At 70.6% G+C, this 57,671-nt stretch carries 38 protein-coding genes (2 of these 38 only partly in view); 23 read left to right on the plus strand and 15 right to left on the minus strand.

All coding sequences use genetic code 11. The features are described 5' to 3' along the window. On the plus strand, positions 1-102 hold the 3' end of the coding sequence (locus tag ACYVF6_RS08445) for an acetamidase/formamidase family protein (protein ID WP_460518140.1). It extends 1,011 nt beyond the left edge of the window; the window shows 102 of its 1,113 coding nt (coding positions 1,012-1,113); its start codon lies off the left edge, out of view; the stop codon is at positions 100-102. A 43-nt stretch (positions 103-145) separates the two neighbouring features. On the opposite strand, the gene ACYVF6_RS08450 is transcribed toward ACYVF6_RS08445, so the two are convergent. From ACYVF6_RS08450 to ACYVF6_RS08470, 5 genes are all read right to left on the minus strand, one after another. After that, positions 146-808: a transcriptional regulator gene (locus tag ACYVF6_RS08450; RefSeq protein WP_460518143.1), complete on the minus strand. Its 663-nt coding sequence runs from the start codon at positions 806-808 to the stop codon at positions 146-148. Beyond that, complete coding sequence (locus ACYVF6_RS08455) at positions 805-1,959, minus strand: sensor histidine kinase (protein ID WP_460518146.1); 1,155 nt, start codon at positions 1,957-1,959, stop codon at positions 805-807. Before ACYVF6_RS08455 ends, ACYVF6_RS08450 begins: the two co-directional genes overlap by 4 nt. Continuing rightward, positions 1,956-2,822: a CPBP family intramembrane glutamic endopeptidase gene (locus tag ACYVF6_RS08460; RefSeq protein ID WP_460518148.1), complete on the minus strand. Its 867-nt coding sequence runs from the start codon at positions 2,820-2,822 to the stop codon at positions 1,956-1,958. Before ACYVF6_RS08460 ends, ACYVF6_RS08455 begins: the two co-directional genes overlap by 4 nt. Before the next feature lie 303 nt (positions 2,823-3,125). Beyond that, the gene (locus ACYVF6_RS08465) at positions 3,126-4,790 is read right to left on the minus strand and encodes a discoidin domain-containing protein (RefSeq protein ID WP_460518150.1); all 1,665 of its coding nucleotides are present in this window, start codon (positions 4,788-4,790) and stop codon (positions 3,126-3,128) included. Between the two features lie 23 nt (positions 4,791-4,813). Beyond that, entirely contained in the window at positions 4,814-6,649 is a 1,836-nt protein-coding gene (locus ACYVF6_RS08470) for a hypothetical protein (protein ID WP_460518153.1), read from the minus strand. A 160-nt stretch (positions 6,650-6,809) separates the two neighbouring features. Here ACYVF6_RS08470 and ACYVF6_RS08475 point away from each other — a divergent pair, with 160 nt between their 5' ends. Further along, positions 6,810-9,863 carry a discoidin domain-containing protein gene (locus ACYVF6_RS08475; protein ID WP_460518156.1) on the plus strand — a complete coding sequence of 1,018 codons (3,054 nt, stop codon included), beginning with the start codon at positions 6,810-6,812 and terminating at the stop codon, positions 9,861-9,863. A 44-nt stretch (positions 9,864-9,907) separates the two neighbouring features. Then, the gene (locus tag ACYVF6_RS08480; RefSeq protein WP_460518159.1) at positions 9,908-10,978 is read left to right on the plus strand and encodes a LacI family DNA-binding transcriptional regulator; all 1,071 of its coding nucleotides are present in this window, start codon (positions 9,908-9,910) and stop codon (positions 10,976-10,978) included. 52 nt (positions 10,979-11,030) lie between these two features. Here ACYVF6_RS08480 and ACYVF6_RS08485 read toward each other — a convergent pair whose 3' ends face one another. Continuing rightward, positions 11,031-11,774 (minus strand): Pr6Pr family membrane protein, encoded by a 744-nt coding sequence (locus ACYVF6_RS08485; protein ID WP_460518162.1) that lies wholly within the window; start codon positions 11,772-11,774, stop codon positions 11,031-11,033. 145 nt (positions 11,775-11,919) lie between these two features. On the opposite strand from ACYVF6_RS08485, the gene ACYVF6_RS08490 reads away from it, so the two are divergent. From ACYVF6_RS08490 to ACYVF6_RS08505, 4 genes are read left to right on the plus strand one after another with little or no spacing between them, the layout of a single operon-like run. After that, positions 11,920-14,193, plus strand: a complete 2,274-nt coding sequence (locus ACYVF6_RS08490) for a fibronectin type III domain-containing protein (RefSeq protein ID WP_460518164.1) — start codon at positions 11,920-11,922, stop codon at positions 14,191-14,193. Beyond that, complete coding sequence (locus ACYVF6_RS08495) at positions 14,187-15,200, plus strand: AAA family ATPase (protein WP_460518166.1); 1,014 nt, start codon at positions 14,187-14,189, stop codon at positions 15,198-15,200. The genes ACYVF6_RS08490 and ACYVF6_RS08495 overlap by 7 nt, the downstream gene beginning before the upstream one ends. Then, positions 15,197-16,372, plus strand: coding sequence for a DUF58 domain-containing protein (locus ACYVF6_RS08500; protein WP_460518168.1), 1,176 nt, complete (start codon positions 15,197-15,199; stop codon positions 16,370-16,372). The genes ACYVF6_RS08495 and ACYVF6_RS08500 overlap by 4 nt, the downstream gene beginning before the upstream one ends. Beyond that, positions 16,369-18,423, plus strand: coding sequence for a transglutaminase TgpA family protein (locus tag ACYVF6_RS08505; protein WP_460518171.1), 2,055 nt, complete (start codon positions 16,369-16,371; stop codon positions 18,421-18,423). The genes ACYVF6_RS08500 and ACYVF6_RS08505 overlap by 4 nt, the downstream gene beginning before the upstream one ends. 15 nt (positions 18,424-18,438) lie before the next feature. Here the strand turns inward: ACYVF6_RS08505 and ACYVF6_RS08510 are convergent, their stop codons facing one another. After that, positions 18,439-20,184, minus strand: coding sequence for a serine/threonine protein kinase (locus ACYVF6_RS08510; RefSeq protein ID WP_460518173.1), 1,746 nt, complete (start codon positions 20,182-20,184; stop codon positions 18,439-18,441). A gap of 117 nt (positions 20,185-20,301) precedes the next feature. On the opposite strand from ACYVF6_RS08510, the gene ACYVF6_RS08515 reads away from it, so the two are divergent. From ACYVF6_RS08515 to ACYVF6_RS08525, 3 genes are read left to right on the plus strand one after another with little or no spacing between them, the layout of a single operon-like run. Then, complete coding sequence (locus ACYVF6_RS08515; RefSeq protein ID WP_460518175.1) at positions 20,302-20,913, plus strand: hypothetical protein; 612 nt, start codon at positions 20,302-20,304, stop codon at positions 20,911-20,913. Next, complete coding sequence (locus ACYVF6_RS08520; RefSeq protein WP_460518178.1) at positions 20,910-21,467, plus strand: hypothetical protein; 558 nt, start codon at positions 20,910-20,912, stop codon at positions 21,465-21,467. Before ACYVF6_RS08515 ends, ACYVF6_RS08520 begins: the two co-directional genes overlap by 4 nt. Positions 21,468-21,476: 9 nt before the next feature. Then, complete coding sequence (locus ACYVF6_RS08525) at positions 21,477-22,808, plus strand: serine/threonine-protein kinase (protein ID WP_460518181.1); 1,332 nt, start codon at positions 21,477-21,479, stop codon at positions 22,806-22,808. Here ACYVF6_RS08525 and ACYVF6_RS08530 read toward each other — a convergent pair. The 7 genes from ACYVF6_RS08530 to eccD form a co-directional block, all read right to left on the minus strand. Further along, positions 22,805-24,472, minus strand: a complete 1,668-nt coding sequence (locus ACYVF6_RS08530; RefSeq protein WP_460518184.1) for a right-handed parallel beta-helix repeat-containing protein — start codon at positions 24,470-24,472, stop codon at positions 22,805-22,807. The genes ACYVF6_RS08525 and ACYVF6_RS08530 overlap by 4 nt on opposite strands. Further along, on the minus strand, positions 24,469-25,572 hold the full coding sequence (locus tag ACYVF6_RS08535) for a helix-turn-helix transcriptional regulator (protein ID WP_460518187.1): 1,104 nt from the start codon (positions 25,570-25,572) through the stop codon (positions 24,469-24,471). The genes ACYVF6_RS08530 and ACYVF6_RS08535 overlap by 4 nt, the downstream gene beginning before the upstream one ends. 89 nt (positions 25,573-25,661) lie before the next feature. Beyond that, a complete protein-coding gene (locus ACYVF6_RS08540) occupies positions 25,662-26,627 on the minus strand; it encodes a hypothetical protein (RefSeq protein WP_460518190.1) in 966 nt (321 codons plus the stop codon). 158 nt (positions 26,628-26,785) lie between these two features. After that, on the minus strand, positions 26,786-28,000 hold the full coding sequence (locus ACYVF6_RS08545) for a hypothetical protein (protein ID WP_460518193.1): 1,215 nt from the start codon (positions 27,998-28,000) through the stop codon (positions 26,786-26,788). Positions 28,001-28,012: 12 nt separating this feature from the next. Further along, positions 28,013-28,402, minus strand: a complete 390-nt coding sequence (locus ACYVF6_RS08550; protein WP_460518196.1) for a hypothetical protein — start codon at positions 28,400-28,402, stop codon at positions 28,013-28,015. 111 nt (positions 28,403-28,513) lie between these two features. Next, a complete protein-coding gene (gene eccB, locus ACYVF6_RS08555) occupies positions 28,514-29,953 on the minus strand; it encodes a type VII secretion protein EccB (RefSeq protein WP_460518200.1) in 1,440 nt (479 codons plus the stop codon). A gap of 3 nt (positions 29,954-29,956) precedes the next feature. Continuing rightward, complete coding sequence (gene eccD / locus ACYVF6_RS08560) at positions 29,957-31,327, minus strand: type VII secretion integral membrane protein EccD (protein ID WP_460518203.1); 1,371 nt, start codon at positions 31,325-31,327, stop codon at positions 29,957-29,959. A 121-nt stretch (positions 31,328-31,448) separates the two neighbouring features. Between eccD and eccCa the strand changes: the two genes are divergently transcribed. The 5 genes from eccCa (at position 31,449) to ACYVF6_RS08585 (ending at position 38,016) form a co-directional block, all read left to right on the plus strand. After that, positions 31,449-35,387 carry a type VII secretion protein EccCa gene (gene eccCa, locus ACYVF6_RS08565; RefSeq protein ID WP_460518206.1) on the plus strand — a complete coding sequence of 1,313 codons (3,939 nt, stop codon included), beginning with the start codon at positions 31,449-31,451 and terminating at the stop codon, positions 35,385-35,387. A 115-nt stretch (positions 35,388-35,502) separates the two neighbouring features. Further along, positions 35,503-35,982, plus strand: coding sequence for a hypothetical protein (locus ACYVF6_RS08570; RefSeq protein WP_460518208.1), 480 nt, complete (start codon positions 35,503-35,505; stop codon positions 35,980-35,982). A gap of 33 nt (positions 35,983-36,015) precedes the next feature. Next, complete coding sequence (locus tag ACYVF6_RS08575; protein ID WP_460518211.1) at positions 36,016-37,344, plus strand: hypothetical protein; 1,329 nt, start codon at positions 36,016-36,018, stop codon at positions 37,342-37,344. Between the two features lie 26 nt (positions 37,345-37,370). Beyond that, positions 37,371-37,703, plus strand: coding sequence for a hypothetical protein (locus ACYVF6_RS08580; RefSeq protein WP_460518214.1), 333 nt, complete (start codon positions 37,371-37,373; stop codon positions 37,701-37,703). 10 nt (positions 37,704-37,713) lie between these two features. Beyond that, complete coding sequence (locus ACYVF6_RS08585) at positions 37,714-38,016, plus strand: hypothetical protein (RefSeq protein WP_460518217.1); 303 nt, start codon at positions 37,714-37,716, stop codon at positions 38,014-38,016. A 79-nt stretch (positions 38,017-38,095) separates the two neighbouring features. On the opposite strand, the gene mycP is transcribed toward ACYVF6_RS08585, so the two are convergent. Continuing rightward, entirely contained in the window at positions 38,096-39,292 is a 1,197-nt protein-coding gene (mycP, locus tag ACYVF6_RS08590) for a type VII secretion-associated serine protease mycosin (protein ID WP_460518220.1), read from the minus strand. Between the two features lie 115 nt (positions 39,293-39,407). Between mycP and ACYVF6_RS08595 the strand changes: the two genes are divergently transcribed. The 8 genes from ACYVF6_RS08595 to fdhA form a co-directional block, all read left to right on the plus strand. After that, a complete protein-coding gene (locus tag ACYVF6_RS08595) occupies positions 39,408-39,734 on the plus strand; it encodes a YbaB/EbfC family nucleoid-associated protein (protein ID WP_460518223.1) in 327 nt (108 codons plus the stop codon). Then, on the plus strand, positions 39,734-40,087 hold the full coding sequence (locus ACYVF6_RS08600) for a hypothetical protein (protein WP_460518226.1): 354 nt from the start codon (positions 39,734-39,736) through the stop codon (positions 40,085-40,087). Before ACYVF6_RS08595 ends, ACYVF6_RS08600 begins: the two co-directional genes overlap by 1 nt. A 15-nt stretch (positions 40,088-40,102) precedes the next feature. Further along, entirely contained in the window at positions 40,103-46,945 is a 6,843-nt protein-coding gene (locus tag ACYVF6_RS08605; protein ID WP_460518229.1) for a WXG100-like domain-containing protein, read from the plus strand. 27 nt (positions 46,946-46,972) lie between these two features. Further along, on the plus strand, positions 46,973-54,352 hold the full coding sequence (locus ACYVF6_RS08610) for a coiled-coil domain-containing protein (RefSeq protein ID WP_460518232.1): 7,380 nt from the start codon (positions 46,973-46,975) through the stop codon (positions 54,350-54,352). Between the two features lie 8 nt (positions 54,353-54,360). Then, the gene (locus ACYVF6_RS08615; RefSeq protein ID WP_460518235.1) at positions 54,361-54,486 is read left to right on the plus strand and encodes a hypothetical protein; all 126 of its coding nucleotides are present in this window, start codon (positions 54,361-54,363) and stop codon (positions 54,484-54,486) included. 181 nt (positions 54,487-54,667) lie between these two features. Then, positions 54,668-55,231 carry a hypothetical protein gene (locus tag ACYVF6_RS08620; protein ID WP_460518238.1) on the plus strand — a complete coding sequence of 188 codons (564 nt, stop codon included), beginning with the start codon at positions 54,668-54,670 and terminating at the stop codon, positions 55,229-55,231. A 573-nt stretch (positions 55,232-55,804) separates the two neighbouring features. Next, positions 55,805-57,154, plus strand: a complete 1,350-nt coding sequence (locus ACYVF6_RS08625) for an AfsR/SARP family transcriptional regulator (protein WP_460518241.1) — start codon at positions 55,805-55,807, stop codon at positions 57,152-57,154. A 327-nt stretch (positions 57,155-57,481) separates the two neighbouring features. Then, on the plus strand, positions 57,482-57,671 hold the start of the coding sequence (gene fdhA / locus ACYVF6_RS08630; protein WP_460518244.1) for a formaldehyde dehydrogenase, glutathione-independent. 1,025 nt of this gene lie beyond the right edge of the window; the window shows 190 of its 1,215 coding nt (coding positions 1-190); it begins with the start codon at positions 57,482-57,484; the stop codon falls past the right edge of the window.

The following is a 57,671-nucleotide window of genomic DNA, read 5'->3' on the forward strand; positions in this document are numbered from 1 at the left end:
CTGGCCTCGATCGCGGTCAACTACCACGCCGCCGAGGTCGTCGACCGTACCCAGGTCGTCACCGGCCACATCCCGAAGCGTGTCTTCAGGCGCCGCACCTGACGAACGGACGTGCGCGCCGGCCAGAACGCGCCGCCGGTGAGCGTCAGGCGACCAGGCCCCGGCGATAGGCGTAGACCACTGCCTGCACGCGGTCCCTGAGCTGGAGCTTGGTGAGGATCCGCGACACGAACGTCTTCACGGTCTCCTGGCTGATCACCAGTCGCTCGGCGATTTCACTGTTGGACAGGCCGTCCGCGATCAGCAGGAGCACTTCCAGCTCGCGAGGCGTCAACGGGGTGTCGCCAGGCGAGGTGCCTTCGGCCGGCCGGATCCGGGCGGCATACCTGCCCACCAGCTTGCGTGTCACCTCCGGATCCAGCAGCGCCGCACCGCCGGCCACGGTGCGGATTCCGTGGAGCAGCTGGGCCGGCGGCGCGTCCTTCAGCAGGAAGCCGCTCGCGCCCGCCCGCAGCGCCTCGTAGACGTACTCGTCCAGGTTGAACGTCGTCAGCACGAGCACCTTCACCGGATGAGGTACGCCGGAGCCGGCCAGCCGCCGGGTCGCCTCGATGCCGTCGAGTACGGGCATGCGTACGTCCATCACCACGACGTCGGGGGACACGCGGCCGGCCAGCTCGATCGCCGCCTGGCCGTCGCCGCACTCACCAACCACGTCGAGGTCGGGCTGGGCGTCGATGATCGTCGACAGGCCGGTGCGGATCAGCAGCTGATCGTCGCAGATGAGGACGCGGATCGGCGCGGTCACGACTGGCTCTCCGCCGGGATCCGGGCCCGTACGACGAAGCCGCCATCGGTCTGCCGGCCCGCACTGAAGTCGCCGCCGAGGACGCCGACACGTTCGCGGAGGCCGGCGAGCCCACGGCCGCTTCCGCCGGGGACTCCGGCCGGCGAACCGGAGCCGTCCGTGCTGACTTCCACGGTGATTTCCCTTTCGCCGTGGCGCACCCGCACCGAGGTACGGCTGCCGTGTGCGTACTTGAGCGCGTTCGTCAGCCCTTCCTGCACGACCCGGTACGCCACGAGGTCGCCGCTGCCGGTTGACTCCGCCGGCGCGCCCTCTTCGAGAAACTCCACCGGCTGGCCGGCCCGGCGGGTCTGCTCCACGAGCGTGTGCAGCCGGCCGACCGGCGGCGTCCTGCCGCCGGAGCCGTGGTCCGGATTCAGCAAGTCCAGCAGGTGCCGCAGGTCCGTGATGGCGCGCCGCCCGGTGTCGGTGACGGCCGTCAGCGTCTGGTCCAGGCGTTCGGGCGCGGCCGTGAGATACCGCGCCGCCTCCGCCTGTACGACCATCGCCGTCACGTGATGCGTCACGACGTCGTGCAGCTCGCGTGCGATCCGGGCGCGTTCGGCCGTCCGGGTGGCCTCGGCGACCAGCCGGCGGCGCTCCGCCTCGGCCGCCCGGGTCGAGCGCAACCAGGCCCCGATGCACCAGGCGACCGCCAGGATCAGGTAGACCGCCACGAACCCGTCGAGGCCCTCGGTCGAGCCGCGCCGGTCGAGTACGACCGCCAGTGCCACGTACGCGGCGGTCAGGATCGCCACGGCCGAGCGTCGATACCGTTCCACGTGCGCGCCGGCACTCAGCACCGCGATCGGCAACGCCGTGCCCGCGACCATGTGATAGCTGAAGAGCTCGGCGACCAGGAAGCCCGTCGACACCAGGGCGAGGCTGACAGCCGGCCACCGCCGCCGGATGGCCAGCGGCAGGCACTCGACCGCGAGCACCACCATCGCCAGCGCGTCGAGCGGCCGGGCCGGCAGGTCGCCGACCTGCGTCTCGTGACCGCGGAGCACCGGCAGGAACGACATTACGACGAGCAGCAGTGCGAGCGGGAGATCCCGGACCGTGACGTCCAGCCGGCGCCACAGCTCCGGGATCCGCCGAAGTCTGGTCACCGGGGAAGCGTAGTGGCGACGTCGGCCTGTGCGACCTCGGCCGCTTGGCGCCTCCGGCCTCCGCGGGGCACCAGCCGGCCGCGCTTGCGGGCCACCAACAGGAACACGACCGCGGCCAGCACGCAGAACACCACGGAGTACAGGCTTCCCTCCGGTCCGAACTCGCCGCCGGTCACCAGCATCGGCCCGGACGTCGCGGCGTCCAGTAGTCCCTGCGGCGTTCCGTTGCCGGAGACCTCGGTGCTGAAGATGCCCGCCGCGGCGAAGTTCCAGCCGAGGTGCAGGCCGATCGGCACCCACAGCCTGCGCGTCGCGACGTACGCGGCGGTGAGCATGCCGCCGGCCTCGAGCGCGATCGCGAGGGCGCCCCACAGGCTGGCGTTGGGGTTCAGCAGGTGCGACAGCCCGAACAGCAGCCCGGTCACCACCAGCGCGATCCACGTACCGGCGCGTTCCTCGACGATCCGGAACAGCACGCCGCGGAACATCAGCTCCTCCGTCACGGCCGCGGCCGCCATGAAGCCGACCAGCCCGACGGCACCCATCGGCGAGCCCAGCCCGTCGACCGTGTAGTTGCCGAGGAACGCGATGTTCGCGATGACACAGCCGAAGATCCCCACGCCGAGCAACGTTCCGAGGCCGACCGCCGGCACGGCGCCCTTCCGGCCCACCTCCGTGACGGGCCGGCGCTCGGTCAGCCGGACGGCCAGCCCGTAAACGAGCACCGCGACCACCGCTGTGCCCACGCCGACGGCGAGCGTGAGCCACGGATTCCCTTCCGCTGCTGCGAGTCCCTGCCCACCGAGGAAGGCGACCGCCATCACAGCGACCAGTTGCAGGACCAGCCTGAGTACGAGTTTCACGAGGGCTCCTTCGCCAACTCCGGGGCCGAGCGCCACGGCTGCGTAGGACGCTACGGATCAAGCGGACGGGAGTCGTCACCTCGCGGTGGACACCTGCGCGTAGCTCGCACGGGGGACAAGGGATCCGGCGGACAGGACGATGCGGGGACTGCTCTGGGTACCGTCCAAGGCGAGCAGTCCCCGCATCCACCCAATCGGCCCTCCGCTTGGGGAGGCGGAGAGGACCTCGGGTCAAAGCCTGGCGTGGCCGGACCACGCTGTCCACACCTCCCCACGACCCGGGACCGATTTCGGCCAAAGCGCCTACTGGTAGACGCGAACGTAGTCCACGTACATCCGGGACGGGAACGGTGTGGTGCCGTCCACCGGCCCGGGGAAGTCACCGCCGACCGCGAGGTTGAGGATGATGTAGAAGGGATGGTCGAAGATCCACGGTCCGCGGGTCGTCTCCGCCGTCGACTTGCTGGCGACGAACACCACCTGATCGTCCAGGCGGAACGTCATGTGCTGGCTGTCCCATTCGACCGACCAGACGTGGAAGCCGGCCGACAGGTCCGCGCCCGTCAGCACCTGGCCGTAACCCCCGCCGCCGTTGTACGCGGGTGCGTGCAGCGTCGCGTAGGTCTGCGTCGTGTTGCGCCCGAGCACCTCCATGATGTCGACCTCGCCGCAGTACGGCCACGGCCGCCCGTTCAGGAAGTCGGCGCCGAGCATCCAGAACGCAGGCCACAGCCCGTTGCCCTTCGGCACTCTGATTCGCGCCTCGATCCGGCCGTACTGCACGTGGAGCTTGTTGCTGGTGTTCATCCGGTGCGAGGTGTACTCCCGGCCGCCCGCGCTCTCCCGCCGCGCCTCGATCACCAGCGAGCCGGTGCCGTCCAGCTGCGCGTTGGCGTTGTCGGTGTAGTACTGCTGCTCGTTGTTCTGCCCTGTCCCCGGATCGATCGTCCACTTCGCCGCGTCCGGCCGGGTGCCGGCCGCGCCGTTGAACTCGTCGCTCCAGACCAGGCGCGTCGCCGGGAACGCCGGGTCCGGCGGCTGCGACGGTGGCGAGGTCGGGTTGCCGCCGGTGCCGTACACCTGGAACTCCCACAGGGAATAGCCGTACGGTCCGGAGCGCGCGGTGCCGTACATCCGCACGTAGCGCCCGGTGCCCGAGACGTTGAGCGTCTCCTTGAAGCCACGCCCGCTGGTCGTGGAGTAGATCGTTGTCCACGTCCCGGCGTTCGGCGAGACCTGGATCTGGTAGGCGGTCGCGTACGCCGGATCCCATTGCAGGACGACCTGCTGGATCGTGGCCGTGGCGCCGAGGTCGACGTAGATCCAGCCCGGATCCACCCAGCCGGTGGTCGCGCTGGTGGCCCAGCGGCTCGCCGGGTCGTGGTCGAACGCCCTCGCCGGCGTGCACTCGAAGCAGGAGCCGTCGTTCTGGGACGAGGAAGCGACCGCGGGCTTGCCGTACGACAGCAGCCCGCTGCCACCCGTCCCGCCGGTGTCGCCGTAGACCTGGAACTCCCACAGCGAAACGCCCCATTGCGTCGCGCGCTGCGTCGCGTTCAACCGGACGTACCGCCCGGTGCCTGAGACGGTGAGGGTCTGCACGCCACCCGTTCCGGCCGTCGTGGTGTGCACGGTGGTCCAGTTCGTGCCGTCGGCCGAGACCTGGATCGTGAACGCCCGCGCGTACGCCGTCTCCCAGGTGAGCACGACCCGGGTGAGTGGCACGGACGAGCCGAGGTCGACCTGCAGCGTCTGTGGATCGCTGAACGCACTGGACCAGCGCGTGCCGAGGTTGCCGTCCACGGCCGCCGACGCCGGGAAGGCGCTCGACTCGGTCGAGGACGCGGTCACCGGACGGCCCTGTGAGAGCAGGGCTTCGGCAGCATCAGCGGTGTCCGCCGGCCCGGTGTTGACGAGGAAGTACGTGCCGAGCAAGGCGGCCAGCGCGATGACGAGGGCCCGTTTCATCGAGTACTCCTTCCTGACGAGGGTCAAGGAGCTGGATAGTCGTTGACGTACACAGGCACACCGATCCGGCTGGTGTCGGCCGCTTCGCCCACGCCGTTGACAACATGGTCGATCGTGCCCGCGCTGAGGTTGACCGTCATGACGTGATGCAGCCGGACGTCCGGCCGCCGCGGCACCTCGAAGCCGTTCTCGGTGTGGATCGAGGGGTTGTTGCGGTTGAAGACGTAGACGCCGGCGCCGTACACCGCGTGGGTGCGCACTCGGTCGCCGACCTTGTAGCCGGCATAGCCTTCGACGTCGCCGTTCATCCAGTCCGCCTGTGTGGGCGGGTCGTACGGCAGCTCGTTCTGGTACAGGATCGTGGTGCCACGCTCGCCGTTCCAGAGCGTGTTGTAGCGCTGGAAGTGCTCGACGAACAGCCCGGTCGCCGTTACGTCGTCGCCGTTGACGACGACGCCGTAGCGACCGGTGTTGGTGGTCCAGCGTTCGGTGTCGGAGAAACCTTCGACGCCGTGGTCGCCGCGCCACACCCAGGCGTGGTCGATCAGAACGTTGTCGCTGTTGACCTCGAGCGCGATGGTCGCCTTGCCGATGTGCGGGCCACCGACGCGGAAGTACACGTCGGACAACGTTGTGGGATCGTCCGGTCGGCTCCAGCCGCGGCCGTGCCTGCTGCCTACGCGCAACAGAACCGGCGACTCGGCAAGGCCGGCGTCGATCGTGACACCGGCGACGACCACGCCCGGCACGCCGGCCACGTCCAGCGGGACGGACCCGTCGACCGCGGTGAGCGTGGCGTGCCCGAGGCCGAGCACCACAGTGCCGGGCCGGCGGACCTCGATGCTCCGCGCGATGTCGTACCCGCCGGGCAGCAGCAGGAGGTGCTTGCCCGCGGCCAGCCGCGCGTTGATCGTACGAACGGAGTCCGACGGCCTGGCGACGAAGAAGTCCGAGAGCGGGATCGAGCGGCCCGGCGTCGTGCCGTTCGCCCAGGTGGTGCCGCTGGTGCTCCGGCGAGCGGCCGGCACCCGCACCTGGTAGCCACCCCTCGCATCGACGTGGAGATAGGGCTTCTCGCGGCTCAGCGGAGTGGTCGGCAGCGTCGTGTACGGAGGGTTGGGGAACGCGGAGTCGTCCGGCGCACCCGTGACGCCCGCGAAGACCTGGTTCCACACGCCGTTGGACCAGCCCGCCACCTCGCTGTTGCGGGTCAGCCACTGCTGCTGCGACCCGCTCACGACGAACGGCATTCGGGAGTCGGCGATGAAGCCGCCGCTGGCGTACTGCGGGCCGGCCGTGCAGTAGTCCATCAGCGACAGGTTGGCGCCGCTGATCGACAGCCGCCGCATCGAGGCCGCCTGGGAGACCGCCCAGAAGTTGGCCGACGCGCGGCAGCCGTCGTCGCCGGTGGTGTCGACCGCGATCGAGAGGTTGGACAGCGTGCGCCAGAAGTTCACCAGCGCCAGGCAGTTGCTGGTGCCGTCGTTCTCCAGGCACCGGTTGAAGACTTCGACCTTGCCGTTGATGACCACATCCGTTGGCGAAGCGCCCAGACCGGCGATCTCGGTGTAGTACCCGACCCTGATCCGCAGCGGCTGCTCAGCCGTGCCGTACGTGCCGGGCAGGAACAGGTAGGCGTGCCTGATGGTGCCCATCTCGTTGTTCACCTGCGCGGCGTTCGCCGCGTCGAGCGTCGCCTGGATCCGGCCGATCGGCATGCCGGGGTCGAACACCGTGACATTCGGATCCAGCTCTGGTCGATCGGCGTGGTGGGCCGCGGACGCCGCGGGCGCGGTGTGCGTCGCGAGGGCGGTCGCCAGTGCCAGCCCGAATGCGATGGAGTGTCCCATGAGTCTCATACGTGCCGTCCTTCAGGAAGCGCAAGAGAGCGCTCTCTCCCATGGGATACGCCTGGGCCAAGCCGCCGTCAAGACCATCGTTGACATTCGTTCGGCATCGGACTAGAGCATCGGAGAGAGCGCTCTCTCACAAGCGCAGGCCCATCCACAGGAGCTCGCCATGACCCGACGCTTCCTGGCCGCCGCCGTCGCGGCCGCGCTGGCCGTCAGTACCGGCGTCAACGCCATCGTCCCGATCCGCGAGGCAGCGGCGGCACCCACGCTGCAGTCGCAGGGCAAGCTGGCGACCGCTTCGTCGGCGGAGAACGCCGGCACGCCTGCCTCGGCGGCCTTCGACGGCAGCACGAGTACGCGCTGGTCCAGCCAGTTCAGCGACCCACAGTGGCTGCAGGTGGATCTCGGCGGGACGGCCACCATCGAGCAGGTCGTGCTGAGCTGGGAGGCCGCGTACGCCACCGGCTTCCGGATCGAGGTCTCGGCGAACGGCTCGGCGTGGACACCGGTCCACTCCACGACGTCCGGCACCGGGGGCACGCAGACGCTCGCTGTGTCCGGCAGCGGCCGCTACGTTCGGATGTACGGCACCGCCCGGGCCACCGGCTGGGGCTATTCGCTGTGGGAGTTGCAGGTCTACGGCACGCTCGGCACCACGCCCGGCGGCACGCCGATCTCGGAGTTCAGACCGGTCGCCGCTTCTTCCTGGGAAGGCGGCAACGCCCCCGCGGCTGCGCTGGACGGTCGTACGACCACGCGCTGGTCCAGCCAGTTCAGCGACCCGCAGTGGATCCGCGTCGACCTGGGCGGCACCGCGGCGATCACCGGCGTGACGCTCTCCTGGGAGGCCGCGTACGCCACCGGCTACCGCATCGAGGTCTCCGCGGACGGCTCCACCTGGACCTCGATCTACTCGACCACCACCGGTCGCGGCGGAGTCGAGACCCTCGCGGTCGCCGGGGCCGGCCGGTACGTGCGGATGTACGGCACCGCCCGCGCGACCGGGTACGGCTACTCGCTGTGGGAGCTCCAGGTCTTCGGCACCGTGGACACCTCGTCGACCACGCCGCCGATGCTGTCCGGACCGACCCGTCCGCCGGCGACCACCGGCCGGTTCCAGCTCTCCGCACCCGCCGACAACGCGTTGGTCACCACGACACGTAGGCCGGCGCTGTCGTGGGCGAGCGTCGCCGGCACGGTCCGCTACCAGGTCTGGATCAACCTCAGCCGGACCGACTACGACTTCACGGCCGCAGGCAACCTGCTCGACCTGTACACCAAGGTCGCCGAGCCGACGGCAACCAGCTACACGCCGACCTGGGACCTGCCCGACCGCTGGACGTACAAGTGGTTCGTGGTCGCGGTCGGCGGCTCGGGCGCGACGACCACCTCGAACGTCCGGCAGTTCGGCATCTATCTGCCGGCGATCAGCTCGGTCGCGGACGGCGTCCCGATCGTCAACGGCAGCAGGGATCTGAACAAGACCGGGACGATCGAGCCGTACGAGGACTGGCGCCGGCCGGTCGAAGCGCGGGTCGACGACCTGCTCGGCCGGATGACGGCGGAGGAGAAGGCGTACCAGATGTTCTACAACGCGCAGGCCTTCCCGCGTTCGGGCTGGCACTTCGGTCCGGCGCAGGCACAGGACCTCCACAACGCGTTGCTCGCCGCGTCCGGCACTCGGCTCGGCATCCCGTTCATCTCGGCCGGCGACACCATCCACGGCTACCAGACGACGTACCCGACGCAGAGCGCGCTGGCCGCGGGGCGCGACTACGCACTGGACTACCGGCTGGGTGACATGCAGCGGCGCGAGCAGCTGGAGGTCGGCACCCGCGGCGTGCTCGGGCCGCTGGCCGAGGTGGGCACCAAGGTGCTCTACCCACGCATCCAGGAAGGCAACGGGGAGAACGCCGACGTCGCCGCCGCGCAGGTGCGAGCGCTCGTCGCCGGACTGCAGGGCGGCCCGGAGCTGAACCCGGCGTCGGTGCTCGCGACCGTCAAGCACTGGCCGGGCGAGGGCGCCGGCGGCGAGGCGCTGATCACCTACGACGCGGTCACGATCAAGTACCACCTGATCCCGTTCCGGGCCGCGATGGAGGCCGGTGCGGTCAACATCATGCCCGGGTACGCCGGCAGCTCCTACCTCGATCCCGGGGGGCCCGGCGCGGGCGACAGCGCGAAGATCCTGGCGTACCTGCGGCAGAACCTCGGCTACACCGGCCTGATCACGACCGACTGGCTGCCCTCCGGCTCCTGGATCGGTGCCGCCAACGCGGGCTCCGACGTGATGGGCGGCGCCGACCCGGGTGCGGCCGGCTTTTCCATAGGCGCGTTCGTCGCCGGCGTGCCCGCGTCCCGGATCGACGACGCGGTGCGCCGCGTCCTCCGGCTGAAGTTCCGGCTCGGGCTGTTCGAGAACCCTTACGGCGACCCGGTGAACGGGCCGTACCGGATGCACACGCCTGCCGATGCGGCGCTGGCCAACCAGGCTTCGCGAAAGGCGATGACGCTGTTGAAGAACAACGGCGTGCTACCGATCCGGATCGCTGCCGGCTCCAACGTCGTGGTCGCCGGCCCGCGCGCGACCGACTCGGCGGCGTGCTGCATCTGGACGAGCTACTTCCATCAGGAGTACGGCTCGAAGAACATCCTCGACGCGATCCGGGCCCGCGCGGCGACCGCCGGTGTCAACGTCTACCAGGACACAGGTCCGGCACCCGCGCTCGCCGTGGTGGCGGTCGGCGAGCCCTCGTACACCCATGCGACCAGCTGGGTGAAGGAGCAGCCGTACCTGCCGGCCGACCAGCTCGCGCTGATCCAGAACTTCCAGCGACAGGGCATCCCGGTGGTCGTGGTCCTGGTCATGCCGAGGCCGTACGTCATCACCGAATGGGACGGCCTGGCCGGCGCCATCGTGGTGACCTACCGCGGTGGCGAGGAGATGGGTCCGGCACTCGCGAGCCTGCTGTTCGGCGACTACGCGCCGAGCGGCAAGCTGCCCTGGCAGTTGCCGCGCAGTCTCGACCAGGTGCTCCGACCCGGTGGATCGGACGTGCTGCCGGATGCGAACGAGCACTGGGATCTGCCGTACGACCTCGGCGCCACTGACGCCGAACGCGCCGCGATCCGGGCCCGGATCGACGCGGGCCAGCCGGTGCCGTCGACCTATGGCAACCCGCTCTATCCGTACGGCGCGGGACTGTCCGGGTGGGGCTGACCGGACAGCGGCGGGACCGATGGACGGAAGGCTACGCTGTGCGGATGGAGCGCTCTCTCGACGCGCCACAGCCGGATCCGCAGCCGGGACGCCCGGCGACTCTCGAGGATGTGGCCCGGGTGGCGGGAGTTTCCCGGGCCACTGTCTCCCGAGTCATCAACGGGGCTCCCACCGTCGACACGGGGCTGCGCCGCAAGGTGGAGGAGGCGATCGAGGCCACCCGGTACGCCCCCAACCACGCCGCTCGCGCGCTGGTGACCAGGCGCACCAACTCGATCGCCCTGGTGGTCTCCGAACGCGAGCGCCGGGCGGTCGCCGCGCCGTTCGTCGGGCGGATGTTCACCGACCCGCATTTCGGGCGGGTGGTCGGCGGGTTGATGGAGGTGCTCCGGCCGGCGGGGATCCAGACCGTGCTGATGCTGGCCGACGACGAGAGCTCCCGCGGTCAGGTCGTGTCCTACCTGCGTCAGGGTCACGTCGACGGGGTCGTGCTGATGTCCTCGCACCCCACCGATCCGCTGCCGGGGCTGGTGGCGGGCACCGGGCTGCCCGCCGTACTCGCCGGCCGGCCGGGCCAGGCGTCCACGCTGCCCTACGTCGAGGTCGACCACCGAACGGGAGTCCGGCTGGCCGTCGACCTGCTGGTGTCGCAGGGCCGTCGTTCGATCGGCACGGTGGCCGGGCCGCAGGACATGCCGGCGGCGCAGGAACGCCTCGAAGGCTTCCGCGCCGCGCTGGCCGCACACGGCCTGCCCGAACCACCCTGGACCGAAGGCGACTTCACCCGCGCGGGCGGTGCGGCCGCGATGCGGCGGCTGCTCGACGACCACCCCGATCTCGACGGCGTGTTCGTCGCCTCGGACCTGATGGCGCTGGGCGCCGTACCCGTACTCCTCCGCGACGGCCGTCGCGTACCCCAGGACGTGGCCGTGATCGGCTTCGACGACAGCGAAGCAGCCGAAGCCTGCGAGCCGGCGTTGACGACGGTCCGGCAGCCAGTGGAGGAGATGGCCGCGGAGATGGCCAGGCTGCTGTTGCGGCAGATCGAGAAGCCCGGCGTGCTGCCGCCCTCCCTCGTCTTCCGTCCGTCGCTGATCGTCCGTGAGTCGGCGTAGGGCCGGGGAGGCATGTCCGGCTGACCGGTACTCAGCGCGGCACGCCGTGGGGTTACTCGTTGTGGGAGCTGTCGGCGCTAGGTCGCTGAAGCGCCTCGGCGCGGTCTCTGGCGCCGAGGCCGCGCAGCATCGGCAGCTTGCCGTCGAGTGCCTTGAAGGCCAGCGCGAGCAGGACGCCGAGGACCAGCACGACGAATGCGTTCCGGATCGCAGTGCCGAGCCCGATGTCGACGACGTCGAGGAACGGGTACGGATACCAGTCGGTGAGGGCGCCGTGGGTGAACGTGTAGACCAGCCAGAGCACGGGCCAGCCGAACGCCGCCCACACGGTGGCCCAGTTCATTCGCGGCCGCGGGCCGAACAGCAGCCACGCGACCAGCGCGGCCCACGGTGAGACGTAGTGGAAGCCGATCGTCGCCACCAGTGCGGCGCCGGTGAGGTGCACCTGCGGCGCGAGCACGATGGCGTACACCAGGCCCGTGATGACGATGCCGAGCAGCGAGTCCAGCCGCACCACCCGCCAGAACCACCCGTCGTGGCGGGGCCGCCAGGCGAGTACGACGGCCGCCGCGAGCACGATCAGGTTGCTCTGGATCGTGAAGTAGCTGAACAGGCGCCACAGCCGCACGCCGAGGCCGACGGACTCGCCGGTGTCGCCGGAGTTGGCGTCGGCGCCGCCGTTGAAGATCAGTGCGAGCTGGATCACCAGCGACCCTGCGATTACGATCGCGATGCCGGCTTGACACCAGCGTGCGACCGGATCGGAGGAGCGGCGGAGACCAGCGGACTCGTTCATCCCGCCATTTTCCCGCCCGACGGATGCATCCGACCGCGCCGCGCCGCAAGCCGTCTCTGTGTCACCACGACAGGTTCCGGCCGTAACGTGGCCGGATGTATCGCCACTGGACCGCAGCTGGACAGCCGGGAGGCACGGTACTTCCATGACACGATTCGCCCGGGTGGCTCGTCGGCCCGTCGCGCTGTGGACCGCGGCGGCACTCGTGTTGGGCACAGTCATCGGCTTGTCGGCGTTCGGCCGTGGCGCTCCCGCCGTCGCGTTCCAGCAGGCCGGACACTGGGTCTACAACGCGACGATCGGCACGGTGTTCCGCGTCGACGGGGGCGGTAAGAACGTCGACTCGGAGGTTGCCGGCGTCCAGGCCGACCCGGGCAGCCCTGTGCTGCAGGGCAGCAGCAACGGCTACGTCGTGGGCCCCCGGCAGGTCACGGTGTTCGGCAAGTCCGATCTCTCGGTCAAGAGCACCATCAAGACCGGGATCGACGAGGAACCGCTCGGCATCGAAGCTCCGGGCGGGCCGTACCTCGTCTACCGCGAGCACGGCCAGATCGTGCGGCTCGGCGACTCCCAGCAGACCGTGACCGTCGGCAGCGTCGTGTCCAGTGCGATCGCCACACCGGACGGCACGCTGTGGGTACGCGGCGCGGACAAGTTCTGCCAGCTCGCTCCCGGCTCGACGGAGCTCGAGTGCCCGCTCGACGCTCCGGCCCGCGACGCCGGCGCCCTGCTCACCGTCGGAGGCGAGCCGGCGTTCGCGAACCTCGCCCAGCGCACCGTGACCCAGCTGGCCGGTGACGACGCCGGGCGTCCCGTCCGGATGAACGTCGACGGGACGTTGCCGGCCACGTCCGTCGTGGCCCAGGCCGACGTCGGCGGCCGGATCCCGATCCTGACCGGCGACCGGTTGCTTCTCGTCGACGCGGCCGGCACGACGCCGGCGACGACCATCCGGTTGGCTCCGCGCCATTACGACGCGCTGGCGGCCACGGGTGCGGCGGTCGCCGTCGTCGACTCCGAGCGGGGAGAGCTGCGTACGTTCGACGCCGACGGCAAGGCCGTCCAGACGCACCGGCTCGGCAAGCACAAGAGCGGCCGCGGGAAGGCGGACGACCACCTGCGCGTGACGCCGGGCCAGGACGGGCGGATCTACATCGACGACGTCACCGGTGCGGTCGTGACGGTGATCGACGGCGACGGCAGCGTGAGCGAGGTGGCCACCGACGGCAGCAACCGGCCGACGTCGCCGGACGCCAAGCAGGCCCCGACGCCCGACTCGACCCCCACGCCTACGACGACGACACCCACGCCGGGCCCGAAGCCGACCACCAAGCAGGAGACGCCCGACCCGTCCCGGACGGACGGCCCGGGCCGCCGCTGGCCGCTCCCGACCGAGGACCCGGATCCGGATCCCGAGCCGAAGCAGACGCCGAAACCGCCGCCGGCGGCCCGGCCGGGCGCTCCTGGATCGGTCTCCGCGACACCTGACGGCTGGAAGGCGACGGTGAACTGGACCGCCGCGCGCGCGAACGGTGCACCCGTCACGAGCTATCTCGTGCGGTTCCGGGTCGCGCCCGGCAACTCCGTCTCCGGCCTGCCGGCCTCTGGCTCGAGGACGGTCTCCGGCATCAGGCGCAGCACCACGTTCACCATGTTCGAGAGCGGCACCTTCTTCTGCTCGCCCCGCTGCGACTACATCTTCACTGTCGCGGCGACGAACCGGATCGGCACCGGGCCGGCCGTGGACAGCAAGGTGGTGACAGTCGGCGGGCAGTCCAAGCCGAGCGCCCCGACCGATGTCGCGGCCGCCACCAAGACCGACGGCTCGGTCGACGTGTCGTGGAAGGCGCCGAGCACCGACTACACCTTGTCCGGCTACAACGTGAGCGGCTCGGACGGCTCGAACACCAGCGTGCCGACCTACTCCACGAGCACCACGCTGAAACCCACGCTGGGCAAGGGCGTGAGCTACCGCGTGACGGCCAAGAACGGCGCCGGTACGTCACCGAAGTCGGCCGCGACCCGCACGGTCTATCCGTACAGCCAGGCGGCCGCGCCCACGGTGAAGGCCACACCGGGCATCGGATCGGTCTCGCTGAGCTGGAACACTCCGAACCTCAACGGCGGCGAGCTGGTCCACTACGTCGTCACCGCGACCGGGCAGCCGGATCGCAAGGTCACCACGAACAGCACGCGCTACACCGGCCTGAGTGCCGTGCCGCTGACGTTCACCGTCAAGGCGGTCACCCGCGAGAAGAACCGGCCGAGCAGTGCGACTGTCGACGGGCAGACCGGCACAGCATCGGCGACCCCTACCGGCCTGCTCGGCGGCGGGCTCGCGCCGGTCCCTCCGGCGCTGACTGTTCCAGCCACAGGAGTACGCCGTGCCCGGCCCAACCGTAAGGACGCTCAATGGTGACGCTCGGTTCGAACGGGCAGCGACCGGCCCTCGACCCGCGGCAGGCGTACGAGCTGATCGCGGCGAACGTCCAGCGCGTGATCAAGGGCAAGCCGCTCGTCGTCCGGCTCGCGATCGCCACGCTGTTCGCCGGCGGTCATCTGCTGATCGAGGACGTGCCCGGGCTGGGCAAGACCAGCCTGGCCCGCGGCCTCGCACGAAGCATCGGTGGCAAGTGGAGCCGGATCCAGTTCACTCCCGACCTGCTGCCCGGCGACATCACCGGCGTCGTGGTCTACGACCAGGGCCAGGGCCGGTTCGTGTTCCATCCGGGCGGCATCTTCGCCAACGTCGTGCTCGCGGACGAGGTCAACCGTGGAACGCCGAAGACACAGTCGGCGCTGCTCGAGGTGATGGCCGAGCGGCAGGCCACGGTCGACGCCGAGACCCATCGCGTACCCGACCCGTTCATGGTGCTGGCGACCCAGAACCCGATCGAGATGGAGGGCACCTACCGGCTGCCCGAGGCCCAGCTCGACCGGTTCCTGATGCGGATCGAGATCGGCTACCCGGACCTCGACGCGGAGGTGGAGGTCGTCGCGCTCGACGGCGCCGGCCTGGGCCCGGACGACCTGCAGCCGGTGATCGATCCGGACACGCTGCGCGGTGTCATCGCCGCCGTCCGATCCGTCTTCGTCGACGAGGCCGTGATGGCGTACGCCGTGCGCCTGGCCGCGGCGACCCGCCTGCACAGCGCGGTGCGCTACGGCGCCAGCCCGCGCGGCAGCATCGCGCTGGTCCGGGCCGCCCGTGCGATCGCCGCCACCGAAGGCCGGCAGTTCGTGACGCCGGACGACGTGAAGAGCGTCGCGCGTCCCGTCCTCGCGCACCGGCTGGTGCTGACGCCGGACGCCGCGCTGGCCCGGCGTACGGTCGCCGACGTCATCGGCGACGTGCTCGAGGAGACTCCGGCTCCGGGCAATCCGGGGCAGCGCGATCGTAAGTGGACGCTGGGCGCGGTGCCATGACGCGCACCCGGCTCACCCCGCGAGCCTGGGGCGTGCTGACCGGTTCGATCGCGCTGCTCGTCGGCGGCCAGCTGCTCGGCTACCCGATCCTGCGCGTGCTGGCGGGTGCCGGCATCGCGGCGGTCGTCGTCAGCTTCCTGACGTTGCTGCGCCGGCCGCGGCTCACGGTTCACCGGGTGCTGTACCCGGACCGCGTGGAGTGCGGCCGGCCCGCACTGGCTCGCCTCGTGGTCCGCAACGAGTCCGGCCGGCGGCAGCCGTCGTTCGTCGCCGCCGACGTCGCCGGGTCGCACGACGCGCAGGTCGTGGTCGAGTCGCTGGCGGCCGAGGGCGTCGCGACGTACCACTACGAGCTGCCGACCTCCCGCCGTGGCCGGTTGACGGTCGGTCCGCTGACCTCGATCCGGACCGATGCGCTGGGACTCGCCTCCTGCCGAGTGACGATCGGCGGGACGACCGCGCTGCTGGTGCGTCCGCGCAGGCACGCCGCGCGGCCGGCGAACGGCAGCTGGCAACGGCACCACTTCGAGGGCCCGGTGTCGGCCGGGCCGCTGCGTGGCTCGATCGACCTGCGGCAGCTGCGTGAGTACACCCTCGGTGACGAGGTCCGGCACGTGCACTGGAAGGCGTCGGCGCGCACGGGCCGGCTGATGGTGCGGGAGTACGCCGATCCGGACCAACCGCGGCTCCGGCTGGTGCTCGACACGCACGCTTCGGCGTTGGACGCCGACGAGTTCGAGGCGGCGGTCGCGGTCGCGGCGTCGGTGCTGGTCGCCTCCGCCCGGGCCGGCCACCGGCTGCGGCTCACGACCACCGGCGGCGTCGACCACGACGTCGAGTCGATCGGTGACCTGCTGGACGAGCTCGCCGAGATCGAGCAGGCGCCGGCGCCGGACCACGACGTACTGGACTCGCTGCTGTTGCCACTCGGCCGGGACGGCGGCGCGCTGGTCGTGCTGACCGGAGGGGCCCGGGCCGGCGAGCTGATGCGGCGGCCGGACCTCCGGTCGTCGTACCGGCCGGTGGTCTGCTTCGACCTGGCACCAGGCGATGGCGCGGACCGGGCCGACAGCGGCGTGCACTTCATCGCCGAGGCCGGCGCTGAGGCGGCGGTCGACGCCTGGAACGTCGCCCAGGCCTGGAACGACGGGCCGGCCGGGGGAATGGGATGAAGCAGAGGGTTCCGATCGTCGGTGTGCTCGCCGCCTGCGTGGTGGCCGGTTCGCTGTTCGCACCGGTCTTCGGTACGAGCGCGGTGCTCTGGCCGGTGCTCGCCGTCGCGCTGGTGGCGTATGTCGTGGAGGAGACGATCCTGCGCCGGCCCGAGCTGGCGCGGTGGCGCGTGCCGCTCACGCTGGCCGGAGGAGTCGTCGCGCTGGCCGCTGTCGTTCCGGGTGCGGCGTCGCATCCGGCCGGCCTGTGGCGCGGTGTTCTGACCGGCTGGCGGCAGACGCTCGAGTCGACCTGGCCGGCAAGGCCCGACCCCGGGCTGGTCACGTTCGTCCCGCTGCTCGTTCTGCTGGCCTGCCTGCTCGGCACGCGACTGCTCCAGGTTTCCCGCGTGTGGGCCCTCGTCCCGGCGATCGTGGTGGCCGGGTTCTCGCAGGCGTACGTCACGGTGTCCGGCGCGGGCGCGCTGCTGGCCGGCGCGGCGTTGGTCGGCTGTTGCTGCCTGGTGCTGGTGCGATGGCCGGGAGATCGGGCGGCCTGGCTGCGCCTGGTCGCCGCGCTGGCGGCGATCGCGGCCGGCGCCACGGCGCTGGGCCTGGGACTGCCGGACCGCACCGCCGCACACCTCGCGCGGCCGAGCCCGCCGGACGTTCCGTCGGTGCTCAGCAATCCGCTGACCGAGGTCGCCGCCCGGCTGCGTTCGCCGGACCAGGTCGTGTTCACCGTACGGGCGTCCGCTCCGGTCGACCGGTGGCCGGTGATCGCGCTCGACCGCTTCGACGGCGCCACCTGGTCTGTCGATCCGAAGTTCCAGCGGCTGGGCCGCGAGCTACCGGTCGATCCGCGCATCAAGGTGCCTGTGGCCACGCGGGCCGCCGAGGTGTCGCTGGCCGGCTGGTCGCTGCCGTGGTTGCCCAGCCAAGCCCGGACCGTTTCCGTCGCCGAGGCTCCGCCGCTGCTCGTCGACCCGGCGTCCGGCACGTTGCTCGCCGACCAGACGCGGCCCGCGCACTACACGGTGACGTGGGCGGACCCGCTGGTCGGCACCGGCCAGCTCGTCTCCGCTGGCGTCGATTCGAACCTGCTCGCCGACTCCGACCTCGGCGACGTGCCGCCGGGTATCGACCAGTTGGCGCGTGAGATCTCCGGTGACCTGCGGCCGTCGTTCCAGATGGCGCTGGTGCTCGAGAAGTACCTGCGGTCGCACTACCGGCTGGCCGCCGGCGGCGACCTGCCGACCGGCCACGGCTACGCCCAGCTGAGCCATTTCCTGTTGCAGAGCAAGCGCGGCACGTCCGAGCAGTTCGCGGCCTCCTACGTCGTGCTGGCCCGGTTGGCCGGGCTGCCGGCCCGGCTCGTGGTCGGGTTCCGGCAGCCGGCCGAGCCGGGTCCGGACGGCCGTTACGTGGTGCGGAACGGCGACATCCTCGCCTGGCCCGAGGTCGCGGTGCAGGGTGTGGGCTGGGTACCGCTGGACCCGACCGGCACGGTTGCCGCGACCTCCGGCGGTGACGGGCTGGCCGACGCGGCCGCGACCGTACGGCGCGAACTGCCTTCGACACAGGAGCTCGAGCGCGAGCACCAAGCCGGACCGCAAGTACCGCCGGAGCAGACGGATGGCGCCGGGCAGACCCGGACCTGGCGGACCGTGCTGCTCGGCCTGGCCGGCCTGCTGGCAGTCGCGGCGCTGGCCTGGCTCGCCGGAGTGCCGTCAGTGAAGGCGATCCGGCGGCGCCGGCGGCGAAACCACGGGACGCTCGGTGCGTGGGCGGAGGCGCGTGACCTGCTGCGCGACCACGGAACGCGGGTGACGGCTTCCGCGACCGCCCGCGACCTGGCCCGGGAGGCCGAGGGAGCGGTGGCGCAGGCGATGACGCAGCTGGCCGGATGCCTGGATCAGGCGCTGTGGTCCGGACGGAAGTCCGATCCGTACCTCGAGCTCGCGTGGTCCGCGGTGGGCCGGGCGCGGGACGGCCTGATCCAAGGTCCGTGGTCGCGCCGGCTCCGGATCCGGCTGCGGATGGCGTTCAGCCCACGCAGCCTGCTCGGCTGATCGGGCGGAGCCGCCCTACTCACACTGGGCGTCGCGGATCGGGCGAGGCTCGGTCTCGAACGTGTTGATGCCGTCGGTTCCCTGGACGGCGAAGCAGTACTGCACTCCCGGAACGACGGGGACGCGGTACTTCGTCCGCTTGTACACGAGCTTCAGGTCGGCCGGCTTGCCCACCTGCGCGACGACCAGCGCGTAGTTCAGCCCGGGAGTGCCGGACCAGCTCAGGTCGACGTAGGTGTCGTGGTCGGCGGGCGGGTTGAGCCGGACCGTGGCCGTCGACGGTGTGGGCGTGGGGGACGGCTGGCGTTGCTGCTGCTGTTGCTGGGCCGACGCGGGCGGCGGCTCGGGCTGGTCCTGCCGGCTGACGAGCGCCAGTACGGCGATCAGGGCCGCCGCGACGGCAGCGCTGACCGATACGAGCAGCCAGCTCCGCAACCACCAGAGGTCGCGCTCCGGCTCAGGTCCGGTGCCGGTGTTGGGCGGTGGTCCCTCGCCATGCGGAGGCTCGGCGCCCGGACCGTACGGAGGGGCCTCGGTGTGAGTCCCGGTGTGGTTCTCGGCGCCGGGCCCGGACTGGAACTGAGGCCCGAAGTGCGGCCCTGGCTGCGCACCGGCCGCGAACGCCGGGTCCGGTTGGGGCTGATCCGGCTGAGGCGTCGCTTGCTCGTGCGGCTGCTCCTGTGCCGGTGCTCCCTTCGGCGGTGCGCCGTTCGGTGGTGCGCCGTTCGGTGGTGCGCCGTTCGGTGGTGCGCCGTTCGGCGGCGCTGGGGGCGGTGTGGGCCACGAGCGCAGCCGCCCGCGGTTCATCAGGGCCGGCCGCGGCAACGGGATCGGAGGTTTGCCGGCCGGCGATGCGGGCGACTCGGCCGGCTCGGCAGGCGGCGTGGCCGGCACCGGACGTACGGCAGGGCCTGGCAAACCACCGGCGGGTGACGCGGCCGGCGCCGGCTCCGGCCGGAACGCGCCCAGCGCCGTGAGGACTGCCTCCGCCCCCTGCGGACGGTTCGCCGGGTCCTTCTCCAGCAGCCGCGCGACCACGTCGGCGAACGGACCGGGCAGTGTGTCGAGCCGGGCGGGCGGCTCGTGGAGTACCCGCAGGATGTGCTCACCCGCTGTCTCGCCCATCCGGGCTGCCAGCGGTGGCTTCCCACTGCCCGTCGTGTAGAGGACCGCGCCCAGCGCGTAGAGATCCGACGAGGCCGTGGAGGTGCCGTCCCTGAGCGTCTCGGGCGCGAGGTAGAGCTGCCTGGGCGAGCTGAGCGCCGCGTGCCCGGTGTGCTGTCCGAGCCCGAGCGTGAGACCCGACAGCAACGGAGTGCCGTCCGGCGCGAAGACCACAGTGTCGGGTGTGAGGCTGCCGTGAACCAGTCCGGCGGCATGGAGAGCGGCCAGTCCCGCGGCGACGCCCCGGCCGAGGACCGCGAGCTCGGCAGCCGAACGGGAGCGGCCGTGGATCTGCTCGGCCAGCGTGCCCGCGTCCGGTGTGCTGATGACGTACGGGTAGCCGCCGGCGAGCCCGGAGTCGAGCACCGGAGCGACGTGTGGATGGCGGATGCCGCCGAGCGCGGCCACCTGCTCGGTGAACGCGGCGGCCGTGGTGGAGTCGACGCGCACCGGATAGACCAGCGCGGTGACCGGCTCGCCGGTCCCCTGCCGCCTGCACCGGTACGTACGAGGGATCCCGGCGCGGACCAGCTCCACGTCCGTGCAGCCCGGGACCTCAGGCTCGTGATCGGGTCTCTGCCCCGCCTTGTCGGTCACGGGCCCATCTTCGCGTGCCTCCACCTGTGGTGCCTATGCCCTGTGACCAGCGGCCAGATCCTGGCCGCATGTTGCAGGCTGCCGCGGCCCGGTCCGTACGACTGGAACGGTGCTGCTGTGACCACGTTGATGTTCCCGATCGGGCACAGCCTCGGGACATACCACTTCGAGGGCGACTCGAACGACCACGTTCAGCAGATCCGGTACGTCCAGCAGGTTCGGCTCGGGCGTGAGATCGTCGAGCTGAGCTCTGAGGAGTTCGCCGTCTGGTCGATCGCCCACGGCCTTGGCGAGCAGCCGGACTCCGACGCCGGTCCATGGGACCGCGCCCGGATGGAGGGCGTCTTCGAGGGCAGCACGATCAAGGACGCCGCGAGAGTCGTCGACGATCTGCTCGGCCGCGGCCTGCTCGTGGAGGTCGACGTGGACAGCCCGGAGGCCGCCGCCGGCTTCGCCCGGCGGCACCGGCTGCTGCCGCTCCACCTCGGCCTGGGCAACTCGGCGCGGCTGCGCACGATGTTCGTCGCCGGTACGAAAGAGCGGCCGCTGGTCGGCATGACGCCGACGCTGTACGAGATGTGGCTGTGGAGCCACCTCGCCCCGAACCTGCTGGCCGCCTGTGAGGAGGCGACGCCGGGTGGCTTGATCGACGTGCTGGCGGCCCTGCACGTGTTGCTCGCTCCGAGTGCGGCCTGCCTCGACCTCGCGGTACAGGAGGACAAGCGATGAGCGTCACGGTCTTCCCGGTCGGCCACGGTGCCGGCGCGTTCGTACCCGACGAGGAACAGGATCCGGCCCACCACGTAGTACGCGTAGGTCGTTCACGGGAGGAGCTGACCGAGAGCGAGTTCGGCGCATGGGTGCTCGCCCACCGGGCGGCGACGGCCGGCGAGCTGGCGGCCGCCGGCTTCGCGCAGGAGATGGATGAGCTGCTACGCCGTGGCCTCCTGGTCGAGGTCGGCGACCCGATGTCGTTCGCGCGCAGCTACCGCCTGGCGCCGCTGTTCCTCGGCCTCGGCAACGAGCCCGACGACCTCGAGCGGTTCCACATCGGCGTACCCGGCCTGGAACCCCTCGCGACAGTGGACGCCACGGCGTTCGAGCTGTGGCAGTGGGGCGCGGTCGCTCCGTCGCTGTGGTCGCACTGCGAAGTCCTCGCGACGATCAGGCACCAGAACTCCGGCGATCCGGCGACAGCTGGCGAGCAGCTCGGGCTGGTACTGAGCGCACTGCCTTCCCTGCTCGAAGGCTTCGTGGCAGTCTTGGATCCGGTCTCGGTCTGAGCAGTCGGTATGCCGGCGAAGGGGGCACCTTTGGTTCAGGAGGCGCAGCCGGGCTGGGTGATCGGTGGCCGGCACAGGCTCGACAGCGTGCTGGGTGCGGGCGGCTTCGGGCAGGTCTGGAAGGCATACGACCAGCTGCTGCAGGTCGAGGTGGCGGTCAAGGAGGTCAGACCGTCTCCAACTGGCTCGCCGGCGAAACGTGCCAGCCAGTTGCAGCATGCCAAGCGGGAGGCCTTGAACGCCGCGAAGTTGCGAGGCCGGCCGGATGTCGTCGACATCTATGACGCGGTTGTCGAGCATGACGCGCTCTGGATCGTCATGCAGTTGATCGACGGCTGCTCGCTGGCGGATCACATCGAAAGGCACGGCCCGCTGTCGGCCAGCCGGACCATGCGGGTCGCTACCACGTTGCTGAACGCGTTGGCAGCAGCGCACGAGAAGGGCATCGTGCACCGCGATGTCAAGCCGCAGAACGTCATGCTGGCGGCCGGAGGCGACATCCTGCTGACCGACTTCGGGATCGCGGCTCATGAGGACGACACCGCCAGTAGCCAGGTCGCCGGGACTTGGGCTTACGTGGCTCCGGAACGTTTCCAGGGGATCAGCCGGCTCCCCGCCAGCGACCTCTTCTCCGTCGGCGTCACGCTCTATGAGCTGGTGGAAGGCTTTTCGCCGTTTCGCCGTGACACGTTCGAGGCCACCGTGTTCGCGGTCATCTCCGATCAGGCACCACCGCCACAGCGAGCCGGTCAACCCCTCGCCACGTTGATCGAACGACTCCTGGAAAAGGACCCGAACCGACGCCCGACCGTCGACGAGGCGCTGGCCATGACGACGGCGCCACCTGCCAGGACCAGAGTCGTCACGGCGGCGGCAACGAAGCGACCGAACCAGCGGGCACGAAAGTCGGGGATGCCGAACTGGGTCGCCCGCGGTGTAATACCGGCTGTCGTCTCGCTCGGCCTCATCGGCGTCTTCCTCGTGCTCGACGACGCCGGCCGCACCACCGCCGGAGAAGCTATCGACAACATAGACGAGATCGACGGCACCTTCCTGTACACCGTCTTCATCGGCGCATGTGTAGCTCTTCTCTTCGAGGCGTGCTCCCTCGGCATTCTTGCCGGTATGGACGTCCATTCGGCCGCCCGGCGCGCCGGACAGGTCGTGGCGGCGCTGTCGGGCATCGTCGCCGGCGCCGCCGTGATGGCTGCGTCGTTCTGCGCCGTCGTCCCCGTCACCGGGCTCCTTGGCTACTGGATGTCCGCGGTCGAAGCCCTGATAACCACAGCGGTCCTACTCGCAGGCGGCCTCGGCTACGCGCTGTACGGTGGTCGGTCCTAGGACACCGCAGCCGTCACGTCGTCGATCAGCAAGGTACGCAGGTCGGTGATGGTGGGCATGGTGCCGAGCTTGCGCAGGCGCTGCGACTGAGCCTTGCGGGCCCGGTCGAACAGCCGCCGGGCGTCGCGGGCGTTGCCGAAGTTGGCGGCGCCCGACACCTTCGCGAAGTGCCGGACCAGCAGTGGGTACGCGCCGGCGTCGAGGTCGTACTCCTGGGCGGTGACCATGCGCTGGACGATCAGCGTGAGCTCGTCGGGGGAGTAGTTCTCGAAGTCGATGGTCTTGGAGAAGCGGGACGCCAAGCCGGGGTTGGCGGCCAGAAAGTCGACCATCTCGTCGCTGTAGCCGGCGACGATGACCGCGGCCTGGTCGCGATGGTCCTCCATCAGCTTGACCAGTGTGTCGATCGCCTCCTGGCCGAAGCTGTCGCTCTCGGCGCCGGCTCTGGACAACGAGTACGCCTCGTCGATGAACAGCACGCCGCCGATGGCGTCCTGAAAGACGACGGACGTCTTCTCCGCGGTGTGGCCGAGGTACTGGCCGACCAGGTCGCGCCGGGCCACCTCGTGGAACTGGCCTTTCGGCAGTACGCCGAGCGCGGCGAGCAGCTTGCCGTAGATCCGCGCCACGGTGGTCTTGCCCGTGCCAGGCGCGCCGGCGAAGACCAGGTGGTGGCTGAGGCTGCCGACCGGCAAGCCTGCCTTGCGGCGCCACTCGTTGACCTGGATCTCGTCGATCAGGCTGCGCACCTCGTCCTTCACACTCGCCAGGCCGACCATCGCGTCCAGTTCGGCGAGCAGCGACTCGATGTCCGTGGCCGTCGGCTCATCGTCGGCCGAACACACCTCCACGAAGGTGGCGGTGACGGACACCAGATCCGGCTCAGCGATGTCGAGCGGCGGCTCGGCGGTGTTCTCCCAACGGCAGGAGACCACTTCGCCCCCACAGCGGCGGCCGAACGACACGGCCGGACCGCGGACGTCCCGGACCGCGCAGTGCCGCACCACCGCGGTCGAGTCGTGGGCCAGCAGGATGCCGGCCTCCCCGCTGCCCGAGACCTCCGAGCCCTCGATCGTCAACCGGGCGTACTGGTACGCGTAGACGCCGCGCCGCCCGCACGCCGGCAGCTTGCTGTCGCGCACGACGACCGTTGCGCCGAGCCGCACGATGATTCCGTCCGCGGCCACGCCGCCGATCTTCGTGTGTTCGACCAGCGCGTCGCAGTCCTCCAGCACCAGACCGTGTTCGCCACCGTCGACGACACAGTGCGAAATCGCTGCCTTGGCAGGGCCGGTGACGAGCAGGCCCGCGCCGAAGCCGGCGGCGAGTGTGCACCGCTCGGCCCGCAGCGAGCCACCCGCGACGACCACGGCCGCGGCGTCGCCGGACCGGATCGTGAGGCCGTGGAGCACGAGCCGACCTCCCGCCGTACGCAGGACCGGTGTGTTCGCCGCAGAAGCATCGATCACCACAGCTCCGGCAGGGCCTTCGGCCCGCAGCGTCACCGAGCGGTCGGCGAGATCGATCGTCTCCTGGTAGACGCCCGGCGCGATCGTGACGACGGCATCGTCCGGGGCATCGAGCACGGCCGCACCGATCGACGCGTACGCGCCCGGCCGGTCCGGCGCCACGGTCAGGGTCCGCTGCATCTGGGTGTCTCTCATCGCGCGGCCGACCCAAGCGAATTGCCAGCACCGGAGTCGGCGGAGTGGCCCGGGCTCACCCAGCCGCGTTCGGCGGCCTTCAGCCCGGCCTGAAATCTGCTCTGGGCGCCGAGCCGCGCCATCATCTCCGACACCATCCGGCGGACCGTACGCACCGACACCCCGATCTGCGCGGCGGCCGACGCGTCGGTGCCGCCGTCGCCGAGCAGCGCCAGCACCTCGCGTTCGCGAACGGTCAGCCCCGACACGTCGCCGGGACCGGTCGGCTGGCGAAGCGGCGTCGCGGCGTGCCAGATCCGCTCGAACAGTTCCGACAGCGCGCTGACGGCGGCTGCGACCTTGAGGATGCTCACCGTCCCGTGCCCGCCGCGGTCGGCGGGCAGGGCGGCCGTGGCGGTGTCGACGATCAGCGCGCACAGCGGGACGGACGAGGCCGTACGCACCTGGGCACCGTTGCGGTTCAGCTGGTGCAGCCGCCGGGACAACACCGGATGCGTACGGGCGGCGTCGGGCACCAGCAGGCGATACCGCACGGGCGGTGCCAGCGGGTCCACGCCGAGCTCGCGGAGCCCGCCGATCGGGTCCGCGACCGAGGCCGTCACCGGCGTACTCACCAGTACCTCGCTGGTCGCCGACCGGATCAGGCCCTCGACGGCGCGTTGTGCGACCGCGGGGCTAGCGGCCGAGTCAGGCGCTCCGCTGGCGTCGACCGGTGCCGGATGGCGACGAGCGAACTCGCCGGCGATCTCGGCCGCGGCCACGCGGCTGCGCTCCAGGTCGCGGTTGACGCGGGCGAGGTCGGCTTCGCGCTCGGCGAGCAACGCGGTGAGACCCAGCCGCGGGTGCAGCGGCCGGATCACTTCTCCCGGCCCGCCGCGAGCGAGCAGGCCCAGGTCGGTCAGCTGCCGGATCGCCTTCTGGAGGGCAGCCGGGTCGAGTCCGAGCCGGTCGGCGAGCTCGGCGGGTGTCCAGACCGGGCGCTCCAGCAGCGCCAGGTAGACCCGCTCCGCCTTCGCGTCTACGCCGAGATGGCTCAGCCGCCTGTTGGCGGTGCGAATGTCGGTGACGGTCGCGTATTCGGCGACTTCGGATTGGCTCATGAGGAAACCCTGAACGAGGCTGCCCCAGGCGTGGTCCGCTCGCGATCCACTGGCCGGTCCAGCCGATACAGGCCCGATATAAGCCCAGGTCACGGCAGGGCTAGAGCGAACGCGGAGCGCTGGCGCCCGGTCAGCGGAACGGCGCCAGGTCCAGCCGGCGCACCAGCCGGCACCAGCGCGAGGGCCTGGTCGAGCTCGGTGGACAGCGTGATGGTGACCGTGCCACGAGGGATGTCGGAGAGGTCGGGCCGGATCGCGTAGACGCGGTAGTGCCCGGTCCAGAGCCGGAGCCCGTTCCACTCCTCGCGGGCATGCTTCGACGTGAATCTGGCCAGGACGTCGAGCAGTTCGTCAGCGGCCAGTGGTACGGTCGGCAGCCGTTTGACCAGCCGCCGTACGGCGTTGGCCAGCAGCAACTCCAGCTCGGCGTCCTGGTGCCGGCCGGCGGTACGAGGAGCGGTCAACGCGACCCAGGACCGGCCGCGCTGCAGCAGAAGCTTGGCGGGAAGGAGCGGGGTAGGCCCGTGTGGCCGAAGGCCACGGGGGCTGGATAAGCACAGCTCGGTGCGCAGGTCGGACAACTCGACGGGCGCGCCGAGCTCCAGCAGCACTGTGAGGCCGTCCGGGCGGGCGATGACCGCCGCCTCGGTGTCGCCGATCTCGAGCGTGCCGCGAACGGCCTCGATTGGTACGAACCGCGGGCTGCGGACGGCGTACCGGATGCCGAGGACGGCTCGCTGGTACGTCCACAGGTCGCGGCGCCAGGTCGTCGTCAACGCGACGAGCGCGAGCGCGGTAAGGGTCGCCGCGACCAGCACCCACCAGGGCCGGCCGGCCGAGGCGACGACGAGTCCGATGGCGAGCTGCCAGCACACGAACTGGGCAGGCAGCAGTCGGGGCCTTCCCCGGCCGGTGGTCCCCCGTGCACCACCGGCCGGTGGTGCGACCGGCCGGGCCCTTTCCTGGACCGGCATCGTGACGGCTGCCGCCGCAACCGCGGGTACCGCCGCGACGGGCGGGCTCGTGGCGGTGGCCGCGGGGGCGACGGCGGCCACCGCCGGACGAGCCGCGGCCGTTCGGGCTGGGGCGCTCAGGGCTACCCGGGGTGGCGCCACTGTCGCGGTCACTTCGGCCGGAACGGCGCCCCCGCCGGGCTGGGCGGCCGCGGCGGCCCAGCCCGAGCTAACTGGTTTCGTTGGGTTGCCAGGCATGATCAGTGGCGACGTTCGTCGTGGCTCGACTCGGCGACGAAGAGCTCCTCGTCGAGGACGGCGCCGTCGCGGCGCCTGCGTGGGGGTGGCAGCGTGAACCGCTCTACCGGTTCCCGGGCCGCCCGGCCCTGCAGCCCGGGCTGCACTCCACTGCGCCGCAGCCTCTCCTCCTGCGTGTCGCCGGCGCCGTCGCGGCCGGACCGGCCACCGGGCCGGATCTCCGTGCCACCACCACCGCCACCGGCGGATGACAGAGGCGGCGCGATCGCGGGTGTGGCCCTCGCCACACCGGTCGCGGCGGCCCGGGCGGTGCTTCCGGCCAGCGCGGGTTCGGTGCCGACGCCGATCCGGGCGCCCGGGACGCCGGCGGCGACCTGCCCGGCCACGCCTCGCGACACGGCCGCGCCGGCGAGCGTGCCGAGCGCACTCCCGCCGGCGACCAGCGTGCCCGGCACGCCGCCGGCCGACGCCGCGTTCCCGGTCAGCGCGGAGCCGAGCACCGGTGCTCCAGTGGAGGTGTCGCCGGCCAGACTGGGAAGGTCCAGGTCGCCGAGATCGTCCAGGTTGCCGGTGTTCGCCGACTGGGCCAGGCCCATCACGGTCTGTGCGAGTGAGGCGCTCTTCTCGAAGAGGCCCGCGAGCTTGTCGGCCGCGCCCAGGACGTCGCCGGCCGGAACCGCGGGCACCGGCGACGCGGGCATCGACCCTCCACCGCCGGGCCCCTGCCAGCCTTGCGCCGGAGATGGTACGGCCGTGGGTGCCTGCATGACCCCGCCGACCGCCTCCATCATGCCCGCGCCCGTGGCCTGAATGGCCATCGCGGCCTGGGCGGCGAACGGCCCGATGATCGGCACCGTGCTCAGCGCCATCGCGGTGTCATAGCCGCTCTGCAACATCGGCATGACCGCCTGAGCCGCGTAGATGGCCGTTCCACCGAGCCGCAGCGCGGCTGACATCGCACCGGTGTAGGCCGACCACTCGGCGAGGGTCGCCAGGCTTCCGATCACCTGACCACTGAACGCGGCCTGGGATACCGAGCCGACGCTCAGTGGCCAGGTCTTGATGACCGCGTTCGCCGCACCGAGGTCGCCGTGAGTGGACAGCAGGTGCTGGCAGGCCGAGCCCCAGATGTCGGCGCTCGCGTGCCAGGGCTCCGCGCGCTGGCCGTAGAGCATCGTCGCCATCGCGTTCAGTTCCATACCGAAGTAGGCACCCATGATGTGCTCCTGTCAGCCTTTTTCAGCCTGTGCCGGGGAATCGGCGTCAGTTGCCAAGGGGTCGCGTTGCCAGCAGTTGCGTGCGGACGACGTGAGAGGGTCGGCCACTTTCTCCTGCGCGGCCGCGTTGGTAAGGTCGGTTGTCTCGAACGAGCTGGCGAACGAGAGCGCGGCCTCGACCAGCGTTCCGATCCCAGTGACGGCGCTCGACGCGACCGTGACCGTCTGCGCCGTGCACGCTCTGACGTGAGCGTCCGGCGAAATGCTCTCGGGCATCGGCCCAGACAGCAGCGGAGTCGCTCCCACGTTGACGGGAACCTGGGCGATGGTCTCCGGCGACACGAGGGCGACGAACTGGCGCAGCTCCTCAGGCATCACTGTCAGGATCGGTAGTCCGGCCATGCTTCCTCCTCGAGAAACGTCGTCTGCACCAAATCAGGAATGCGTCCGCGGCCACGCGGGCCGACCACATCAGGCCAGCAGACGGCGCGGAGCGGCCACTTTCGTGGGGCTCTACGGCCCCAGCGGTCGCGTCGCGGCCTGTGGATCCAGCGGATCGCCGGCCGGGATCCGGCTGACCAGCTCAGCCGGCAGCCGGACGGTCGGCGGCTGGTCGTAGCCGAGTACGCCGAGCACGTCGCGGTTGGCCAGCTGGTACCGCCTGCCCAGGTCGCTCACGAACGACAACGCTCCAGAGCCGGCCGGCTGGCCAGGTGCGGCCATCGACTCCACGACTGCACCGTGCCCGGGAGGCACGACGACCACATCGGCCAGCGGCAGGCCGCCTGGCCCGCGCCCGGTCGTGGCGCCGGCCTTTCCCGCGGTCGGCAACGTGCCGGCGATCGTCAACGCCGGACGGAAGCCGCTGCTTGTGAACCGGGCGCACACCGAGGCCGTCGACGACGGCGGCTGCACGAACGACGGACGGGTCGATGGCAGGTCCGAGTCCGCCTGCGACGCGACTCCCCCTTGTGCGGTGACTCCGCCGGATACCCGCGCGACGACTGCGGCGTCCAGCGGTATCGCCTCCGGCAGCACGCCCGGATAGGCCTGCCGGGTCACCGGCGCGCTGCGCTGGATGTCGTACCGCAGCGAGCTGATCGGCAGCAACCGGTCGCGCAGCAGGAGGTAGTACTGCCCCTGCCCGGTCGAGGTCTGCACGACGTACAACGAACCGGTGCGTCCCGGCCGGAGCAGCTTGGACGCCTTACCTGCTTCCGGTACGTCGATCGGCCCGAGCGCGGGCCCGGACGGGATCACGTCCAGCCAGGCGGGTGCGGCCCGTAGCCACGACTCGGAGTCCAGCGCCAGTGCCGCGGCGACCGTCGCCTGGTCCTGGATCACGTGCCGGTACCCGTGCCAGAGGAGATAACGGCGGCCGCTGGAGTCGGCCACCAGCAGCGCCGCGTCGTCGACCGGCCTGGCCGCGCCCGGCTCGCGCCCGACCAGCAGGACCGACCGCACTGCCGGGCTTCCCGAGTCGTCGACCCGCGGCTGCGCGCACAGCGACCAACCGCCGCCAAGCAATCTGTCCTTGACAGGCAGCGAGTCCGGGGCGTTGGAGATACCGATCCGCGGGCCACGAGGCACACCGAGCAACGACTTCTGCGCCACCATGACCGGCTTGCTGTACTTGTCGCCCAGCAGCAGTGCCGAGGCGTAGTTGGCCGTCGGGTAGAGCACGCCGCCCCGGAACACGTACCGCGTGCCGGTCTCCTTCTCGACGATGACGCTGTCACCGGACCGCCACGACTGCTTGCCGCCCGGCGAGATCTGTCCGTAGACCGCGACACCGGCCAGCGCCAGCACGGCGATCCCGATCCCGGCCAGCATGCCGATGACGCCGCGCCGGAACGGTGGATGCTCGGGGTCGGTCTCGCGCAGCACGAGCGCGTGCATCATCCGCTGCAGGACGAACTGGTACGACTGCAGCTGGTCGCGTTTGGAGGCCATCGGCTAACCACCGAGCCCGCGTACGTATCCGTACAGGCCGAGGACCGACATCAGCACTGGTACGACGGCCAGCATCAGCACGATCTCGGCCAGCTCGGCGTAGCGCGCGAGGTAGGCACCGGGCTTGTGCCCGGCGTACCACAGGCCGAGGAACGCGGCCGCCGTCGCGAGGGCCAGCAGAACGTACGGTGCGAGTCCGCCGGGCAGCAGCAGGATCAGCAGCACCAGGCCGGTGAGACCCACGCCCAGCAGGCTCAGCCGGTGCGACACCACGGGGTGCAGCCGGGCACGCAGCAGGCAGATCCCCGCGACCAGCCCAGTGAGGATGAGGCCTGCGGTCGAGCCGGCCCGTGCCAGCACCAGCAGGCAACCGGCCAGGGTGGTCGCGAGCCCGGTGAGGATCCCGGTGTAGAGCGCGGCCGAGCGCAGCACCGCCGCGTACACCACGTGCCGTGGCGGCTGAGGTGCGTCGGAAAGCAGATCCGCCGTACTGCTGGGCAGCACCGGCTTCGGCAGCCGGCCGATCCGCATCGCGATCGGCGCGGCCGCCGGCAGCAGGGCCAGCGCCACCACGGCGACGACTCCGGCCGAACGCGTGGTGTCCAGCGGACCGGTCGCGAGCCAGCCGGCCGCGAGCGCGAGGATCGCGGCCGTACTCGCGGCCACGAACACCTCGGTGTGCCGCGCGATCCCGAGGTATCCCGCCAAGCCGAACAGCAGCACGGCGGCCGCGGCGGCCGTGAGGTGTGGCGCGCCGAGCTCGGACAGCCGATAGTGGTCCGCGGGCAGCAGCGCTCCGGCGACTCCGGCACAGCCGACCGCGACCCCGCCGGCCACCGCACCTGCGGCGGCGTCGCCTCCGGCCCGGACCAGCACCACGCCGACGATCAGCAGCAAGCTGGCGGCCCCGAACGCGAACGCCACAGTGTCGTCCCATGGTCCGTCCCATGGCGGCCCGGACGTCAGCCGCACGCCGAGCGCCGCGACGACCGCGAGCGATCCGGCCACCAGCCCGCACCAGCGGGTCGCCGCGCGGCTCCACTCCCGGCCACCGGTTCGGGCGCTGGTGGCGATGGCGTCCACGAGGTCGTCGTACTCGAGCTCCGGCCAGTGCTGGTGCGCCGGTGCGAGGTGCAGCACCTCGCCGTCACGGACCTCCTGGCTGGCCAGGTCCCTGTGCGTCTCCAGCGCTTCGCCGTCGGGCCGGCGTAGTACCCAGCCGCCCTGCAAGGCGCCTTCGTCGGCCAGTTCGTCGCCGGCGTGCCGCAGGATGCTGGGCAGGACGTCGGCCACTGTCGACCGTTCCGGCAGAGCCAGGTCGACCCGTCTCTCCGGTGCGTCGATGGTCACCTTGACCAGGCCACGTGTGCTCACAGCGGCCGAGCGTGGCACGGCCGTACGGTGGCGTCGGCCGGCTTGCAGTATCAGGACCTGGACAGTCAGCTTGTGGCCGCGCCGCACGCGGACGAGGCCATGGCGACCTAGCGTCGCAACCATGCCACCCGCAACCGCCCGCCCACTCGGCAGGCCGCCGCGCAGGGAGGGCCCGCCGCTGCCCAACGGCGACGTCGCCCTCGATCCGCCGCCTGCCCTTCCGCAGCCGGCCGGAAAGCCGATGTCGCAAATGGTGATGATGGTGCCGATGCTCGCCGGCGGTGGGGCGATGGCACTGATGTACTCCACCATGGGTGGTGGCGGCCGGATGAGCTACATCGTCGGCGGGCTGTTCGGCCTGTCGGCGTTGGGGATGGCCGCGATGGCGTTCGCCGGCCAGGGCGCTCCGAGGCGGGAGATGGCGCGCGCCCGGCGCGGCTACCTGCGGCACCTGGCCCAGCAGCGGATCCGGGCCCGGCGCGCGGTCAAGCAGCAGCGCGAGGCGCTGGCGTACCTCCATCCGGATCCCAGGCAGCTCTGGACACTGGTCGCGAGCTACCGCCTCTGGGAGCGACGCAGGAACGACGCCGACTTCGCGATCGTCCGGGTGGGCACGGGCCCGCAACCCCTCGCCATCCCGCTGACCCCTCCCGACACCGCGCCGCTGGAGGAGCTGGAACCGCTGTCGGCCGGTGCGCTGCGGCGGTTCATCACGACGTACTCCTCGGTCCCAGGCCTGCCGGTCGCGATGGCGCTGCGCGGCTTCGCCCGCGTCTACCTCGACGGGGACGAGGAACGGTCGCGCGCTCTCGTACGTGCGCTGGCCGGCCAGCTGGCCGCGCTGCACTCACCCGACGACCTGCTGATCGCGGCCGTTGTCGGTGACGCGAGCCGGCCGGACTGGGACTGGCTGAAGTGGTTGCCGCACGTCCAGCATCCGGAGAAGTCCGACGCGCTCGGGCCGATCCGCCTGATCACTTCGAGCGTCCAGGCGCTGGAGGCTGTGCTCGACAACCTGCTGACCCCTCGTTCCCGGTTCGACCCGACGGCGACGACCCGGGTCGACGGGCCGCACATCGTCGTCCTCATCGACGGCGGAGACCTGGCCGGGTCGGACCACCTGATGACCGGCGGTGGAGTGGAAGGGGTCAGCGTCATCGACCTGACGGGCCGGCCGCCGCGCCTGCTCGACCGCACGACGGTGGTACTGGACGTAGACGGAGCCGGCGCGCTCGCCAGCGTCACGATGGACGGGGAGAGTGAGATCGGTACGGCCGACGCGCTCACGGTCGAGGACGCCGAGGCGCTCGCCCGGCAGCTCGCCCCGCTGCGGCTGTCGGCCGCGGCCGAGGGTGAGGAAGGGTTCGCCTCGGCGTTCGGGCTGACCGACCTGCTCGACGTCGGCGACCCCTACGACTTCGACCCCGCCCGCACGTGGGTGGCACGTCCGAACCGCGACCGGCTGCGCATCCGGTTCGGAGTCCAGGCCGACGGTACGCCGGTCGAGCTCGACCTGAAGGAGTCCGCGCAGGACGGCATGGGGCCGCACGGCCTGCTGATCGGCGCCACCGGATCGGGCAAGAGCGAGCTGCTGCGGACGCTCGTCCTCGCGCTCGCGATCACCCATCCGTCCGACAGCCTGAACTTCGCGCTCGTCGACTTCAAGGGCGGCGCGACGTTCACCAAGCTCGACCGGCTGCCCCACACCAGCGCGGTGATCACCAACCTCGCCGACGAGCTGACGCTGGTCGACCGGATGACCGACGCGATCGAGGGCGAGCTGCTGCGCCGGCAGGAGCTGTTCCGGCGGGCCGGCAACTTCATGTCGTTGCGTGAGTACGAGAAGGCCCGGGCGGCCGGTGCCGACCTCGCTGAGGTGCCGACGTTGCTCGTCATCTGCGACGAGTTCTCGGAGCTGTTGTCGGCGAAGCCGGACTTCATCGACATGTTCGTCAAGATCGGCCGGGTCGGCCGCTCGCTCGGGGTGCACCTGCTGCTGGCCAGCCAGAAGCTCGAAGAGGGCCGGCTGCGCGGACTGGACGCGCACCTGTCGTACCGGATCGGGCTGCGGACGTTCTCGGCGATGGACAGCCGGGTCGTGCTCGGCGTGCCCGACGCCTACGAGCTGCCGCGTGCGCCCGGCCATGGCTTCCTGCAGATCGACACCGAGACCATGGTGCGGTTCCGGGCGGCGTACGTGTCGGGCGTGTACCGGCCGGCGGGCACCTCGGCGGCCTCGCCGGACTCGGCCGGTGTGGAAGCTGAGGTGTCGGAGTACACCTCGAGCTTCGTGCCGCGGCCGGTCGTGGCGGAGGCCGATGAGGAGGAGCCGGAGGAGGACCCGGACGAGGCGGTCGGCGAAGCCCTGCTCGACATCCTGGTCGATCGGCTCGACGGCAAGGGCAAGCCGGCACACCAGATCTGGCTGCCACCGCTTTCCGACCCGCCCGCGCTGGGCGAGCTGCTGCCGCCACTCGCCGTGGATCCCGATCGGGGCCTCACCGTGGCGCCGGCGGCCATGCGTGGCAACCTGCGCGCGGTGATCGGGCTGGTGGACCGGCCGCTGGAGCAGCGCCGGGAACCGCTCACCGTCGACCTGTCGGCGGCGGCCGGGCACGTGGCGGTCGTCGGCGGGCCGCGGTCCGGAAAGAGCACGGCGGTACGGACGCTGGTCTCGTCGCTGGCGCTGACCCACACGCCACGCGAGGTGCAGGTCTACTGCCTCGACTTCGGCGGTGGCTCGCTGGCCGCGCTGCGCGACCTGCCGCACGTCGGTGGTGTGGCGTCCCGGCTGGATGCCGGAGCGGTCCGGCGGACGGTGGCCGAGGTGTCGCAGCTGCTGACCACTCGCGAACGGCTCTTCGCCGACCACGGTGTGGAGAGCATGGCGGCGTACCGGGCTCGCCGGGCCGCGGGCGAGTTCTCGTCCGACCCGTACGGCGATGTGTTCCTCGTTGTGGACGGCTGGCCTACCGTGCGGAACGACTTCGAGGAGTTGGAGGCCGTGCTGGGCGAGATCGCCGGCCGCGGGCTGGCGTACGGCGTGCACCTGGTGGCGACGTGCGCGCGCTGGTTCGACTTCCGTGGCAACGTCCGGGACCTGTTCGGAACCACGATCGAGCTGCGGCTCGGTGATCCGTCCGACTCGTCGGTGAACCGCCGGGCCGCGATGACCGTCCCCGCCGACGCTCCGGGGCGGGGTCTCGCCGCCAGCGGGCACCACCTGATCGTGGCGGCACCCGTGCTGGGTGCGGGCCATCCAGACCACACAGACCTGATCGCGCGGATCGCATCGGCCTGGCCGGTGTCCAGTGCGCCACGCGTACGCCTGTTGCCCGTGCACCTGCCGGCCGACGACCTCGCCGGTGCGCTGCGCCGCCAGTGGGACGCAGGCGTCGAAACTCCACCTGGACTGCCGATCGGTCTCGCCGAACGCGATCTGGGACCGGTGCGCGTCGACTTCGAGGCCGACCCGCACTTCCTGCTGTTCGGTGACACCGAGACCGGCAAGACGGGGTTCCTGCGGTGGATGGCGCGAGCGGTGGCGGAGCGCCACACTCCGGCGGAGGCCCGGCTGATCCTGGTCGACTACAGGCGCTCGTTGTCCGGAGCGGTCGGCACCGAACACCTGATGGGCACGTTCACCGATCCGCGCGGCGTCGAGGCGATGGTCGCGGATGTGGCTCCGGTGCTCGAGGAGCGGCTCGCCGGTGGCTGGTCCGGGCCGCAGATCTACGTCCTCGTCGACGACTACGACCTGGTGGTCGGGCAGCTGTCGAATCCGCTGGCCGGCTTCGTGGACTACCTCGCCCAAGGCCGCGACATCGGCTTCCACCTGGTCGTCGCCAGACGTACGGGTGGCGCGGGAAGGGCGATCTTCGAGCCGGTGATCGCGCGGCTGAAGGACGTCGGCACCCCTGGCCTGGTGATGAGCGGCGACAAGGCCGAAGGCCCGCTGCTCGGCACGACCAGACCCCAGCAACTGCCACCCGGCCGCGGCTGGCTCGTATCCCGCCGCGGCGACGCCGGCCTGGTCCAGCTCGTCGACTGCCCGGCCTGACAGTCACCCGCCATGGCCGGTCGGCGCCGAGTCCTGACCTGATGTTGCCGCCACGCCGGGCACCCGTCGTACGGCGGTGTTGCCTGGTGCTCGAAACCTTCGAGAGGAGTCGCACATGCCGCAGATGGATCCGGTGGAGATGCGGCGTTTCGCCGGCGCGTTGCCCCACGCGGACTTCTCGCGTGTCAATGGTGACCTGCCGACGCTCCTGCCATCTGGAATGGAGGAAGTCCAATCTCCGAACGAGTTCCTTGCCGACTGTTCCGTGCCGATGGTTGGTTTCAACCGGGATTTCCTGCACGGCATCGAGGTCTTCCGCACGATCGCCCAGAAGGCGGCTGACAGCTTCGAGGCAGTCGACGCGGACCACGCCAGGATCATGAACGATCTGGTCGGTGACGCTCGGACGGATCAGGGGTCGACCCATACCGGTGACCTGTCGAAGCTGCCGCACACCCGCCCGCTCGTGAGCCCGGCGGATCAGCCGAATCGGCCGGAAGAGCCCAGCATCTCCCGCCCTTCTTCACTGCAGCTCGGGCTGGCTCCCGGCCTCGACATCGACCACATACCTCCTGGCATTGGCCAAGGCCGATGACGTGCCAGGCGACGGATTTGCCGGAGGACCGGGATGTTTGACTACGCGACCGCGACCATGCCGGAGCTCATGCGCGTCTTCTACAGCCTCAAACCCGAGATCTGGCGGCACGTCGCGGACACCTGGCGCGCGACGGCCGACGGCATCAACGGCGCTCAGGCGGGCCTGGACGCCGCTTGGCGGCAGACCCCGGTCTTCCAGCTGAACGACGGGGATCCGGAGGCGAAGGCGTTCGCGTCGTTCACGGACAACATCGGACTCAGCCAGAGCTCCGCGAAGGAGTGGACCGACTTCGCCACGAACGTCAGCACCTGCCTGGCGGCCACCGCGAAGGTCATCGAGGACAACCGGCCGTTCGTCGAGGCCGCCCGCCTGGACTGGGAGCGCGCCAGCAAGGACGTCGACAAGGAGATCGCACGCCGTCGAGCCGCTCTGTACGTCTGGAACGTGGCCAACAAAGTACGCGACACCTTCAACGGAATCCGCACACCCCAGCGGGCGTACCAAGGGCCGATGGGACCGAAACCGGATGACGAACGGGCCGGCGGGGGCGACCCGAACGCTCAAGGTGCCGGTGCCGGCGCTGGTGCTGCCGGCGACGGTGGCCAGAAGCCGGCCGACACGCCCGCGGCGCCCAAAGCCCCTGAGGCCAAGGATCCAGTCGAGCAGGCCGGGAAGCTGATCGATGTCGTGGGCAAAGGGATCGACCTGGTTGGCAAGCCGGCCGACGTGGCCGGCAAGTACGTCAGCCTGGCGAAGAGCCTGAAGGACCTGATCGACCAGGGCGGTGGCACGGGCACCGAAGGGCTGAACCTCGACAGTGTGCTCCCGGACGCCAAGTACGCCGAGTACTCCGATCAGCCGACGCTCGCCGGTGGCGTAGGAACCGCGCCGTCGTTCGATCCGACCACGCTCACCGGCGCCGGATCGCCCGGAGGGGGCGGCGGCTCGCCCGCGATCGGGCCCACGGCGGGCCTTGGCGCCGTCGCCACCGGCGGCGTCGGTGCGGCACCTTCCCTTGCGGGCAAGGCGTCGTCCGCGACATCGGCCGGCACGCAGCAGAGCATGTCGCCGATGTATCCGCCGATGAGCGGAATGGGAGCCGCTGGCGCCGGTGCCGGTGGGAGAGGCGAGATCAAGCCCGGCTCGGCACAGGCTCGCGCCGGCTTCAGCATGCCCGCCGAGCAGAGCGAGTCCGAACGATGGCGCCGGCACGGTGTGCAGGCCGACCTGCAAGGCCGTACCAACGGCGAGCAGCGGACCGCGTCCGCCGTCCCCCCGATCCGCAAGCGCAAAGGACACGCGCGCACCAACAAGCCAGTCGACCAAGGCGTGCTCGACGAAGAGCTCTGGCGGACCTGAACCCCTAACCAGCAAGGAGGAACACCATGAGTGGTGTTGACGCAGAACTACAGCAACTGAAGTTCATGGCGACCGAGGCGACCTGGATCGGCGAAGAGTACCGAAAGGCGGTGAGCAATCTCACCACGGTCCTGGAAAGCGGGCTCGGCTCCATGGACGGGCTGTTCAAGAACGCGTTCTGGCAGGGACGCACCGTTCACTTCGAGGCGGTGGACAAACTCTGCACCAAGCTGTGCCAGCTGTCCGAGGGGATCGACACCTCGAACGCGCTCTACCAGTCCCATGACGAACAGAGCACCGCGGACTTCAACAAGGTCGCCGGCAGTCCAGCCGTCGATGTCAGCGTCCTTCGCACCTAGGAAGGGAATCATGCGTATCAACTACAACTTCGGGGCGATGGCCCAGGGCGCCGGCGATATCGCTCACGCCACCAACCAGGTCGCGGACCTGCACATGCAGTTCGAAACCGCGATGGGCAAGATGCTGATCGCGTACCAGAGCCGGTATGGCTCCGCGCAGGCGGCGGAGGTGAGGGCGCTCTGGGTACGGGCGAACGAGGAGGTCAACCGGATGCTCCGCGGACAGGGCCTGGTCCTCGACGACGCCTGGACCAAGATGGACGGCGCCGACAAGAGTGCGGCGAAGGCACTGGATCTGGGAAGAATGGTCTAGGTCGGCCACCCGCCGAGCCCGGTCCCCGGGGTGACACCCGGTGGACCGGGCTCATCGCCATTCCTGTGTTGTCAGGGCGTCAGCCGGCCCGCCAGCGACGGCGCCGCCCGATGGGAAGGATGGCCGCGGCGACCAGCAGGACGACAGCGCCGACCGCCGCACCCACAGCGATCCGGCGGGCGAGCCTGCCCGCGTCCTGCCAGGCCGCCGCTTGCCGCTCGGCTTGCGTGTCGACCGGCACCGGGGCGACCGTCGGAAGCGCGACGGACTTGGATGTGCCAAGCGCGTCCTGCACCGCCCGGTAAGGGTTGACCACGCCCGCGCCGTACTGGCTCGCCAGGCCGGGCGCGGGAGTCGCGGTGGCCAGCAGCCTGCGGGAGACCTCGTCCGCTGACAAGTGCGGATTGGCAGCCCACACCAATGCCGCCGCCCCACTGACGAAGCCGGCTGCGAAACTCGTACCGTCGTAATAGCGGTGACCACGCTGCCGGGTCGCGGCGAGAACTCCGCCGCCCGGCGCAGAGATGTCGACGTACGATCCCACCTGCGAGCTCTGCAGCCGGCTGCCGTCGATCACGATGGCCCCGACGCCGAGCACACCGGGATAGGCAGCCGGGTACGTGATCGGATCGGATCTCTGGTCGTTGTGCGCGTTGCCGGCGGCCGCGACGATCAGGGCGTCGCGCGACTGGGCGTACTCCACCGCCAGACGCACCGGCTTCAGGTCGACGTACAACGCCAGTGAGATGTTGATGACCTTCGCGCCGGCGTCGGCCGCGTCCCGGATCGCTTCGGCGAACACCGCCGCGTTGACCGCCGCGCCTTGCTGCTCGGACGCGTCGCGTTCGCTGACACGGATCGGCAGGATCCGTGCGTCGGGCGCCATGCCGCGAAACCCGATGCCGTTCGCCGCCCGCGCGGCGATGATGCTCGCGACCGCCGTGCCGTGCGAGACGCAGTCGAAGTTCGCGCGTACGTCGCCGGGTGTCAACAGGTCCTTGCCGGGCAGGACGGCTCCGGGCTGCCGGAGTTGCGGGTGATCGGCGTCGACGCCGGAGTCGATCACGGCGACCGTGACGCCCCGGCCGGTGCTGACCGGCCACGCCCGCTCGGGTGTGAGCCAGGTCTGTGCCCAGGGCAGCTTGCTGACGGCGGTACCGCCGGCCTCCGCGGACTGGCACTGTCCCGGCGGCGGCACCGCCGTCGCGACGGGTGCGGTTGCGAGCAAGGCGCCCAGCACGGCCGCAGCGATTCCAACTGCCCTGATTCTGATCACGAGCCGGACGTTATGACGCGGCGCGATCGGGCCACGGGTTCTGGCCCCTTTGGGCCAGCGTATGACCGCGACGCCCGCCCAGCGTCCACCCTTGGAAACAAGGAGGTGCGTCACCATGGACCTGTCAAAGATCAAACTTGGCACGGAACTGTCGGTGCTCGGCTTGGAGAACGAGCTCGAACGTTTCACGTCCGCGACCGAGGCTCTCGACCGAGTGCTCGACGGGATCACCACGACCGCTGTCTCGCCCGACCGGCTGATCAAGGTCACTGTTACGGCCCGGGGTGAGCTGCGGGCACTGGAACTCGATCCAGGCATCTACCGCAACCAGGATGCGCCGGCGCTCGCCGCATCCATCCTCGCCACCGTCTCCGGCGCGACGGCTACAACAGCAGCCAAGGTCTCCGCCGCCTTCGACGATTTCGAGGAGCAGGTGTCCTGATGGAGATCGACGAGCTCGCCACCGTCCGCGACCTGGCGAACAGCGTCCGGCACATCGGAGGCGCGGCCGAGAAGTTGCTGAAGAGCGAACTGGACGGCATCGGCCAGGACAACGTCCGTGAGGCCTGCGGTACCGACGAGATGGGCGTTCAGATCTTCGAGGGCTTCGTCCAGTTGGCCGGCCAGCTTGCGGGCGCCGGGCCCAGGCTCGAGCAGAGTCTCGTCGGCATCGGTGACCTGATCTCCGTCTGTGCCAAACGTATCGAACACACCGACCGCCACAACGCGGAGGCGATCAAGGCCGCGGACCTCAGCCTGCAACCGGACGGCCATCGGCTGCCGGCCGCCGACTGAGTTCCGAGCACCGCTGTGAGCATCCTCCGTCCGGTCCTGGAGTTCCTCGGCGCCATCGTCGGTGTTGATCCCGACGGCTGGCCGAAGGGAGACGAGGACGCGCTGCGCGAGTACGCCGATCGGTACGAAGCGATTGCGGCCGGACTGCGAGGCGAGGTCGGGACCAGGGCGCGACAGGCCGCGGGTTCGCTCGCCGTTGCTTGGAATGGCGAGGGTGGCCGGGCGATCGCCAATCAGATCGCGCTCTACGTGAGTCGCGAGGAGATGGGCGGAGTCGAAGCGGTCGCCAAGAGCGCCGAGAGCATGGCTCAGTACCTCCGCGACCAGGCGGACACGATCGCCCGCACCAAGCAGATGATCGTGGCGCAGGCGGTGATCGGTGCGCTGCTGTTCCTCGTTCCATCCGCGCGGATCGCCTCGCAGCTGGTCAAGAAGGCGCTGATCAAGCGATTCAGGGACTGGCTGGCGAAGAAGTCCGAGGAGGCCCTGCGGAAGGGCCTCATGCAGGCTGCGAAGAACGCCGTCAAGCTGCCGTCCGTGACCGTCAAGACCCTCCTGCCAGGGGCCGTCACGGGCGCCCTCGGCGCGGGGTTGTTCGGTCTCGGGCCCAACACCTACGCCCAGGCGTACGGCAGGCTCACGGGGCAGGACGGCCGGGGTGAGTTCGGCAAGGACGGCAAGTACGTCCATGGCGAGGGCTGGAACTGGGACGACACCGAGAAGTACGGCTTGATCACGGCTTGGGCCACACCGATCGCCGGGGTTGCGGGCCTTGGGGCCTCGGTCGTGGGGAAGGTCGCGGTCGACAGGTTCGGATCCACGGAGGGGGCGAACTGGCTCGGCCGCCGAGCCCGGGGCGCCGTGTCCATGGGGGTTGGCATGCCGGCGGCCGACAAGATCGTCACCGGTCACGACCCGAGCCTCGAGGACGTCGGGCGGGCCGCCCTGATGGGAGCGGCGATGCCCAGCCACCACCCGGCAAGGCCGGACGGCATGGATGGGATGGGGCCACATCCCGACGCCGAACCCGTCAGGTCCCACAGCACGATCGACGGATCCGGAGATCCACCGCTGGACCCGCCGCAACTGGCCGTCCAGCCGAGGGCCATGGCCGGTGAGGCCCCGGCCGGCCGGCCGACAGGGACTCCGGCGACGCCTGGCACCCAGGTGACCGCGCCGGGCATCATGCAACCAGGTGTGTCGGCGGTGGAAGGCCAAGGCGCCGCGGGCGCTCGAGTAGGCGGACGACCGGCTGACGCAGGTGCCGCGTCCCGTGCTCAGGGCAGGCCCCCGACAGCGGCCGATGGCAGTTCGGCGGCACCTCATAAGCCGGCCGCCGCCTCCGGCTCCGGCGACGGAGGCGGGCCGCCGGGCGGCCCTTCGGCCAGGGCCGAGGCGGGCGAAGCCAAGTCCGGAGCTGAGCAACGCCCTCCCGCGTCCGTCGGCGAAGGGCCCGCCGATACAGCCGGGAGCGGCACCGCCGAGCCCGATGGCAAGGCCGAGGTCGCGGGGCAGGATGAGGTCGTCCCGGTCAGGCAGGCACCCGTCGCTTCGGGCGTACGGGCAGAAGCGCCGCCGCCGGATGGGCCGACGCGGGTGTTTCCGCCGGAGCGGTCGCCGTTTGATCGGCCGCCGGGGGCGGTGCCGGAGCGGCGGGCAGAGCCGTTGCCGGAGGAACGGCCGCGGGTGTTTCCGCCGGAGCGTTCGGATCCTCCGCCGAAGGAGTGGCCGGAGTTTCCGGTGCCGCCTGCGCCGGAGCGTCCGCCGGTCAGCCCGGATGGCCCGGTGTCGCCGCCGGAGCGGTCGCCGTTCGATCGTCCGCCCTCGATCCACGACGCGGCCGGCCATGAGGTCCTCGTCGCGAAGACCAAGGATCCGATTTCCCTCCCGCTCACTGATGGGAAAGCCGTCGAGCTGGCGCGCGAGAACGAAGTCGTGCGTGACCGGGACACGGACGTGGCCATCGTCTATCGCGAGGTCAAGGACCAGAAGGGCGGTCGGCTCGCCGAGCCTCGCACCTTTGTCCGGGCCGCTGACGGCACCTGGACAGAGACAGCCACGCCGGTACGGTCGGCGACGTACGAAGCCTGGCTGGCAAGCGCGAATCGGGACCACGAGACCGCGAAGACGCTGTACGACATCGCTGCCCGCTCCGACTCAACCGTCCCCGTGCACCTGCGACTGGAGAACCTCGGCGTCGAGGCCCTGCGGGATCTGTTGCTGCACGGCACTCCCGAGGATGCGGTCGCGGCGATCTACGAAGTCGTGCGCCGCTACCCCGACGAAGGTGTCGCCCTGCGCTGGACCCAGCTCGCCGCCTCCAAGGCGCTCGCCGACGGCAACGTGGTCAACATGGCGGCCGGAGAAGGCAAGTCGTGGGTGTTCCTGGTCGCCGCCGCCCGGCAGGCCGTGCGAGACGGTGTTGACGCCGTACTGGTGGTCACCACGCGCAGGAACTTGGCCGACCGGGAGTCCAAACGCTACGAGCGCCTGCTCGAACCTTTCGGCTTCGACATCCACCGGATGGACCCGGACCAGATGCCGCCCACTCCGAGGGACGGACGGCCCACCATCTACGTCGGCACCCATCAGGACGTTGCCTTCAGCAAGCTCAAGACGGGATTGGTGCCAGGCCAGCGGGAATCCGGTGAGACGGCCATCGACGTCATCATCGACGAGGTCGATGAGGCGGTCGTCTACTCCGACACCACCTACATCATCAGTGAGGGGGCAGGACGGCTCGCACCGGAGAGGGTCGCCGCACCGGTTCGCGCGGCGGGAAGCTTCCTCGCCGAGAAGCTGGCGGACGGGCAGCTCACCGAAGCCGACTTCGGCCGGCAGCCAGGGCAGCTGGGCGGCCGGGCGGCGCTGACCGAGGCCGGTCAGCAGAAGGTGGAGAAGATCCTGGACCGGCCGCTGTCCGAGGCCGAACGCAGGAACCTCGACCTGGCAGCCGCCGCGCGTTGGGAGGTCATCAAGAACGTCCACTACGTCGTCACACGCGACGACAAGATCATCATCATCGATCAGGTGACCCACGACCTCCTCTACGACCCGGTGACCTCGACGGAGAGCCGGTGGAACGGAGGGTTGGCGCAGGCGGTCGAGGCCCACGAAGGACTGCCCATCCGTGACGATCCCACAACCAGCAAGCAGATCACCGCGCCCGAGCTCTACTCAGGGGGCCCCTTCAACCGGGTCACGGGCGGTTCCGGCACGGCGCTGGGCAAGGAAGAGCATTTCCGGCGGGCGGGGATGTCCGGCGAGGTCGCCGAGATTCCGCGTTATTACGAGTCACGTCTGATCGTGGAGCCAGACCACGTGACCCCTGACCTGGCCGCGAAGCTCGACGAGATAGCCGACGGCGTCCGCGACATGCAGGCGACAGGTACCAAACAGCCTCAGCTGATCATCGCCCACCGCAACGACCTGGTGGCCGAGCTGGCCGCGCGGCTCTACGAACGGGGAGTGCCGCACACCGCGATCGACGCGAAGTGGTTCGAGGCGCAGGGGTCCAACCGCGAGGCCGCGTTCAAGGCGGTCCTCGACAGCGCCGGAGGACTCGGCGACGTCCTCGTCATCAACCTGCAGGGCGCGCGCGGGGTCGACATCTCCGTCAGCGCCGAGGCGAAGGCCGCCGGCGGGATGCATGTCCGGAATACCGACCGCTCCTCGGTGTCCCGCGACATCGACGTCCAGAAAGAGAGCCGGGCCGCTCGCAGCGGCGACCCCGGCAGCGCGGGGTACTACATCTCACCCGACGACGCCGCCTTCCTGCTCTCACCCAACAAGGACGTCGAGCTCGCCGTCGTCAAGTACACCGACGCAGAAGCCGCCGACAACGCTCATCCGACCGCGGCGACCCGGTCGGCCTTGACCGACGCCGAGCAAGGGCTCCGCGATCTCGTCCCAGCCATCCAGGCCGACGCGGCCGAACGACAGACCGCGCACACGCACACCGTCGTGCCGCACCGGCAAGCGCCAGGCGCAGGCGGACACCGGCCGGACCCGGCACACGATGCGCCATCGCGACCGCAGGGCAGAGCTGACGGGCAGGCACCAGGCGGACGGCGGCCTGGTTCGGGGCGCAGGCACTGGCGGGGAGCACTCGATCTCTTCGGTGACAGGTGGATGCGCCCGGCCCGGCCGGGTGACGCACTGGCTGGGATGGTTCGTGGGGGCGACCATCCCCAGTCGCCCGCGCACAACGAGCCGTCCGAGCCGTCCGAGCCAAACCGGCCCAACGGGCCGAACGACAACAACGATCGGAACGACGTGTCCGCGGCGCGCGACGTCGCCGTGAACCCCGCGACAACCACGCCGACGGACGACGGCTCGGTCGATCCGGAGGCCCTGCAACGGTTGCTCGCGGCGCTGCCGGACGTACCCGGGCTCGACGGCACCCACGAGCAGCAGCTGACGGCGCTGCGAAGCTTCGCGGCCGGGTCGCTTGGCCGGCACGCGGCCGACACGCGCCTCGAGTCGATCGGCAGCGAATCGACGGGCGAGTTCGGGGCGTCGGTCCTCGGGGTTCGGGATGCGGACGGCGAGCTGGTCGCGGTCGTCAAGGTCCATCCAAGGCTTGACGAGTTCGCCGAGGGCCTGTCGGCGGCGAGCCTCGCGTCCGGCGAACCGGCCGGGCAACTCGGGTCGACGGAGGTTCTGGGGGCCGGCGTCGGATACGACGGCCGAACGCGGCTCGGTGTCCTGATCGGCTCAGTGGCGCCCGGCACCTCGATCGTCGACCTGAAACGGGCCGCCTGGACGGCGACCGACGCTAGGAAACGCGCGGCCGCGGTCAGCCGGTGGGCGCACCGCCAGCTGACCGACCCGGACTCCGCGATCCGCCGTGAGCTGCGCGGGCTCGGCGTCCGGCAGGTGACCGAACCGGCCCCGGACACGTTCCGGTTCCGGTTCACCGACGGCCGGTTCCAGGACGTGGTCGTGGCCGGCGGCTCGATGAACGGCCGGACACATCTGATCTCTCATCTCGAGCACGGGCGAACACCGGTCCTCACCCTGTCGCACGAGCTCCTGGAGATGGATCCCGAGGACGTCGAGGCGCCCGCCGTCCGAGCCCTACGCCAGGGACTTCGGGCCGCGTTGTCCGAGCAGGCGGACCTGGCCCAGTTCGTGGAGTACGTGCGGCAGTGGTGGTGGACCCGCAACCGCGCGCTGACCGATGCCGAGACAGCGGCGATCACCGCCCAGCTCCTGCGGGCCCGCCCCACTCCCCGGAACCAGGCCCTGCTGCTGGCGATCGCGCGGGACCGGGTGCGCGAGCTGCAGACCGAGATCGCCCGGGCCGGCGAACAGGGCGTCGAGGCGGCGATCGACGCCACCCAACGGCAGGCCCGGTTCGTCGCCCGGCTGCTGCACGGCCTCGACCCGGACGCACCGGCACCGGGCTTCCAGCAGGACATCGTCGAAGCGCTGGTTCCCCGCGACTCCGACGGCAACCCGCTTCGCTTCAGCAACGCCGACGTCTGGGGACCGGCGACCAACGGCGCCCTCCCCGGACGCGAACGCAACTGCCCGGCGGCGCGCGCCCACGTGTGGACCAGGTATGGCAGGCCGACCGCCGCGGCACCTCCGGCTCGACCCGACGGCGTGCCGTTCGCGGCAGCCGAGCTGGAGCAGGAGTTCGGCGGGCGGTTCCAGCAACTTGTCGAGGTGAGCGGGGGCACCCTTTCCAACGACGAGGGAGCCATCGCGCTGCGCCGGCTCGAGCAAGCACTCGAAGACTCCGGGCACGGCGCCACTGCCCTGCTCGCCCACTGGCCGCCGGGCGGCGGGCCCGGCCACGCCATCGTGGCTGAGTACAACGCCGGCGACACACCCGCCCAGCTTCGCGGTGTTTCCTACTTCGACTGGGAACGCGACGGCCGGCTGCGCGACCACGACGACGCCGGCCGGCCACGGCTGGCGCGCCCCGACCTCGCGGGTGTGGCGACGATCAGCGCGTTCGTCCTCGACGCGAACCAGGAAGCCGTGCCCGTCCGGGACGAGACCGGAACCATCCTCGGCCGGGGAGCCGGCAACCTGCTCCTGCCCACTCCTGTCTACGCATCCGACTCGGCGGCGCATCGCGCCTGGGTGCGGGACCTCGCCGCCCAGCTCGGCCAACCCGAGATCGACGACCTGCCGCTCGCCGGGCACGCGGACGACCTAACCGCTGCCACCCAGCAGGCGGGGGCTCTCGACGGCGTACCGATGTCACCGTTGCCGCTGATGCCGCAGGTGGCTGAGTACTTCACCGCCCGGTTCCGCGAACACGGAGCCGACGACCAACTGGTCGATTCCGAAGGCAACGCCGATCCGGCCCTGATCCAGCAACGGCTGCTCGCGGAGTACCGGCAGACGGCCTCCGGTGAGGGCGAGATCATCCGGATCGCCGGCCGGTACTACCGGATCGAGCTGGTCCTGTCGGATCCCAAGCGGGTCATCACCTCGACCACCCCGGTCGAGGGCGTCAGCGCCAGTTTCCCGCAGGTCGGCTTCATGCAGGATCTGGGGGCGATCCGCACAACGAGCTACCTGGTTGATGTCGACCTCCCCCTGGGAGCCGCCGGTGCCGGAACGGGCCTTCGACGGGCGACGCCGTACGTGGTGGTGACCACCGATGGCGTCCACAGCGGTCTCGCCGTGACGAACAACCGGGGTCTGGCGCATCCGACCGAGTATCTGGCCGGCTGGGTCATCTCGGAGGTCGACCCCACGACAGGTGAGCCGCGTGCCACCACGGAGATCTCCGTGGACGAAGCCGGAGACCCCGGCTCGCTGCTGGTCGCCGTGCCGGACTCGTACCAGGAAACGATCGATCCGGCCGACACCCGCCGTCTGGAGAAGGGGAAATAGCGGCTGACGCGTGAGCTGCCCCTGGGTATGCGCCTCGAGGTGCTCGGCCGCCGCGACCTCCTCACCGAAACGCTGGCGACGCTTCCAGATCAGTGGCGCGGCGATCCGGATGTCGTACGCCAGGTCTTCCAGGGCGTGAAAGAGCTGGCCGACCGTTTCCACGACGCGGTGCGGACCACCGGGCGGGCCGAGATGCCGGAGGGATACGTCTTCGATCTCGTCCGGGCCGGCGTCGTGGTGGGGACGGTCACCATCACGGCGGAGGTGACGCTCGAAGGGGCGAAGCTGCTGGGCGGACCCATGAAGCAGATCAAGGAGGACGTCGGGGTCGCTCAGCACGCCGTCACCGCGAGTGTGGGGCCGAGCCGGGCACAGCCGTTCAGGCTCAAGACCCCTTCCCTCCTTCCGGCTCTGCTTCGTAAGTGGGTGCCCGTCGATTTCACGTTGGGCGGGTCCTACACACGCGTTCTGAGTAAAGGATCCCTGCTCAGCATGGCCGCCCTCCGGGTGAAGGTCGACAAGGGGTGGCCGGGCGACGAGAGCGACACCAGCTTCAACCAGGCGTACGAGATCAGGGCGCGGTTCACCGTTTCGGTCACGAAGACCGGCAACGGCAACCAGCTGGATCGGCCCCGTCTCGTCGACAGCACGGCGAAGGTCGTCCTGCGTGAGATCGATGCCTACAGGTACGGCCTTCCGGTGCACAAGTCAGCCGTCGACGCGAACGGTGAGGTACGCGGAACGCCTGCGCGGATCGAGGAGAACCTCGCGTTTCCCGGCCACCTCGCGACCGGCATCGGCTTCGGGCTGGTGCGCAACTTCCGCCTCGACCTTCCAAAGGGCGACGAATGGCTGTCCGCCCAAGTCAGGCGCGCGCTCGGAACGGCGGTGCTCGCGGAGCTCGAGGGGACCGCATCGCTTCGCGAAGCCGCGCTCCAGCTCCTCGGGCACCATGCGCCACGGCAGAGCGGGCCGGGAAGCAGCCAGGACCAGTACGTCGAGAACCTGCTGAACGCGGAGCGGCAACTGGACGCCGACAGCCTGCGGCCGCGCTACGACGATCTCCTCCAGAACGGCGTCCGGTTCAGCTTCACGCGGTTCAACCCGAACTCCCCGCAGGGAAAGGAGGAGCTCAACCTCGAGCTCCGGTTGCGGCCCCGAATCGATGAGGTCGTCTTCCTGGGCTACTCGAAGGACACCGTGGCCGCCGAGCTCGACATCGACATGAGCGCCGTGGGATCCACGATCTCGGGGACCCACGCCTGGTCGCTGTCCGTCGCCGCCAAGCTCCTCGCGCTGTTCGGAGGAAAGTTCGAGGGAACCCGGAGCCTGTCCGCGGTCGCGGTCGCCGTCGAGCGCGCCAACCGCGTACGGTTGACTGAAACCAAAGCGGGCATGGAGTTCGCCGGCTGGAGGGTGCCTCACGAACTGACCATGGTCGTGACGGACTCCAAGCAGGCGGAGATCGCCAAGCTGGACTTCGAAGGCTCGGCGGAGTTGTGGGCACTCGCCGAGTTGACGCATCCGTCGCGGAAGACGAAGGAACTCGGTGCCGGGCGGACCGCCGGAGACGACGTTCCGGTTCCGCTCACCAGAGGCGTGACGCCGGCCAAGGTGATCGCGGAGAACGGCGAGGTCATCGGCCTCGACGCCACCAGGTTGCGGGAGGTCGCGCTGGCCATCGCGCCGTGGCTTCCGGCGGACGTGCTCAACGTCATCTCGTCGACCGACTTCGTCCGCTCGAACATCCGGACGATCGCCGGTCCAGGGCTGAGATTCGACGGTGAGACACACGGTCAGGCCGACCAGGAGCGACGCAAGCAGGTCTTCCGTCCACACACGCGATGGAACGTCACGGTCGGGGCCGAGCTCGGCCAGGCCACCTTGCGGGGTGTGCTCGACGGGGTGCTCGGGGCCGATATCAACCTACGGCTGCCCACGACCGAGACAGCCCGCAGTTCGGGTTCCAGCATCACGAAGGGCGGCAGCGGCGAGTACAAGATCTCCTACGAGCACACGGGTACGCGCACCAAGGGCACGTCGGAGAAGAGCGGCTCCACCAGGGGTCCGGAAGACATCAATCTCAACCTCGAAAGACGATTCCTGGTCGACATCGAGACCACCTGGCGAGTCCAGGCGACCCGGGTGACGCCGGCCAGGGGCGGCTTGGTGGGGGAGCTCGAAACCACTCGGGAAACGCCGGTGCCGGGCGGGAAGGTCTCGGTCCTCCTCCGCGAGTCGGAGGTCGTCGACCTGTACGGCCGGGGTGTCCTCAACCTGCCCGTCGCGGAGGTCGTACGTTCGCTGAACCGGTGGCGAGAGGGTGAGCTCGGCCTGGCCAGACCGGCTGCCACCCGAGCCGCGCTCAGGCTCGCCGAACAGCGGAGCTCGGAGGGCGGACAGCCCGATATCGCTGTCCTGCAAGCGGTTCTCGCGCAGTACGACGGCCGTCCGGGCCACCGGCAGGAGACCGAGCTCGCACCGGACCGGGCACACGACGTCGCCGCTGTCGTGCTCGAGCTCGAACGGTTGCTCGGCGAGCATGCCGCCGCCCGGCTTCCGGCCTCGTCGCTCGCGGACCGGTCTCGCGGCACCCCCGAGTGGATCAGGCGTGGCTACGGCATCGGAGCTGCGGGCGTCGAAGCGATCGAGCTCTACAACGCCGATGGCGAGCGCGTCAGCGGCGAAGAGGTGCTCGAGCAGGCCGTCGAGCAGGTCGTTCCGATGAGCATGCTGCTCAATGGCGAAGCCATGACGACCGTGCTCGGATACGGCGAACGTCTGCACTCGGTCGTCCGTAACGCCATCGGCACGGAGTATCCGCTGCTGGAGGCGGACGTACCACGAACGGGCCTACCGGGAGCCGATCACGTCAAGCTGACGTTGCAGGCCGAGATCGTGAGCCCTGACTCGCTGGCGCCCGGCGACTATCAACGGGTGGCACGACGGCTGCGGGAACTGGGGCTGCCGGCCGAGCCGGAGAATCTCGGCCCGATGCTCAACAACCTCTTCCGGCATCAGGCGTACAACTTCCGGGTCTCGGAGAACACGACGTCGTGGGGTCACTACAGAAACGACTCCCTGGGGCATCCGGCGCCCTTCCTGAGTGTGCTCGGTGTGAAGGGGGCGATGGCGACCAGCCGCGGCTACTCCACGAGTCACATCGCACCGGACACGCAGATCAACATCCAGGCGTTGTTCGCCTATGTCGTGGAACAGCTCAACCTCCCTGTCCGGTTGACGGTGCGGGCCTACGGTGACACTCAGACGCCGGTTGCCGAGCAGGTGCTCGTCGGAAACCTACGGATCCGCCAGCCAGGCGACTTCGAGCCTGTGCCGCAGGAACCCAAGCAGAACAAGAGCTATCAGCAGATCGCCGACCTGCCGCCCGACCACGTCGGATACGCTGTCGAAGACGGTGGCAGGCAGATCCGCCAAGCCGTCGCGAAGCTGCTGAGCGACCCCAGGCTGCTCGGCCGGAAGGACGTCGAGGAGCTGCGGGGCTTCGTGATCGACCGCGGGCCGCTCGCGCACGACGGTCTGCTGAACTCACTGCCCGCCTTGTTCAGCGCTGCCGGCGCCACCATGACCGTGCGGTCACCGAACCGGCCGGCGGCCCTGCAGATCGTCAAGCTGAGACTCGAGGGTGTCAACCCGATCGTCGTGCAGCGGGCGGAGCGGGTTCGGCTCGGCCAGATCCACCGCTGGGAGGAGAAGGACGGCACGAAGATCGGGGTTCGTACGCCGCTCCCGATCGAGATGACCGTGGAGGGCAAGGTGTTCGCCACGTTCAGGGCTGGGATGGGCGAGCAGTCGGAGCTCGAAGTCGGAACCTGGGACGGCTGGCGTAACGAGCTGGCCGGCGACACCGAGGCTCCGGGCGTCGTGGTCAAGCTCGACTACGCGGCGCACCTCGAGGCCGAAAGCCGCGTCAACGGACAGACCAGCGACCGGCTGCGGATGGAGAACGCGGCACACGGCAGCCTCTACGTGCTGGTCTACGAGAAGGACCTGCCGGCGTTCGAGGCGCGGTACGGCCGAGTCCAGCCGGGTGTGGCGCACACCGAGCTCACAGTCCGCGAGAACGATCCGGAACGTGAGTCGCGAGCACCGGAGCTGAGCCTCGAACACCTGCTGGACCAGGGCGGACAGCAGGCCGAGCACGTGTCGAACGCACTGCGACGTGAGCTGCCCGAGCTCGAGCCCAGGCCGCGGGTGTGGCGTGAGGTCGACCTGAGCCGGCCGTTCGGCGGCGACGTGCCCGTGGCGCCGCCGCTCGTGAAGCTCACCGCTGACCCGCTGCGCCAGGCGGTGAGCAAGCGGACAGCGGCTGCCGAACGCATCGGCGAGGGCGCTCGGGCGCTGGAGCAACGTGCGGACGAAGCTGCCGACGCGCTGGAACGCCAGGCCCGTCAGCTCGATCGGTTGGGTCCGGGCGACGCGGTGGGGCGGCAGGCCCTGCAGGCCTTGCGGGACAAAGCGGCGCGGGCCCGGCGTACGGCCGACGCGGCTGCCAGGGCCCGGGTACTGGCGGATGATCTCCAGGAGCGCGGCGAGGCCGTGCTGGAAGCCAGAGAACTGGTGCGGGCTGAGGAGGATCCGGCCCGCCGAGCCCGCCTGATCCTCGAGGCCGCCGTCGCCCGGCGGAAGACCGGCGGAGCGCCCGAGGCGGAGCGGCAGCGCGTCGAGCGGACACTGCTCTCTCCAGGGGACAAGCAGCGGCACCTCCGGTTCGCACACCTGCGCTGGCAGCGCTTCTTCCCAGGTGGTGTCCGGGACCTGCGCGCGGCGATGGCGGAGGCGAACGAGCTCGCCGAGAGCCTTGGCCTGCAGGCCGCCTGGGAGTGCCTGTGGGACGGCGAAGGCCTGATCGGGCGAGCCGAGTCGGAGGTGCAGTCCGCCGAGGCCGCGGTCAGGTCCGCCACCGAGGAGTTCGGCCAGGCAGCGCTGCCCGAACTGGCACTGGCGGAGCGGCGGCTGCGGCAAGCGCACCGTCGGCTGGAGGTTGCGCGGGCGCTGCTGGCCGAAACCCGGCAGGCTCGAGGCGAGCAGGCCCTGCTGCCCACCCCCGCCGAGTACGAGCCCGACCCGATCGAGATCGCTCGCGGTGTCACATTCCGGCTCGGAGCCGAGATCCTGCTCTCCGTCACCCAGCCGGACGGCAACCAGGACGTATATCGCGTCATTCCTGACACCAATGGCGTTGTGCGTGTGGACTCCGCAGGCGAAGCCAAGCAACTGGAGCAGGCCATCCGTGACCTGATCCACCAGGACGCTCCGGCCTTTCTCCGGGCGGGCCGGCTCCGACTCGACCTGCGAGAGCTCTACCGGAAGTCGCGAGCGACCGGACAGCCGTTCGCCCAGGTCGTCGCCGAGGCGCGCAATCGGCCGGCCGAACGAGCCGCCCTGGCAGGATCCGATGTCGACGGCTTGATCGACCTTGCGACGCGGCATGACGTCGATCCGGGAGTATTGCTGGGCTCGGATGCGGAGACCAGGCAAGCAGTGTGGGAGGCAGTTCCACCCGACTTCCCGCAGAGGTTGGCGGACGCCGGGTTCACCGACGCTCGTTCCTTCGAAGACATCGCCAGGCTGTTCGGCTTCGTGCCCAGGCACGTGACGGAGGCGAGCCGGCTGGCCGACCTGGAGACGTTCCGCCAGGTCCTCTTCGACGCCGGCCTCGTGGACTTCGATGCCGCCACCGCGGAGCTGCTGCGCAACCTGGCGGGTGAGCTGGCCCTGCGGCACGGCCTGTTCCGGCCCGAGCAGCGCCGGCGAGTTCTGGAGATCAGCCCTGCCTGGCTGGCCTCGGCGGTGGCGACGCGTCCGGCCCGAGTGGATCCCATCGAGACACAGCCACACCACGGGCCGGCCGTTTTCGCGGTGCCCCGGCAGCTCCGCGAGACGCTGCGGTGGATCGTCGAGCGTTACTACTACGGCACGCCGATCGGCCGGGCGTACCGCGGACCGGAGACCGTCGGCGCCCACGACCAGACACGGGTGCTCCAAGCCCTGGTGCGGTTTGGTGTTCCGTACGCGGCGCGCCTGGCGTCCGAGCTGCCCGGCTCGCGATTCGGCGGGGACCTGTCCGTGCAGGACTTCCCACGAATGGTGGGAGATCCGAACACTCCCAGCGCGGGCCAGCAGCGGTGGCTCGATGCCGAGGAGGCCTCGACTCGATGGGTTCCGCACGGTGCCGACGGCTTCTTCCAAGCGGTGTTCACGGCGCTGCGGAACGACGGGGTCGGCGTCGAGTCCGCCGAGCAGCTTCGGGCCGGCTTGGCGCGGGCGCTCTCGGCCGAGCTCCAGCAGGAGCCGGGCGACCGCGTGCTGTGGAAGCTGCTGCCAGACCTGCGCAACCTTGGGCTGACGCCGACAGGCGCCGTGGGCAAGATTGGTGACGAAGGCGCTGTCGGGAGTCCGCTCTACGCGCACCTGGCGAAGCTGATGGCGGAGCACTACGGACTTCGGATCACCGTGTGCGACGAGGCCGGCAACCTCGAGTCGTACGGCTCCAGCCGGCGTGCGGATGGCGCGGCGCCGGAGATCCGCTTGCTTCGGGTTGCCGGCAAGCATCACATGCCCGTCCTGGTCGGTGGGGCCGATGCCTGGGACGACTACGAGCCGGCTTCGTTCCCGGCCACCGAGCCGGCCGAGCCGGCTGCGGCGGTCGCGGCCGATCCGCCTTCCATACCAGAGCGGGCGGGTGCTCCCGCCCAGGAGCTGCCTCGCGAGCACCCAGGCGGTCGTGGCGGGAGGCTGGGCCTGGCCGCGGCGGCCATCCGCGAGTTCGCGCTGGCCTGGCGGTTCCCCTGGTCGTCTGCTGGAAGACACAGCCGGTCCTCAGCCACCGATGTGGTCGAGATAACCGAGAACGCCGAGGCCGGCTTGCTCGCCGATGCCCGCCCGGGTGAGCGGCTCACCGAAGCGGCCGTGCTGGAGGCGCTTGCCGGGTTGGCGCCGCTGTCTCCTGCCGCGCCGCCGTGGCTTGGCCGGCGGGAGTTGCGTGAGCTGGGTGTAGCGCCGGTGACCGGTGTGCCGGTTGTGGTGGACGGCGTGGCGGCGGTGGAGACCGACTCGGCAGGCCGGCAGCATTTCCGGGTGCTGGTGTCCGGGCAGCCGGACGGCCGGGTGGCCAAGGTCGATCTCCGAGCCGGAAGCCTGGGCGATCCGCACGTCGTCTGGGTCGCTCCGGGATTGGCTGACAGTGCTTTGGCCAGGCTGTGGATCGAGGCGATTCACCTGGCTGGGCAGAGACTCCAGACGGCCATACGGCAACCGCCGCCCCCGCCATCCGCGCCACCGGCGGCGTCTCCACCGCCGCCACCGCCTTCGGGCCCGGGGCCGGTGCCAGGTCAGGATGGGGGCCGGGCGCCGGAACGCAAGCCACCGCATGGCCCTCCGTAGTCCGCGCCATGGCAGGCGCGCCCGGCGAGAGCTCCGGCCCGGACCCGCCGGCCACGTCGGACGCTCTCCGCAAGGCCGTCGACGCGCACCAAGGGCTGGACCGGTTCGACGTGGAGCGGGACTCGCACATCTGAGACCGCTTGGAGGAGCTCCCGGACCATGACGGCTACGTGCTCGCGCTGCCCGAGCGCGCGGACGCGGACTACGCGTTGCTGTTCGTTCCCGGCCCGGTCGATGACGGGTTGCGGGCGGGCTGTGAGGACACCGGGATCAGCATCCTTTCCCGAGGGGAAGGGCTTCCGCCGGATCGTCCGCGTGACCGTGTCGGACCGCATCCCGGGCGGCGATCCGGTCGCCGGCCGGCCGAAGCGGGAGGTGTGGGTCGAGCGGATCGTGGCCCACGTGGCGGAGGTGGCCGATTCGGAGTCGGCCGGTGCCCGGGACACCGGCCGGCTGGGCCTCCTCCGCCGGATGGCCGGGTCCGCGCCCAACCTGCTGGCCCGTGGCTCCTGTCCGTTGGTCGCCGGTCTGCATGACCTGACGCACTCTGACCTGGCGCACGTGGCAGAAGAGCTCGACTATCTGCTGAACCAGCCGCCCACGCGGAGCTCGAACGGCAGGTTGGCCACCTGCTGGACGAGCTGGGCGTCGGCCGGCCGTTCGGATCCGCCGATCCCGACGTTCACACTTGTGCCGACCGCAGGTTCGGCCTGCTCGTCGAGGCGCTCGCGGCCCGGCATCCAGACGAGCCGAACCGGGCCGAGCAGACGTACCGGCCGCGGCTGGAACAGCTGCCCCCCAAAGGGCGCGGCCTGGCGTACGGCCTGGCCGGCCGAGCACCCGGAGTTCTACGCGGCGGTTGACCGGGATGCTGAGTGATCCTGCCTTCGTCGTGGCCGCGAACGCACCTCCTCAATGATCCGAAGCGAGCCGGCCGCATCCACCGGATCCGGTGTCCAACGCATCGAGCACCTCGGCGGTGGCGTTTTCCAGGCCGCCTCGGTGAGCTCGCCGGCGTCAAGGCGTTCTTGCGCGCTGAGGGCGTTGAGCTGTGCCACGCCGAGCCACTCGCCGGCATCGATCAGCTGGGAAGGCTCGTCGCCGGTGCCGTAGTGGATCTCGAAGAACACGCCAGGGGTGGCGGCACGGCGAACGTGAACTGGCGTTGCTCGCCACATCCTGGGCAACGGCCGCCGAAGCGGGCAGTCACCAGGTTACCGGGAGGCTCGGTCGTGACCTTTGGGCTCGAGCAGTTCGTTGTCGCCGCAGACGCACGGGCGAAGAGCCATGAAGAGGTAGGCCTCGTCGTTGCTGCGGGCGTACGGAAAGCGGCTCCGGCCGGGCACAGGCATGCGCTAAACCCGATCGTCCGAGTAAGGTACTTTGCAGAGACTCAATCACCGTCGTGCTGCTTTGCGCCAGGCCGCTTCGGGGGATGGAGGTGAATCCCGCATGCTGTTTCGCGTGCTGGGACCGGTCGAGGTCGACGGAACCGAGGCGGTCAGCTACATCGGTGCGCGCAAGCCCCGGGCACTGCTTGCCACGTTGCTGCTCAAGGCCAACCTCTGGGTCAGTGTCGACGAGCTGGTCGATGCGATCTGGGCGGATCAGCGGCCGCCCGCGTCGGCCGAACGCAACGTCGGCACTTACATCTGGCAGCTGCGGAAGCTGTTGCCGTCGTTGCCCGGTGACGGTCAGCGGATCGAGAGCCGGTCGGGTGCGTACCGGATCCGCGTCGAGCCTGGCGAGGTCGACACCGACCGGTTCGAGGCTCTGCTGGCCGACGGCACCTCCGCGCTCGAGTCCGGGTCGGCAGCGGTCGCGATCGAACGGCTGGAGACCGCGGTGCGCTTGTGGCGCGGCCTGCCGTTCGACGGGCTGGCAACGGCCGCGGACCAGCCACAGATCGCGCGGCTCGTGGAGCTGCACTGGACCGTCCGCGAGCGGTTGGTCGACGCGTTCCTGGCGGCGGGCCGGCTGCCCGAGGCGATCGGGCTCGGCACGAGTCTCACGGCTGAGGACCCCTTGCGTGAAAGCGCCTGGGTCCGCCTGATCGTCGCCCTGCGCGACGCGGGACGCAAGGCCGACGCACTGGCCGCCTACCGGCGGGCCAGGGCCGCGCTGGTCGAGGAGCTCGGCATCGAACCCGGCCCCGAACTCCAGCGGCTGCACCAGGACCTGCTCACCGAACCGGAAGCACTCCCAGCCGGGCCGCCTGCCGGCTATCAGCGGCTGGCGATGGAAGCCGCGAACGTGCTCACCGGGCAGCAGCCGTGCACCTCGTTCGCCGACGCGGCTGCCGCGTTGAGCTGGCTCGAGGCCGAAGCCGAGAGCCTGACCGCCGCGATCGGCTACTTCGTCGCCAACGGGCAGGTGGCCGCGGCGTGGCAGCTGTGCAGCGTCGGACACGAGTACGTCGAGGCCGGTGGCCGGCTCGACAACTGGACGCAGCTGCTGCTCCGGGTCGCGGCCGCCACCCGTACCGACGGCGACCGTTACGGCGAACTGGTGGTGCGCAACGCCCTCGGCATCGCCTACACCCGCGACGGCCGCCTTCCCGATGCCTGCACGGAGTTCACGACGGCACTCGGTCTCGCCGCGGTCACCAGCGACCGCGACGCCGAAGGCATCGTCCTGGTCAACCTCGCGATGGCCGAGGCCGAGTTCGGCGCCCCCGCCGATGCCGCCACCCACCTCACCCGCGCCCTCCCCATGCTCACCGACCCCGCGGCGACGGCCATGGCCCGGCAGGCGCTGGCCGATCTTGGGAACGTAGGGACGTCTGCGGCCGCGGCGTCCTGAGGCCGTCTTCCCGATTGACGGTTGGTCGGTGGCGGGCATACGTTGAAGGCTCGGGCGAGAGAAATCCGCCCCCTCGTCGAGGCGTATTTCCCCTGCTCCGGCACCGTCCCTGCTATCTAGGCGGCGCGGTGGCGGATGTGGACGGTCCGCTGCCACGGCCGGATCGAGGCACGTGATGTTCATCTCACGCCCACAGCGTCAGCCCATCATGCGCGCGCCGTCACTCTGTTCCCGCGTTCTGGACGGAGGCGAGGCTGCTGGTTCGAGTCATCCCGCATCACCCCAAACATCACCATCCACATTCGAGTCAGCGAGAGGAGTAGGACCGTGCCAGACAACAGGGCGGTCATCTATCGGGGCGCGGGCAAGGTCGAAGTCGAAGCCATTGACTATCCGTCGTTCGAGCTGAAGGACGGTCCAGGAGTCAACCAGGCCAACGTCGGGCGCCAGCTTCCACACGGCGCCATCCTCAAGGTCGTCGCGACCAACATCTGCGGCAGTGACCAGCACATGGTTC

This window comes from Flindersiella endophytica, from assembly GCF_054779015.1.

Coding starts and splice junctions, on each gene's coding strand:
- ACYVF6_RS08465 (WP_460518150.1), bottom strand. CDS start 4,790: ATGAAACGGGCCCTCGTCATCGCGCTGGCCGCCTTGCTCGGCACGTAC.
- ACYVF6_RS08470 (WP_460518153.1), bottom strand. CDS start 6,649: ATGAGACTCATGGGACACTCCATCGCATTCGGGCTGGCACTGGCGACC.
- ACYVF6_RS08475 (WP_460518156.1), top strand. CDS start 6,810: ATGACCCGACGCTTCCTGGCCGCCGCCGTCGCGGCCGCGCTGGCCGTC.
- ACYVF6_RS08480 (WP_460518159.1), top strand. CDS start 9,908: ATGGAGCGCTCTCTCGACGCGCCACAGCCGGATCCGCAGCCGGGACGC.
- ACYVF6_RS08485 (WP_460518162.1), bottom strand. CDS start 11,774: ATGAACGAGTCCGCTGGTCTCCGCCGCTCCTCCGATCCGGTCGCACGC.
- ACYVF6_RS08490 (WP_460518164.1), top strand. CDS start 11,920: ATGACACGATTCGCCCGGGTGGCTCGTCGGCCCGTCGCGCTGTGGACC.
- ACYVF6_RS08495 (WP_460518166.1), top strand. CDS start 14,187: ATGGTGACGCTCGGTTCGAACGGGCAGCGACCGGCCCTCGACCCGCGG.
- ACYVF6_RS08500 (WP_460518168.1), top strand. CDS start 15,197: ATGACGCGCACCCGGCTCACCCCGCGAGCCTGGGGCGTGCTGACCGGT.
- ACYVF6_RS08505 (WP_460518171.1), top strand. CDS start 16,369: ATGAAGCAGAGGGTTCCGATCGTCGGTGTGCTCGCCGCCTGCGTGGTG.
- ACYVF6_RS08520 (WP_460518178.1), top strand. CDS start 20,910: ATGAGCGTCACGGTCTTCCCGGTCGGCCACGGTGCCGGCGCGTTCGTA.
- ACYVF6_RS08525 (WP_460518181.1), top strand. CDS start 21,477: ATGCCGGCGAAGGGGGCACCTTTGGTTCAGGAGGCGCAGCCGGGCTGG.
- ACYVF6_RS08530 (WP_460518184.1), bottom strand. CDS start 24,472: ATGAGAGACACCCAGATGCAGCGGACCCTGACCGTGGCGCCGGACCGG.
- ACYVF6_RS08535 (WP_460518187.1), bottom strand. CDS start 25,572: ATGAGCCAATCCGAAGTCGCCGAATACGCGACCGTCACCGACATTCGC.
- ACYVF6_RS08545 (WP_460518193.1), bottom strand. CDS start 28,000: ATGGGTGCCTACTTCGGTATGGAACTGAACGCGATGGCGACGATGCTC.
- ACYVF6_RS08550 (WP_460518196.1), bottom strand. CDS start 28,402: ATGGCCGGACTACCGATCCTGACAGTGATGCCTGAGGAGCTGCGCCAG.
- eccB (WP_460518200.1), bottom strand. CDS start 29,953: ATGGCCTCCAAACGCGACCAGCTGCAGTCGTACCAGTTCGTCCTGCAG.
- eccCa (WP_460518206.1), top strand. CDS start 31,449: ATGCCACCCGCAACCGCCCGCCCACTCGGCAGGCCGCCGCGCAGGGAG.
- ACYVF6_RS08570 (WP_460518208.1), top strand. CDS start 35,503: ATGCCGCAGATGGATCCGGTGGAGATGCGGCGTTTCGCCGGCGCGTTG.
- ACYVF6_RS08575 (WP_460518211.1), top strand. CDS start 36,016: ATGTTTGACTACGCGACCGCGACCATGCCGGAGCTCATGCGCGTCTTC.
- ACYVF6_RS08580 (WP_460518214.1), top strand. CDS start 37,371: ATGAGTGGTGTTGACGCAGAACTACAGCAACTGAAGTTCATGGCGACC.
- ACYVF6_RS08585 (WP_460518217.1), top strand. CDS start 37,714: ATGCGTATCAACTACAACTTCGGGGCGATGGCCCAGGGCGCCGGCGAT.
- ACYVF6_RS08595 (WP_460518223.1), top strand. CDS start 39,408: ATGGACCTGTCAAAGATCAAACTTGGCACGGAACTGTCGGTGCTCGGC.
- ACYVF6_RS08600 (WP_460518226.1), top strand. CDS start 39,734: ATGGAGATCGACGAGCTCGCCACCGTCCGCGACCTGGCGAACAGCGTC.
- ACYVF6_RS08610 (WP_460518232.1), top strand. CDS start 46,973: ATGCGCCTCGAGGTGCTCGGCCGCCGCGACCTCCTCACCGAAACGCTG.
- ACYVF6_RS08615 (WP_460518235.1), top strand. CDS start 54,361: ATGGCAGGCGCGCCCGGCGAGAGCTCCGGCCCGGACCCGCCGGCCACG.
- ACYVF6_RS08625 (WP_460518241.1), top strand. CDS start 55,805: ATGCTGTTTCGCGTGCTGGGACCGGTCGAGGTCGACGGAACCGAGGCG.